The following is a 51566-nucleotide window of genomic DNA, read 5'->3' as shown; positions in this document are numbered from 1 at the left end:
CTTTGAGGTCTGGCCAGTAGAAGTAGTACACTTGGCGAACCCTTCAGTAGCCCTTTAGGGTTTGGTCAGTAACAAAGGCTTTTAGCCGCAGAGAAAACCACCCGTTCTCACGGGTGGTTTTTATTATGGCTTTTCCCCTATATGTATGTCGAAAATATGAAAGATGACCTAATTTATAAAATTATCTAAAAAATAGTATTGACGATGAGAATCATTCTCTATTATAATCACAATTGTGAATGAAAATCATTATCAATAAGTTAAGCACATAAAAATGATCAACGGGGGATTATTTCATGAAAAAGAGAGAGTTAAAGAAAATCTTTGCAGGTTTCTTACTAGCTAGTTCAGTTTTAACAGCATGTAGCTCAACTACTTCTACAGAAGAGACAGAAGAAAAGAAACAAGAAGAAGTGAAAGAGGAAGAAGAAGTACAAAATGAAGAAGTAAGCTTTGAACAGGCATTCCAAGAAGCAGTTACAGAATTGGAAAAAGCGAAAGAAGACAAAGAAGTAGATTTCGATAAAGTGACTGAACTTTATACGACAAACCTTCAAGGTCTTGTAAAAGAAAGAGATGCAGAATTTGAAGATACGATTGACCAACATATTACAACGGCATTAGCGGCAGGTAAAGATGGCTCCATGGACAAAGTAGTTGTAAAACAACTTTTTGATAAATTAATGCAAAAGGTTTTCTATACAACGATTAAGCATGAGTTTACGGAAGTAACGGAAAACTGGGCTGATAAGGAAGCAGTTAAAGAAGAAATTGAAGAAGCAAAAGAATTCTACTCAATTATTCAATCGACTGTTGAAAAGCGTGATGCTGCTTATGGTACAAACATGGTAGATGCGATCGCAGGTGGATTTGATGAGATTGAGAAAGCAGTAGAAGCTGACGATCAATTAGGCTTCAACCTTGGGAAGCAAGTAGTGGACAAAACATTGATGAAGACTTTCTACTTTGCAACCGGAGCAGTTCCGAATGGATATGCTACAAAAGCTGCTGCTGCAGCAAAGGAAAATGCGGAAGAAGCAAAAATTGAGCAAGCTGAAGGCTGGGCATTTTATCAATCCATTTTCACTTATCTCGATAAGCATGCTCAAGAAGATGCTGCATTCATTTTAAGTCAATTCGATCTTCAAACAGACGTAACAACACTTGATCCTTCAGCTGTAAACAAAGCGTTTGTACGTGGTTTCTCAAAAATTGCATTACATGAGTATGAAGAGAGTGTGGAAACTTGGGGTGAAGACAAATCAGTTATCACTGCATTAGAAGGTGCTCTATTCATTGATGTTATTGGTGAAGATATTAAGACAATTATCGGTGAAGCAGAGTTTACTGCTTTAACTGAAAAGGCGCAAACATATTTAGAAGCAGCAAAAGCACAAGATAAAGCGACTGCAGATGCTACGCTAGCTGAAATTCAAGCGACTCTAAATACAGTCATTAACAGCGCAAAATAATGCAAACAAATAGTAGGGAGAAAACCTTGGCGTGATCAAGGTTTTTTCCTTTTCACTAACCCTCTCCTAGCAAAACTGCTTTCCATTCTTACTTAAGATATAATAATTGGTAAAGTGTAAAACTAGAGGTGTTGTTTTATGAAGATTGTTGTAACGGGTGGAGCAGGATTTATCGGGAGCCACCTTTCTAGAAGATTATTATTAGAGCAACATGAAGTGTTTATCATCGATTGTCTTCATTCCTATTATTCTCCAGATAGAAAAAGGACGCATTTGGATGAAATAAAAAAGCTGGGTGCCTTTCACTTTTTTAATATAGACCTACTTGATCGAGAGGGGACCATTCGGCTAATAAAGGAAATCTCCCCTGATGTCGTGATTCATCTTGCAGCTCTACCAGGTGTTGCATATTCCATAGATCAACCACTCGAATACGTGGATTATGATGTCAAGGCAACGATTAATGTGTTAGAAGGAGCAGGAAAAGCGGGAACAAGGCAAGTGATTTTTGCTTCTTCGTCCTCGGTTTATGGAAATCAAGAAGGGCCATTCCTTGAAGAAATGGCAACCGGAAAGGTCATATCTCCATACGCAGCTGCCAAATACTCTGCTGAATCCTTCTGCCATGTGTATGAACATTTATATGGATTCCAAATGAATATACTGAGGTTTTTTACGGTATATGGCCCATGGGGAAGACCGGATATGGCAATTGGTCATTTTATTAAAAAGCTTATGAACGGTGAAAGCATTCGCGTGTTTGGTTCAGGAAGTGCGCGTGACTATACGTATATTGAAGATATTGTAGAAGGAATCAACTTGACGATGATGAAAAGCAAAGAAAGTGAAACGTTTAATATTGGCTCAGGAAGACCGATTACGATGGAGCGTTTGTTATCTGAGTTACACATCCATTTTCCGACCATGGTCGTGAATAGGGAAGGCAATCGAATAGGGGATGTTCATCAAACTTGGGCGGACATCTCAAAAGCTGCAAATCAGTTAGGTTATCAACCAAAGGTCGAGTTTTCATTAGGGCTAGAGGAAACGGTGAAATGGGCGAAAGAGTATGAGAGTTCTCTCTAAAAAATTCGTTAAGAATGGCATCTCATTGGTCATCATTTTGATCTTTATTGTGCTAACCACCTTGTTTTTTGATGCTAGCCATGTATGGAATGCGGGGAAACTACTTGCTCAACATCCTTTTTGGCTTCTTTTCATGTTTGGTCTTTATTTTCTTTCCTTTTGTTTAAAAGCGGTGGCATGGAAGCTGTACCTAAAAGGGAAAGCAAGCATTTTCTCTTGCTTATTAGGGATTCTTTACAGCTTATGTATTAATCACCTCCTTCCTATTAAGGTCGGTGATTTGGTTCGAGCGGAAGTGTTGAAAAACAGAGAAAAGCTAGTAAATAGAGAAGAAGCGTATCATTCTGTTATCGTCCTAAGGGCGATGGATATGGTCTGTTTAATCGGTATCACTTTTGTTGGGTTACTTGCTTTAGACATCATCTACCGTATCCCAACTTGGCTGATTCTCGGAGGGCTATTGCTTGTTTTGCTAGCTCTAATCATTAGTAGACAATTTTTCAGCAGCTTTTTACAAAGGCAATTTGTTTTAATGAAGAGTGCGTTATTAGGATGGAACGGATTCGTTATTATTTTTGCCACATTGATTAGTTGGATATTAGAAGCAGGGGTATTGTACGGTACGGTACATATTCTTACAGAAAAGGCGAGCTTACTAGAGTTAGCTTTTGTAAACAGCTTGACGATTGCTGGGCAAGTATTTCAAGTGACTCCTGGAGGAATCGCCAACTACGAAAGTGTCATGACCTTTGGTTTAGGTATCCTAGGAATGTCGTTGAAAATGGGATACACAATTGCGGTCTTTAATCATGCCATTAAGTTCTTTTTTTCCTATATTGTTGGAGCATTTTGTTTTTGGATTCATCCAATCAAATTAGATACCATTAAGAGTTTAGCAAAATCGAGAGGAGTTAGTAGAAAGTGAAAAGTGCTTCAAAGTTTGAAAAAGTGGCAGCCCGATGTTGGAACTTACTTAACGAAGGCAAGCCATTTACACCTATTTTTGTATTAGGAACGTTTCTTTTGTTTCATTTTAGGGATATGGCTTCGGTCGCGAATCTATCTTCCATCTTTTTATCATTACTGGTGATTATCCCGATTTTAGCCTTGTATTTTATTTTTGATTTTCCTTTATTTTTAAGAAATTATTTATGGATTCCTTTCATTGCTTATTTAATGGTATGGAATGATGTTCATCTGCCATTATTACTGTTTGCGATAGGTCTTTATTTCTTTTTTACCGTCTTTTTCTGGGGTACTCTTTATTATCATTTAAGAATTGGGACCTCGTGGTTGAATTTCACCCGTTTTTGGAAGCTAGTTATGAAAAATAGTGATTCAACCAGCGGGAATGCGCAGGAACAATTGCCTAAGTTTTTACTCGTGTTATCTATTTGGCAGTTAGTTTATGACAATCATCGTTCAGGCGAGCCTGTTGAGTATTTTTACATCTTAGTGTTCTATGGTTTTATTTTCATTTTTGCTTGGATCTTACACCGCTACTTGTTTGATTGGAAGCCAGCGATGTATGCGGATTATACAAAGGATTCTACGGAGCCACCAATGAAAGCCCTCTCTGATAAAGTCGTTGTCATCGTTATTGATGGGATGAGAAAGGAACGATTTTACGAGGCAAATACGCCCTTCCTCGACTACTTGAAGGAAAACGGGACGGAGTATACGAATATGGAGACGGTGTACCCGGCAAGAACGGTCGTTTGTTTTACGTCGATGTTTACAGGAACGTATCCATTTGAGCATGGGATTACGTCCAACATGGTTTGGAAGCTGGGGATCAAGGTAGAGAGCATTTTTGACTCGTTACGTAAGGTAGGGAAAAAAGGCAGGCTTTTAGGGATTGCCCATTTGGTCGATTCGATGGGAGACGATGTCGAAACCGTTACAGCAGTTATGCATAATGATGAAGCAGATCCGAACATTATGAAAAGAGCAAAAAAAATCATGAAGGAACAGGATCCGGACTTATTCATTGTACAAATGATCGCAACGGATCAAACAGGTCATTCAAGAGGGGTCCTGTATGATGAGTACATTCAAAAAATCGAAGAAGCAGACGCTTTGGTTAAGGACTTTGTTGAGTGGCTTGAAGAAGAAGGGAAAATGGAGAATACAACATTATTTATTTGCGCGGACCATGGGCAGGCAGACGGAATTGGCGGACACGGTCACCTCGATGAAGGGGAGCGCTTCGTTCCATTTTTTATTCACGGTCCACATATTGAGAGAGGCAAGAAAGTAGAGCAAAAGCATAGCCTTGTTTCTATGGCTCCAACATTAGCACATCTTTTAGGGGCACCATTCCCTAGCCACAGCCGTGGAAAAGTACTAATCGAAGCGATTAAGGAAAGTAGAGAGTAAAAATGAATAGACAGAAGGTAATCGTATTTTTACCAGCCTATAATGAGGAAGAATCGATTGGGGAAGTCATAAAAGGCATTCCCCGTGAAATCCATCATTCGGTCGAGGTTCGTGTATTAGTGATAGACGATGGTTCTACGGATGAGACTGTCCAAGTAGCGAAAGAAGCGGGTGCGGATTATATCGTAAGCTTTGAAAAAAATCAGGGTCTTGGAGCCGCGGTTCGAGCAGGGATCAAGGAATGCTATAAGCACGGTGCTGATATTGGAGTTATGATTGACGCAGATGGAGAGTATCCAGCAAAGCAAATACCTGAATTGTTACAACCAATTTTTTCAGGAGAAGCAGATTATACGATGGGCTCACGATTTTTAGGAACGATAAAAGGGATGAAAATCCATCGTCGACTTGGAAATTATTGTTTTACTTTCATTCAAAGTCTGTTATTGAAAAAGTGGATATACGATGGCCAATCCGGAATGAGAGCCTTCTCCCGACAAGCTCTTGAGCATGCGGAGATCATTCATGATTATAATTATGCACAAGTGATTACATTAAATTTAGTGAGAAAGGGATTTCGTGTCCAAGAAGTACCTATTCAATATCAAGTACGAACGACAGGAGAGTCATTCATCACCTTCAGAGGGTATCTTTCAACGGTACTTCCAGCAATTATAAAGGAAATAAGTAGACCCGTTCAAAAAGTAGAGCTCGATTACTCAGCTCACATAATCAGTCAATCATCAAAGGGTAGAAATCAGTTGATTCAGGGAATTTATCCATCAAATATACACACAAAATAAACATAAAGTTTAAATTGACACTCAGAATGATAATCATTATCATTGAGGATAGGAGGCAGGTATATGTTTAAGAAGCTTTTGTTTTTTAGCTTGTTAGTAATCCTTACTTTTACCAGTATGTTTACAACATCAGCTAGTGCCTATACGTACGGAGATCCAAACAAAGAAGAGGTGGCAGAAGCCTATAAAGAAATTCTCATAAAGTTGGATCAAGATCCACCTAATTTTGCTGAGTCGAGAGAGATTTATGAGTCGGTAAAAGAAGAAGTAGATATGCATATGGGAGAAGAGCCTTCTAAGTTTATTCTTGCTGGAATGGATTCCGAGGACAAAGAAGCTACTATTGAAAATATGGAAAAACTTTTAGTACTAAACATTGCAAGAAGAATGGTAAATATCGAGGGCAAATTTACCGAATATGACACAAGTAAAAAGTTATTAGCGAAGGCATTTGCTACATATGAAGCCTTGTCACCTAGAGTAGAAGCGGAAAATCCTGAATTAGACGAAGAATTAAAGGCGAGCTTTGACGAAGCGTTGAATGCACTTGGTAATCCGGGACTATTCGGGGTTGGCAAGAAGGAATCAGACCTAGAGGCTTTTAAGACAAATAAGGAAGAAATCCTAACCAATTTGCAGAAGGAATTTCAGTTAAAAAGCTTGGAAGTAGGTCATTTCTCTGAAAGTGCAACAGAAACAGAGTCTGCTGGAAAGAAAGAATGGACGGACATTTCTAATATCCGAAATTGGATCCCGTTAATTCTGATAACTGCAGCGATTGTAGGAGTTATTGTCTTTACGATTCGAAAAAGAAACCGTAAATAAAAGTCATCATGGAGAAGGTGGAAAACCATGGAAATTCAAGCGTTGTTGATAACATTTCGTGAAGTACTTGAAGCTCTTCTCATAATCGGAATCATCACAACTTATCTGAAAAGAATGGATCACGCGCAATACAATAAATATGTTTGGCTGGGTGCAGGTCTAGCGGTTATAGCGAGCGTTGGGGTTGCTATGCTTTTTCAAGTGGTGTTTACAGGTTTTGCAGCAATGGGGAACGAAATCTATTTGAAAATAGGAATTATGCTCGTGTCCACCATTCTCTTGACCCAGATGGTTTTTTGGATGGCAGAACATAGTAAGGATATCAAAGGAAACATGGAAGGAAAAATGAACAAATTTATTTCGACTGGAAATATTGTTGGTATGGTCATTCATTCCTTCTTAGTTGTCCTCCGTGAAGGGGTAGAAACAGTCTTCTTTTTTGCGGCTATTACAGGTGGAAATATTGGAGCCGCCTTACAAGGCTGGGGTGCTCTTACGGGAGTCATAATCGCGGCTGTTGTATCGTACTTCTTCTTTAAAGGTACGATGCGCATTTCATTAAAAACTTTCTTTAAAGTAACGGGAGCCTTCATTATTTTAATTGCGGCAGGGTTACTCGTTCAAGCAATATCTATGATGCAGGATGTTGGAATGATCGGCAGTGTCATTCCACATGTATACGATATTACCTGGTTTTTACCAGAGCACTCTATCGATCATGCTCATTATGTTAGAGACCATGGGGTTGAACCACTTCTGTCTGGTGATATAGGAATCTTCCTAAAAGCATTATTCGGATATTCATCCATGCCTTCAATAGAAGAAGTGATTGCTTATATTGGTTACTTTGTAGTGATCTATCTATTAACAGGGTATCAACCTAAGGAGAAGACAAAAAGTGCTGCGGAAGTAACTACTTTCAACGCACAGGTAAAATAATTTTGAAAGGGTACAAGGCACATGTCTTGTACTTTTTCTTTAGAAGTTGCTTGAAATAAAGGTGTGATTAATGTTGAAAAATGTGAAACCGAGTATCATTATTTCTCTGAGCTTAATGATCATCATATGGATGTTTCTATCACAGGTGACAAATCTAAATTCATTTGCTTCCACCTATGATCAAGTTGACTTTGCTTTAGCACTTGAGCGTTATGATCTTTTAGCTATGCAGCCCCATTTTCCTGGATATCCATATTTTATTCTAGGGGGCTATCTCGTTCACCTTTGGGTACAAGATAAAGCGGCATCCTTGACGTTATTTAATATTCTTCTATACACCAGTGCCATGATCCCGATGTATAAAATATCGCGAGCTCATTTTTCCGGAACAATAAGTGTTTTAGTCGCAGCATTAACTTATTGTTCGGGGTTTGTTGTTCTAATGGTTAATCAGCCGATGTCGGAAGGGGCAGCGATTGCGGTACTATGGTGGTATGTTTGGAGTATCCATGTTGCATGGGAAAAACAAAGCTTTTGGTCACAGGTTATTCCTTTATTCTTATTAAGCATATTGCTAGGGATTCGATTATCATACCTTCCGTTTTCCATTGGTGTACTCTTTCTTTTGTATAAGCTATGGAAAAAAAATCAATTGTCACTGAAGGACATGGTGCCCCTAGGACTTCTAGCTGTTCTTTTTCAGTTGCTTTGGGTTAGTGGAGTCGCACTTACGGAGGGGGGCTTCGCCGGTTTTATGAAACTCGCTCTGTCTTTTACGAGCGGTCATTTCAATGATTGGGGTGGTGCAGCCACCTCGGTAGACCAACCAATTTTTAGCCGTATGTATCAACTAATCATCGAAAATATAGGCTGGACAGGGATTGGGATAAGGTCCTTTATACTAATAAGTATGTTTGCAGTAATGTTTCTTTGTTTTTTTCGGGCTATCAGTTGGAAAAGAATCAAGTCAAACTATTTATTCCAACTTTTCACCATACTGATCGTTGTTTATTTTTTATGGGTGTTATTTGCACAGAATGTAGAAAAGCCAAGGCATATTATTCCCCTGATTACTTTAGGGACATTTTGTTTATTTTCAATGGTTTTTTCGAAATGGAAAACCACCTTTATGATCGCCTTTTCATTATTATTATTGTCTGTTCAAGCTTACCAAACTACGCTTTTATTAAAAGAGCAGGCAAGCGAGCTTCCTGCGACCTATCAATTGGGGGCTTATTTGGAGAATCACACAGAACCTTTTGTTATTTATGCTTGGGAGGAATCGAGGGTTTTTACGTATTTAGATACATCGTTTCCTCATAAGGAAATTAACACATACTCAAAATTCTTACATGATCAATCGTATTATAAAAATAAGGATATCTTGTTAACCAATAGTGTTCTCGAAGGATTTATATCACAAGGTGTAGATCTAACAGGTAAGGTGGAGGTAGTAGATGAGTTTTCCTCAAACTCAATGTTTGACCCTGTCTATCATCATATTATTTTGTATAGGTGGAAGGGAGGGAAATGAGAGTAGCATCCGAAACTCTTACTTGGAAGGCAGAAGATATCTTGTAGATATTTCTATGTATATAGTAAAATCTTACACTGTTGAAAAAAGGATTTTCCCAGCCCTCGAGCGAAACCTAAATAAGAGAGTGTATTTATCGAGGGGGGATTGGATGGAATACGCGTATGAATGGGTGGAAACAGAAGGGCTCTTCCCAATCAAAATCATTTATCACGTATCGGAGGAAGCGGGATATATCCCAAATCATTGGCATGAGAGTATTGAAATCTCCTATGTGCTTTCTGGAAAGATTAAAGAGATTTATGTTGATGGAAGAACCTACACCTCCCGTGAAGGAGATATTGTCGTTATTAATTCAAATTCGATCCATTCCTTTAAGGTTGAAAATAATACAGGAGGAAGAGCTTTATCAGTCTTTATTCCTCCTGAGTTGTTAAAGGAAAAGGGTGTGAAAGTAGATGAAGTGGCTTTTCACTGTGTATCAGTCGGGGAACGGGACGAAGACCGACTTCAACAGCTAGATGAGTTACGTTTGATTTTAGACCAAATGGCAGACGCCTACTTGAACAGAGAGATAGACACTTTTTCTTATGTAAAAATAACCGCATTATCGTATGAATTACTGTATGTGTTATTAAAGTATTTTCAAGTCCCAAAGGAAAGTCACCCGAATATTCATTCCAAAAAGCATCTAGACCGGTTAGCGCAGATCTTTAATTTTATTAAAGAAAACTATCATCAGAAACTATCTTTATCGATGATCGCTAATGAATTTGGGATTACGACAGAATATTTATCTCGCTTTTTTACGAAGCATATTGGTGTCACTCTTCTGCATTATATCAATGCCGTTCGGCTCGAATATGCGCACCGAGATCTAGTAAATACCGACCTTTCTATTCTAGAGATTGCTTTAAAAAATGGCTTTCCGAATGAGAAGTCATTTAATAGAGTTTTCAAGTCGGTGTATAAGCTCGCGCCTAGTCAATATCGCAGGGAGTCGAAAGTACCTAATCAAGAATTGACGTCATTTTAGCTAGAAAAGGACAAGACGAAAACGGTTATTCCTACTAAAATCAAAAATGTAAACGCTTAAATAATTGATTTCGTAGGAGGAATTGTCATTGTTAAAAAGAATGAAGAAACAAGCAAGAAAGGCATTTCTATTATCTCTAGTAGCATGTACGACTTTTTCATTTAGTAGTGGAGTGATGGCAAAGGAAATGAAAACACAACCAACCTCTTATCAAACTGTCACAGAAATTGAAGACTGGGGACCCGCGATTACGAAGGTGATTGTGGATTTAGGAAGACCTGTTCCGGTTAATTCTGTATCAACAGATACTTTTAAGGTTCATGTAGAGATTAGTGATCCTCGCTTAGTGGAACCATTTTTATACGAAGGTGACCGTACAATCACAAAAGCGTATGTATCTGATAAAAATGGAAAGCAAGCCGTGGCCACAGGAAAATACGTAGTGCTAGAAATGAAAATTGGACCTAATGAACGGCTAGGTAATACCATGAATTATGATTGGCAGACAACTGGTTTTAATGATTGGACAGAAAACGAATATACAATTACACAGGAAGAAGCAATTGCCACACCAGCAGGAACGATTTCTGGCTTAACGATTGATACATTCTCCGGTGGTGTAAAAGAGCTAGTGGATGAGTTCTCTACAGGTGAAGCTACATATGATGATGTGACACTAACATATGCGGATTTTGAGCCGAAGAAGGATAAAAAGAAAAATCCTCTGGTCATCTGGCTACATGGTGCTGGTGAAGGTGGAACAGATCCAACGATTCCGATTTCAGGAAACAAGGCGGTGAACTGGGCTTCTGATGACATTCAAGCCTACTTTGGTGGAGCGTATGTGTTAGCCCCTCAAACACCAACGTTCTGGATGGATGGCGAAACTGGCTTTGGTGATGGAACGTCGAAATATGAAGATGCATTAATGAGCTTGATTCAAGACTATGTGTCTAACAATAAAGACATCGACACGGACCGTATTTATATCGGTGGAGATTCAAACGGTGGATACATGACGATGCTCATGATTCGTGATTATCCAGAATATTTCGCAGCGGCTATTCCAACTTGTGAAGCGCTAGCGGACACACTCATTACAGATGAGCAAATTGAAAACATGAAAAACGTACCAACTTGGTTTGTTACTGCTGCGAACGATCCAGTTGTAAATGTGAACAATTATACGGTTCCAACGTATGAGCGTTTAGTCGAAGCGGGTGCTCCAAATGTACACTTATCACTATTCGATAACGTGGTAGATACTTCAGGCTTATACAAAAATGAAGATGGCACACCTTACGAGTACAACGGCCACTGGTCATGGATCTACGTGTATAACAACGATGTAAAAACAACAATCGATGGAAAAGAAATTACCCTTATGGAATGGTTAGCAAGCCAGTCTAAATAATATTCAAAAGCAGTGTGCTTCTAACAAGAATCACACTGCTTTTATTTGGTATAGTTAGTACATAGAATGAGAAGAGGGGTGCCTACTACGTGAAATCAGAACAGCAATATTTTGAAGAAGGTAAGTCCATCCAAGCATATATGGACGAAATGAGCACATTAAAAGAGGAAAGCTTTGCGGTGTATGAGCAATTTCAATTACCTGAAGACGGCTTGGTAGACAAACTAAAACAACATTCCCTTCACTTTTTAACGATTACAGAAGATTGGTGTGGAGATGCCATGATGATCAATCCGGTTATTCGCAAACTAGCTGAAGCGGCAAACATTGACATGCGTGTCACTTTACGTGACGCGGACACCGATTTGATTGACCGACACCTAACAAACGGTGGACGAGCAATTCCGATGATTCTAATTTTAAATGAGCAAGGTGAGTTAGTAGGGAAATGGGGACCGCGTGCACCTGAAGTTCAACAAATGGTGGACGAGCTCCGTGCCACTCTGCCTGCCAAAGAAGACCCAACTTTTGCGGAAAAACAAAAAGAACTCTTTGGCAAATTAAGAAAAAGCTATGTTGAAGACCAGACCCTTTGGTCATACGTGTATGAGAGCTTTAAGGGAAGAGTATTAGAAGTGATGTAAGTTTAAATTTTTTATGATCCGGGTATTAGTCTACTACCATCACAAAGGAGGACATACATATGGGATTACTTCTTTATTTGATCGTAGGCGGTATCATCGGGTGGTTAGCGAGTTTAATTGCAGGAAACAATCTCCCCTATGGGATCATTGGGAATATTGTTTGCGGAATTATAGGTGCGTGGATTGGTGGGATGCTGCTAGGAACATGGGGACCAGCATTCGCAGGCATGGCCATTTTACCAGCATTGGTCGGTAGTATATTGTTTGTTTTACTATTGCGGGTGATCACAAAGATTCTTTCTAAATAACGAGTGAAGGCAGCCTTAAGGGTTGTCTTTTTTTGTTCCACCTACTGCTAAATGATGGATTTTTTTGCGAGGAATGGACAATTTAATAAAAATAACTAAAATTGGTTGAGGTGAAATCGTTACATGATCAAGAGAAGACATTTGCTTTTTAATCTAGCAATTATCACCATTCCGTGGTTATCGTTATTGTTTATCGGAAAGAAAAGCTTCAAGCGGTATTCTTTTACCGGTTTATTTATTGTGGTATTTGAAATCATCAATCATATTTACGGACATAGGAGGAATTGGTGGAAGTTTTACGATGGGTATAAATCTTTCTTTAAGGATGAACTTCCTTTTAGTATTGGCCCCTACATGCCTTTTACGATGTGGCTGTTGAAGTATTCGTATGGCAATTTTAAAAAGTTTGTATTACTTAATGTGATTGCAGATGGAGTCTTTGCTTTTGTATTGATGGATGTATTGAAGAAATTTAAAATCATCAGTCTAAATGGGTTAACTCGTGTCCAGTTCTTTTTCTACATACACTATAAAGCGTATTTATTGTATGCTGTACAGTATTTGATTGAAAAATATAGAAAAAGTCGCTAAAGGAAAGGGTAGAACGAGGACCTGTCCTTCAGATTTCAAGAAAAAAGCGGGGACAAGGAACATGTCCCCTAGGATTGAACGGCGAATCGGATTGACCATGATTTTAGGCTTAAGTGTAGTAGTAGTAGATCGTCTGGGTCTGTGAGTGTTTTTCCTGTGATGGATTCAATTTTCTTTAATCGATAGAGTAAAGATTGGCGATGTAGGTTTAAGGCACGTGATGTTTGGCTGATGTTACCGAAATTGCTTATATAAGCAGTAAGTGTATTGATTAAGTCAAGTCCCCGTTTTTGCTCGTAATCGACGAGGGTGTAAATCAAGTTTTGAAGCACTTTGTGTGATTCTGGTGTGGTGGAGAGTGATAGCAGGATATTGTATAGCTCTGTGTCCGCGTAAGTCCCTCTATGTCCAGGGCCTTGTTGAGCCCGTCCAATTTCAAGGGCTGTTCGTGCATCCTTATAGCTTTCTGAGAATGTGTGTACACCTGCTCGATTTTCTCCGATTCCCCATGAGATCACAGCCTTCTGATCAATCCGTCCTTCGAAGTGATCAAGAAACTCCATCGCATCTTGACGGATGTGGTTTAATGGAATCTCTAAAAATAGTAAAAAGCGGCCACTTCTCACCGTTGACAAAATTCTTCTATCCAATATTGATGCAGCGGATGAAAGTTCGTTTTGGCCCATTCTTTCCCATTTTTCCAACCAGAAGTCAAAGGATTCATCTGTATGATCTCCGTCATACAATTGCTGACTGTTCTCAAGTTGTCCGATGAGGCAAACATAAGGTCTATCAATATCAAAAGAAAGGGCTTTTGCTTTGTTTAAAAATACTTCTGAATTGTCAAATTCATCGTTTGCTAGACTCCAAATAAAATCCTCTTTTATTTTTGCTAGAGTCGCCTCTGTTGATTCGTACCGCTGAAGCCATAAGCTTAGTGGCAAAATGGTTTGCTTAAGAATAAGTGATTGAAACATGTACATTTCAGAAAGAGCGGTTTGTTTTACAATGAGCAAATAGCCTAATATTTTTTGATTGGTCTCAATCACTAACTTAAATATTGTCTTCTTCCCGCTAGTGTATTTTTTCTTTTGAGAACGAATAAAAGAAATGATGCTTTCTGAAGGAAGGGAGTAATGATTGCTTTTTCCCTTTACTTGACCCTCCGCATTGACTATGGCTACTTCCGCATTAATTTCTTCCGCTATTTCATTAGCAGCAGCGTCTAACGTTTCTCCGCTTAGGTACCTATTGAGCAAAGACCGTTGAACGATATCCGACTTTGTTTGAAGTTGTTGCTCCCAAATGTAGATATTCTCAATTATGGCACGAGTAATGTCTGAAAAGCGAATCTCCCATGGCAGTTGAATGAGAGGAAAGTGATGGTTCTGAGCAAATGTGATCACTTCACTTGGGATCTCCTTTACATGTCTTCCCACAGCAATAGCAAGGGCTGCAGCCCCTGAATGGTATACATCACGTACAAAGGATAAAAGAATTGAAGGGTTTTCACCACATCCGATGGCAGTCGTTAATACAAACTCATGTTTCCGAACAAAATCCTCGACGGGTATCTCTATGACTGAAACGGAGTTGACTAGATTTTCTTCTGTTCGGTGTTCAGCTGTTAGTAAAATAGCTCCCTCCATCATGGGGATTGACATTACGCTTTTTACATTAAAGGACACGGACATTCTCCTCCTTTTAGAAGACTACCTAATTTAGAATATTGGAACATGTAGCTTGATGGATTCAATATGGGAATCAAGATCCACATTGTTTCCGCTTAAAATAACAACTGTTGTATCGCCAGGCGGTTTTACCAATCCATCTATTAGGGCTCCAACTCCAATGGCAGCTGCTCCCTCGACGATCATTCGATGTTGCTCGTATAAAAGCGCCATTCCTTTGGCGATCGTTGATTCTGGGATAAGAACATAGTCATCTACATATTTCTTCACAAGTGGAAATGTGTACTGATTGTCTACCCCTATGCCTCCAAGTAAACTATCCGCTAAAGTATGGAATTCTTTTACTTCGACTGGTTGACCAGAAGCGATACTTGCATGCATAGCGGCTCCTTTTTCCATTGTTACTCCAATTATTTTAATAGACGGATCACTTTGTTTCATTGTTACTCCAACTCCAGAAAGTAAACCTCCTCCAGATAGCCCGCCGATCACCCCGTTCACATCAGGAAGCTCCTCGAGAATTTCCAAGGCCATCGTTCCTTGACCTCCGATTATTAGCGGATGGTCAAACGGGGGAATAATGGTGAGCCCTTCCTGGTAATGAAGCTCATAGCATCGTTTTTCTGCATCATCCTGACCATCTCCATATATCTCAAGCTCAGCTCCCATTTTTAAAATTGCTTCGGATTTGGCTTTTGGAACCCTTGTAGAAACACAAATGACAGCTCGTATACCTAACTGCTTGGCAGCGTAAGCAACAGCAAGTCCGTGATTTCCAGTTGAAAAGGTTGTGACTCCTCGTGCTTTTTCCTCAGAAGAGAGGCTGTTAATCATATTAGTGGCCCCTCGAAGCTTAAAAGAACCTGTTTGATGAAGGTGCTCACACTTGAGATAGATGGAAGCACCACATTTTTCGGATAACACCGGCGAAAAAACGAGTGGGGTTTTTTGAACAATTCCTTGTATATTCTTTTTTGCTTTCCATACATCTCGAATCGTTATTTCTTTTGAAAATAGAACTGCTGACAAGTGTGAATCCTCCTTTATTTAGTAATTACAAATTTTTGTATGTAAAGAAAGATAACATAATTTATAGTCTAGTTCTACAAATTGCGTAAAAAATTTGGATAATTTTACTGACTCTTTTAAAAGTGTAGTAGAAATCGTGGTAAAACTTCATACATTTTTGCTAATAGTTATTAAATTTTCAGATAACTATAATGAGAATATCAATAGGTGTTATAAAAAGTTACATTAGATGTTAGGAGATGTGATGGTAAATGTTGGCGTTCGAGCGGGAGGAATTTTTAGAGCGATTAAAAAAAACGAAGCAAAAAATGAGTGACCAAGGAATTGATGTATTGCTAGTAACAGACCCTGCAAATATGAATTATCTAACAGGATATGATGGGTGGTCTTTCTACGTACACCAGTTATTAATGGTTATCATTGATGAAGAGCAGCCGTTTTGGATTGGGCGTTATCAAGATGCGAGCGCTGCGAAGGTAACGACTTGGTTAGATGAAACTCATATTATCCCTTATTCAGATGATTATGTTCAATCGTTAATCAAGCATCCGATGGATTTTGTGTGCGACATATTAAAAGAAATTGGTCAGGACAAGCGCAGTATTGGAGTGGAAATGGACACTTACTACTTTACGGCTAAATGCTTAGAACAGCTAAGAAGCGGCCTGTCAAAATCAACCTTTAAGGATGCCACTAATCTAGTAAACCATGTTCGTATCATAAAATCTGATAGAGAAATTGAGTATATGAAAAGAGCAGCCAAGATTGTCGAAAAAGCAATGAAAACAGGTATAGACCGTATTCAAGAAGGAGTACGTGAATGCGATGTGGTAGCAGACATTTACCACACACAAATCTCAGGAACAGAAGAGTTCGGAGGGGATTATCCAGCGATTGTTCCACTTCTACCAGCTGGGGAAAAAACTTCGACACCACACATGACCTGGTCGGATAGCCGCTACAAAGTAGGGGAACCTGTGATATTAGAACTTGCAGGCTGCTATAAGAGGTATCACTCACCACTTGCGAGAACTGTTTTTATCGGTGAACCAGATTCGAAAATCAAGTTCCTTTCTGATGTAGTTGTAGAAGGCTTGAATGCAGCACTAGATATCGTGAAGCCAGGGGTTACTTGTGAGGAGGTGGAGTTTGCTTGGAGGAAGGTTCTTGAAAAGAGTGGCTTTCAAAAGGAATCTAGAATCGGCTATTCAATGGGCTTGAATTATCCTCCAGATTGGGGCGAGCATACAGCGTCTCTTCGACAAGGAGACCAAACAATTCTACAGCCAAATATGACCTTCCATTTGATCCCGGGAATGTGGCTAGATAACTATGGTATAGAAATTAGTGAATCCTTCCGGGTCACAGAAACAGGTTGTGAAGTATTTGCCAACTTCCCAAGACAGTTATTTATAAAAAAGGCGGAAGCCCGTGTTTAGATTGTTATAAGAGGATAGGGGCACTTAATACTTCCCCTCCCCCTTTTTAACTCATAGGACTGGAGGTGTAAAGAATGTATGTGTTTGATGAGAAGAGCATCCGTGAATATGTAAAAACAGATGATAAGATCCTTTCCGTTATTGAGGAAGGTTTTTCAAAGCTTGCAAACGGTGAGGTGACTCTTCCACCGATTATGCGCATTGATATACCGGAGAATAACGGCGAGGTCGATGTAAAAACAGCTTATATTAAAGGGTTTGATAAGTTTGCGATAAAGATATCCTCAGGTTTCTTTAATAACTCACAAAAAGGGTTGCAGAGCTTAAGTGGAATGATGATTTTGTTAAGTGCGGAAACGGGTTTTCCCCAGGCAATTTTTCAAGATAACGGGTATTTAACAGATGTTCGAACAGGTATCGCTGGAGCGATTGCGGCGAAGTATTTAGCAAAGTCATCCATCGATACGGTTGGTGTTATTGGAACAGGGACACAAGCCCGCTATCAAGTATTGGCATTATCACATGTTCGTGAATTCCGTGAGGTGATTGTGTACGGTCGCTCAGAGAGTAAGGCAAAGGAATATGCCGCCGAAATAGAGGAGCTACTTGGCGTAACTGTTACATGTACCAAAAGTATTGAAGAGGTGATCAGGGGAAGTGAGGTTGTTATTTCGACCACCCCTTCGACCGCCCCGCTAATCAAAGCAGAATGGCTTCACCCAGGGCTTCATATTACAGCGGTGGGTTCAGATGCCGAACATAAACAAGAGCTTGACCCGAAGGCTTTTGATTTTGCTCATCTCATCTGTTGTGATGTCAAGGCACAGTGTGTTCGTTTAGGAGAGTTACATCATGCAGTGGATGCAGAGGTGGTTCGGTTAGATCAAGAAAATCTTATTGAGCTAGGACAACTTACAACCGGGTTGAAAAAGGGAAGAACGAGTGATCATGAGATTACAATTTGTGATTTAACTGGCACGGGGGTTCAAGATACGGCGATTGCCCTCTATGCCTACAAAAAATTAACGGCAAAAAACCTAGTAAAGAAATTTAATTGGGAGGGAACAAAATGACAAACTTTGAAACGGCAAATCTAGGAACAAAATCGGTATGGGCTGGGGAGAAGGAAGTGCTTGTTCATGGTGCCACACAGGTTCCTGTTGTGGTAAGTGTGGCTTATAACTATGACGACATGGATGAATGGTATGAGGTTGCTGTTGGTAAGAGACAAGGCCATATTTATGGTCGCAATACAAACCCGACCGTACAAGCATTTGAAGATAAAGTGAAAATTATGGAGGGTGCTCAAGCAGCAACCAGCTTTTCAACCGGTATGGCGGCCATTAGCAATACACTGTATACATTTTTAAAACCGGGCGATCGTGTTGTTTCCATCAAGGACACGTACGGTGGGACAAACAAAATTTTCACTGAATTTTTACCAAAAATGCAAGTTGAGGTGGCGCTTTGTCCAACTGGTGATCATGACGCTATTGAGGTAGAAATTGCAAAGGGCTGTGACATTCTTTATTTAGAAACACCAACAAATCCGACGGTGAAAATAACGGATATTGAACGGATGGCCAAAGCTGGAAAAGCTGTCGGGGCGTTAGTAGTTGTTGATAATACGTTTGCGACTCCTATTAATCAAAATCCATTACAGCTAGGAGTGGACTTGGTGCTACATAGTGCTACCAAATTTTTAGGAGGTCACGCGGATGCCCTTGGTGGGGTTGTTTGTGGAAGCAAGGAACTAGTTGAGCAAATTTATCATTATCGTGAAATTAACGGAGCAACAATGGATCCTTGGGCAGCTTACTTAATTTTAAGAGGGATGAAAACTCTCAAGCTTCGAGTGGAGCAGCAAGCCAAAAGTGCGTTTGCAATCGCGAAGTTTTTGGAAAAAGAAGAGCTCGTTGAAGCGGTCTTTTATCCAGGACTAGAAACTCATGTGAACCATGACATAGCGAAAAAACAAATGCGCGGTTTTGGTGGAATGTTGAGTTTCGCGCTAAAAGGCGGAATGGATGCGGTTAGAATCCTTCTACCGAAATTACAATATGCGAATCGTGCGGCAAACCTAGGCGCGGTGGAAACAACGTATGGACCAGCAAGAACGACAAGCCACGTGGAGTGCACTCCAGAAGAGCGTGCAGCCATGGGAATTCCTGATGGACTTGTTCGTATCTCGGTGGGAATTGAAGATATTGAAGATTTGTTAAGTGATTTAGAGCAAGCATTTTCATATTTAAGAGAACATTCTGTGGCTGAAGCGACCAACTAATAGCTAAAGGAGGTGGAGATATGACTGTGCATACACATTCCATGGAGGAGCTAGTGGCTCAGATAAAAGAGAAAATCATCGGTTGGCGAAGACATCTCCATGCACACCCTGAGCTAAGCTTCTGTGAATATCAAACATCAGCGTTTATTGTTGATGTGTTGCAGAAAATCCCTGGTGTTCATATTGACACTAGTGTCGGGACGGAGACAGCGGTTGTTGCTACTCTTTCGAATGGTGAAGGACGGACGGTTGCTTTACGAGCGGATATGGATGCACTCCCGATTGTGGAAAAAAATGAGTGTGACTACCGCTCACTGAACGACGAGGTCATGCATGCTTGTGGACATGATGGCCACACATCCATCCTACTTGGCGTGGTACATGTATTAGCGGGATGCTTTGCAAGAGGAGAAATCACTGGAACTGTAAAATTTCTTTTTCAGCCGGCGGAAGAAGCGACCGATGAAAAAGGGCTGACTGGTGCTCCTTATATGATTCAGGCGGGTGTGCTAGATGGAGTGGATTGTGTCATGGCTCTTCATTTAAATCCTGAAAACCCAGTGGGTGAAGTGCTTGTTCATGATGGCTACAGCATGTCAAACGTTGATGTCTTTGAAGCGGTGATTTCTGGGGAAGGGGGGCATGGGGCATACCCACATTTAACAAAGGATCCCATCTGGCTGCTCGGTCCCGTCTTGCAAAGTTTGCATGGGATTGTGGCACGGAGAGTATCTGCCCTTGATCCTGCTGTAGTGAGTATAGGCAAGATTGAAGCAGGTTCAGCTAGCAATATTATTCCAACAGAGGTTCGGTTGGAAGGGACGATGAGAAGCTATCGTCCAGAGGTTCGTAGCTTACTAGAAAAAGAGCTGAAAAGAGCTTTTTCCATTGTAGAACCACTTGGAGGTAGCTTTACCCTTAAGGTTACACACGGTGAGCCTGCCCTTTATAATCATCCCGAAGTAAATAATGACCTTCGGGAAACGATTCAAGATGTTTTTGACAATATGACAATCATTGATTCGCCGTTTGGACTGGGTGGGGAGGATTTTTCTCATATGACAAAAGTGGTGCCAGGAGCAATGATTTTTCTTGGATGTGCGCTATCCGATGGGGTAAAGCGAGAACTGCACACGCCTATCTTTGATATAGATGAGGAATGTCTCCCCATTGGGACCATGATACTTGCTGAGACAGCGTTTAGATATTTATCGGGCCAATACAAGCTACCTGGGGAGGGGAAAGAATGACACATCGAATTGCCATGCTGGGATTTGGCGTGGTTGGGCAAGGTTTTGTTGAAATTTTATTAAGGAAAAAGCAACTGCTTCAGGAAAAATTTCTGTTAGATACAAAGGTAGTTGCTGTGTCAGATATTCGAAAAGGTTCTATTTACAACCCAAATGGATTAAAGCTTGATGTGTTATTGTCGACAGTTGTTGAAACGGGGAGTTTGGAAAGTTATCCGGATGAACCGGGATTGATTCGCCACTTTGATAGCTTTGAAACGATTGTGAACACCAATGCAGATACGATTATTGAGGCGACCTATACGGATGTGAAAACCGGTCAGCCTGCGATTGATCATTGTAAGGTTGCGTTTACTCATGGAAAACATGTCATCATGACAAATAAAGGTCCTGTTGCTTTAGCGTATGAGGAATTGATCTCACTAGCAGAGAAAAATGATGTTCGATGGGGCTTTGAAGGATCAGTGATGAGTGGTACCCCTACTCTTATGATGCCGAATGTATCTCTTGCAGGAAATGAAATTATCGAGATTAAAGGTATTTTAAATGGGACAACAAATTACATTTTAACGAAAATGGAAAGCGGAATTTCGTACGAAGATGCATTGGTGGAAGCGCAACGTCTTGGTTACGCAGAGGCTGATCCAACCAGTGATGTTGAAGGATATGATGGACTCTATAAAATACTTATCCTCTCCAAGGTGGTGATGGGGCAATCGCTAAAGGGAGAAGAAATCTTGCGAAAAGGAATCTCTCATTTAACTATCGAGGATATTGAAGAGGCACGAATGGAGAATAAGCGCTGGAAGCTCATTGCGAAGGTGAAAAAAGATGGAGAGGAAATCATTGCTTCAGTCATGCCAGAAAAGCTCCCATTAGACGATCCGCTTGCCAATATAGCGGGTGCCACAAATGCCATTACGTATACGTGTGACCTCTCAGGTCCTATTACGGTTATCGGAGCGGGAGCTGGGAAGGTGGAGACAGGATACGCTTTGTTGATTGACTTATTAAATATTCATCGAGCTCAAGTGAAAGAAGTGACAAGTCTAGTGATGTAGGGAGGAGGAACATATGCAAGCACAAACATTGCTTAATAAACCGATGCTTTTAGCAGGGGAATGGGTTATGCGTGAAGAGACGATCGATGTGTTGGATCCGAAAGATAATGGCTTGATTGCGAAGGTACCAGCTGCATCAAAAGAGGATGCTATGTTTGCCATTCAAGCAGGGCTCGAGGGAGCAAAAGTTGCAGCAAATTTATCGAGCTTTGAAAGAATATCCATTCTAACCAAAGCGGCGAATTATGTGGAAAAGAATCATGAGGATTTTGCTCGGATGATTGCCCTTGAAGGTAGTAAAACGATTCGAGAAGCTCGAAAAGAAGTGACGCGCTGTGTGAATACCTTACGTGTAAGTGCAGAGGAAGTGCGTAGATTAAATGGGGAAACGATCCCTTTTGATCAGATGAGTGGAAGTGAGGATCGTGTTGGTTATTATTATCGCATTCCAATCGGACTTATTGTAGCCATAACTCCTTTTAACGACCCGTTGAATCTTGTTGCTCATAAGATTGGTCCCGCAATTGCTTCTGGAAATGCCATAATCGTGAAGCCAGCAACGGTTACCCCCTTAAGTGCGTTAAAGCTTGCTGAAGCGTTTGTAAATGCAGGCTTGCCTAAGAAGGTGTTGACGATCATAACGGGACATTCAAAGGAGATCGGGGAAGAACTCGTTACCCACCCTGATGTCCGCATGGTTTCCTTTACAGGTGGAGTAGAAGCAGGAGAAAAAATTGCAAAAACAGCAGGGTTAAAAAAGCTTGCAATGGAGCTTGGTTCAAACTCTCCTTGTATTGTAATGGCTGATGCTGACGTAAATGAGGCGGTGAGTTCTCTTGTGTCTGGCTCGTTTTGGGCGGCTGGACAAAATTGCTTAGGTGTTCAACGGATTTATGTTGACGAACAAATATATGAAGAGTTTGAACGGAAGTTTGTCTCACGTACGAGGGCGTATGTCATTGGAGATAAGCTTCTTGATACAACTGATATCGGCCCGATGATTACAGAAAAAGAGGCATTAAGGGTGGAAACTTGGGTCAACGAGGCTGTTGAAAAGGGTGCAACCATTTTATGTGGAGGGAAAAGAAAAGGTGCTTATTATGACCCTACCATTGTCACAAGGCTTCCCTCGGATTGCACATTAGCAACAGAAGAGGTGTTTGGTCCGGTTGTCATCTTATATCCTATCAATAATATTAAGGAGGCGATTGAAAAGGCAAATGATGTAAAATATGGCCTGCAGGCAGGTATTTTTACAAAAAACTTAGACCATGCATTTTATGCGATTCGTCATATCGAGGTAGGGGGAATTATGGTAAATGACAGCAGTGATTATCGCATTGATTCCATGCCGTTTGGTGGTCTCAAGCAATCTGGCCTAGGTCGGGAAGGGGTCAAGTATTCCATCCTTGAAATGACCGAGCCGAAAGTGGTTTGTTTTAAAACAATGGCTGTCACGTTAGTCTCTGCCGGATTGTAATGGGGACTGTTAGCTTAAAAATATTACAGGGGGTAATATGTGATGCGTAAATATATGAAAGCTTTTTTAACAGTACTGTTGATTTTCAGCTTAGTGGCATGTAGCCAAACAGAGGGGACGTCAGGAAGTGAAGAAAAGGGAGAAACTACGCTAGAAAAAGTAAAAAGTGAAGGCTTTGTTACCGTTGGGTTTGCCAATGAAGTTCCGTACGCGTATGCCACTCCTGATGGAAAGCTAACAGGAGAAGCTGTTGAAGTAGCGCGTGCTGTGCTGAAAAAGATGGGGATTGAAGAAATGAATGGGGTTTTAACTGAGTTTGGTTCCCTTATTCCTGGTATTCAAGCGAAGCGTTTCGACTTAATTACTGCTGGGATGTATATTACACCTGAAAGAGCAAAGCAGGTGGACTTTGCGGATCCGGAGTATAGCATTGGGGAAGCGATTGCTGTTAAAACAGGGAATCCTTTAAATATTAAAAGCTATGAAGATATTAAAAATAACTCGGATATAAAAGTGGCAGTTATGAGTGGAGCCATTCAAAGTGATTACTTAAAGAGTGTTGGTGTAGACGAGAGTCAAATCCAAGTAGTTCCTGATAACCCGTCTGCCCTTGCCGCACTACAAGCTGGACATGTGGATGTCATCGCAATGACTGGTCCATCACTTCAGTCTGTGCTGGATGCAGCAAATGATCCTGACGTTGAACGTGTTATGGATTTTGAAGATCCAATCATTGATGGGAAGAGTGTTCGTGGATATGGTGCAACGGTATTCCGTCAAGAAGATGATGATTTTAGAGAAGCGTTTAACAAAGAGTTAGCTGCCATGAAGGAATCGGGAGAATTGCTAGAGATCATTAGCCAATTTGGATTTACGGAACAGGAGCTTCCAGGAGACGTGACTGCTGAAGAATTAAGCAAATAATTTTAATGTTCTATCTACCATAAGGGCTGCAACCGAGAGAGTTCCTTCTCTCGGTTTTACCTTAGCTATATTTTTCAAATAAAGGAGGGGTGCCTGAATGTATTCATTTGTTGATTTTATTCCGCCATTGCTAGACGGTGCGATTGTGACTTTAAAGGTCATGATATTCTCTATGCTTATTGCGTTGGTCTTTTCTTTTCTATTCGGATTTATGAAATTGTCAAAGTGGAAGGTAGTTAGATTTATTGCAAACGTCTATATTGAAGTGTTTCGTGGGACATCTCTTCTTATTCAATTGTTTTGGTTATATTTTGCACTCCCGATGCTGGGCGTAAGCATTCCTGCGATGACAGCAGGAATTCTTGCAATCGGCCTGAATTATGGAGCTTATGGCGCGGAGGTTGTTAGAAGCTCTATTTTAGCAGTACCAAAGGGGCAAACAGAAGCATCCATTGCATTGAACATGACTCCGTTTCAAAGGTTACGATATATTGTTTTGCCTCAAGCTATGCTCATCATGCTTCCAACCTTCAGCAACTTATCAATCGAACTTTTAAAAGGGACTGCACTCGTTTCGTTAGTTACCTTGTCTGATTTAACCTTTCAAGCGATGTCCCTCCGGACGACAACGATGCAAACAACGGAAATTTTCACTTTGCTACTTGTCTTCTATTTTTTAATTGGCTATCCAATGACATTAGGTTTTAAATGGCTAGAGAGAAAATTATCCGTAGGGAGGGTGTAAGCATGTGGGATTCTAATTTTGCCATTTCAATTGTTCCTGATTTAGTTGACGCGATGTGGATTACGTTAGGTGCAACTGTTACGGCATTTATTGTTGCTGCACTTCTCGGGCTGGTGTGGACAGTGTGTAAACGATCAAACTTCAAGCCCTTGTTGTTTTTAGTAACTGCTTTTGTCGAGTTTATTCGTACCACTCCATTGCTCGTTCAATTGTTCTTCATTTTTTATGTTCTCCCTGAATTTGGAATATCGCTAACCCCTTTTGTGGCAGGTGTCATTGGACTGGGGATTCATTATAGTACGTATTTATCGGAAGTGTATCGCTCAGGGATTGAAGCAGTTCCAAAGGGTCAATGGGAAGCAGGTACTGCCCTTAATTTTACCAAGAGACAAACGTGGTTTCGTATCATTTTACCCCAGGCATTACCTCCTGTTTTCCCGATGCTAGGAAACTATTTCATTGTTATGTTTAAGGAAACTCCAATACTTTCGGCAATTACACTAGTAGAAATGATGCAGACGGCAAAAATCATTGGGTCTAGTTCGTTCAAGTATATCGAAGCTTTTACAATTGTAGGGCTATTGTTCTTCTTGTTAAGCTACCCTGCATCTCTTGTTGTCCGTTATTTAGAAAATAAAACGGCTAATCGTTTTAATCGAGCTGCATGACGTTTGTTGCATGGAGCTTGATGCTTTTAATTGAAAAGAAAGGAAGATGAGTATGAGCCAAACATCCATTCTACCAATCAAAATAAGCGAGGAGACGGGAAAACTAGAACAAACACCGATTGTTCGTTATACAAAAATAAGTAAATCTTATGGTGATCTCGAAATATTGAAAGAGCTTGACTTTACAATTGACCCAGGGGAAAAAGTCGCTATTATTGGGCCTAGTGGGTCAGGAAAAACGACACTCGCACGAATGCTCATGACTTTAGAACAACCTAGCTCTGGTACAATAGAGGTGAACGGTGAACAACTTTGGCACAAGACGGTGAACGGCAAACTCGTTCCTGCAGCAGAAAAGCAGATTAGCAAGGTGCGTGGAGATATTGGTATGGTCTTTCAGCATTACAATTTGTTTCCGCATATGACAATCCTACGAAATGTTACGGCAGCCCTCGTTCATGTGGCAGGTGTTGAGAAGAAGGAAGCGGAAAAACGCGCGATTGAAATGCTGAAGAAGGTTGGATTGGACCACAAGCTCGACGTGTATCCTTCGCAATTATCAGGTGGTCAGCAACAGCGTGTGGCCATTGCACGTGCCCTTGTAATGAAACCAAGAATCATGCTCTTTGATGAAGTCACTTCAGCCCTCGATCCAGAGCTGGTAGGAGAAGTACTCGAGGTCATTCGTGAGATTGCTGTACAAGGTGAAATGGCTATGCTATTAATCACACACGAAATGGACTTCGCTCGAGACATCGCGGACCGCGTAGTATTTATGGAAGGTGGAAAAATTGTCGAACAAGGCCCGCCACACATCCTATTCACCAAACCAAAGCACCAACGAACAAAAGAATTCCTAACCCGCTTCCACTCACGCTAAACTGGACCTTGGGACAGGCATGAAGTGACCCCAGAAGTTAGAGTTTATATTAAGCGGGTAATTGGCAGGTATGAGTCCGGTATTGATCTCATACCTGCCAATTTTTTGTTTTATACTCATTAAAATTAATATAATCTACAATTCTTCATTTTAATTCCTCAAGTGAGTACAGTGCATCCCCATAATACATTTCTTTTTCTTCAGTGTGTTTATTTTCTATCCTTATCTATTACGTCCCCATTGTTAACGTAAAAGATAAAAATCAATGGTTTGCTTGAGCTCCTCTAAATACAATTTAGCGATCCTGCTAAGTTGTGTTTTTTTATTAACGACGCAGCCAACTGTAATTAGTTCCCCTTCTTCAAGCGGCACAGATACAATATCGGATCCATTTAAATCTTCACTTAAAATGCCAGTAGATATTGTATACCCATTCAACCCAATTAACAGATTAAAAAGGGTGGCTCGATCACTAACCTGAATGCTTTTTTTACAAGGAATCGTGCTAAATAGTTCTTCTGAATAATAAAACGAGTTATACTCCCCTTGTTCAAAAGTAAGACGTGGAAATTCTTCTAGCTCCTCTAACGTGACTGTTGATTTCTTCGCAAGGGGATTTTGAGTACTGACGAATATATGAGGTTTTGCTTGAAAAAGAACTTCAAAATCTAACCCTCGTTCTTTTAGTAAAGGCATCATGACTTTTTCATTAAAGGAACTCACATACAAAATGCCTATTTCGCTTCGTAGGTTTTTGACGTCTTCGATGATTTCATAGGTTCTCGTTTCCCTAAGTGTAAATTGGTATTTATCCTCACCATGTTTTTTAATCATTTCAACGAATGCGTTAACGGCAAATGCATAATGCTGGGTGGAAACGGAAAAGAGCTGCTCAGAAGGGGCCGTATTAAAGTAACGGCGCTCTAACAATTCCGCTTGTTCCACCACTTGCCTAGCATACCCAAGAAACTCAGCTCCATCTGGAGAGAGGGTAATTCCTGTCGATGTACGAGTGAAAATGGTAATCCCTATTTCTCTTTCAAGCTCTTTGATCGCTTTTGATAAACTAGGTTGTGAGAGATATAATCTACGTGCTGCTTCATTAATCGAACCACACGCCACCACTTCTATCACATATTTTAGCTGCTGTAACTTCATCTTGACTCCCCGTTTTTCGTCTGTGTATTTCAGATCGTTATAGTTTTTGGTTATAACGACTGATTACTTTTAACAGTTACACTATAGCACGAAAATCGTGATAGGATACAAACATTAGAAAAACAGAAAAGAGGGAATACGATGACAGTAGAAACGAAGGGGAAGAATCAAACGATTTTTCGTGCCGATCAAGTGGGGAGTTTATTACGTTCAGATGTTATTAAAACAGCTCGATTACAGAGTGCAGCTGGTGAGATTACATTAGATCAATTAAGAAAAATTGAGGATAAGGAAATTGCCAGGATCGTTGATAAACAAAAGGAGATCGGTCTACAGGCTGTGACGGATGGAGAATTTCGAAGAGCTTGGTGGCATTTTGATTTCTTAGAAAATTTGGTTGGTGTGGAAGGTTATTGGTCAGGAAACGGAATTCAATTTCACCAAAAACAAACCAAATCTCGTGCCATTAAAGTGACTAGTAAATTAGACTTTGGGAATCATCCGATGTTAGCAGACTATCAATATCTCCATCAAGTAGCAGGGGACCATACAGCCAAGTTTACGATTCCAAGTCCAAGTATGCTTCATTTTCGTGGAGAAGTGGATGGATCAGTGTATCCAGACGAGGAAGAGTTTTTTGCTGATTTAGCTGCAACTTATAAAAAGGCGATTCAAGCTTTCTACGATGCGGGTTGCCGTTATTTACAGTTAGATGATACCTCTTGGGCGTATTTATGTTCAGAGGAACAAAAGGAACAGCTTCGGGCCAAAGGATTAAACCCAGATTACTTAATTAAGATGTATTTACAAACGCTAAACAAAGCTGTAACTGATCGTCCGGCCGATTTAAAAATAACGATGCATATTTGTCGCGGAAATTTCCGCTCCACCTGGATTTCTTCTGGTGGATATGAACCTGTTGCAGAACAATTATTTGGCCACTTAAACATCGATGGTTTCTTCCTAGAATATGATAACGATCGTTCAGGTGGGTTTGAACCACTTCGTTTTGTTACTAGACCGGGCCTGCAAGTTGTTTTAGGCTTGGTTACCTCAAAGTTTGGAGAACTTGAAAACAAGGATATTATCAAGAAGCGAATTGAAGAGGCGTCCAAATTTGTCCCATTAGATCAATTATGTTTAAGCCCTCAATGCGGGTTTGCGTCAACAGAAGAGGGAAATCTTTTGACAGAGGAGCAACAGTGGGCAAAGCTTCAGCATGTTGTTGACATCTCTAAGGAAGTTTGGAAATAAGCACGAGAAGAGGTGGAATGATATGCGCTTGGTTCAGGCTTCTCAAGTAATTGCTGAAAGTAAGTTTAATCGATTTCATTTATTAGTATTTTTATGGTGTTTTTATGCCATCGCCTTTGATGGATTTGATATTGCTTTATACGGGATCGGCTTGCCGTCGATGATGAATGAATACGATTTAACCCTTGTTGAGGCGGGTGCGATTGGCAGCTACACGTTAGTTGGGATGATGCTAGGATCATTTATCCTTGGCTCATTGTCCGATTTTATCGGTCGAAAAAAGATATTAGCACTTTGTATGATCTTATTCAGTGTGTTTTCATTATTAGCTGGTTTAGCTCCCAATTCACTTACTTTTACGATTATGCGATTTATTGCTGCCTTAGGAATGGGGGGATTAATGCCAGCGGTCATTGCCATAATGACTGAATATTCACCTAAGAAAAAGCGAGCAATGATTGTTGCGACGATGTATTGTGGTTACTCCATTGGAGCGATATTGGCATCACTGATAGGCATGTATGTGATGGAAAGTCTAGGCTGGAGATTCTTATATTGGCTAGGGATTATCCCTTTATTCACGCTGCCATTCTTTCTTAAGCAATTCCCTGAATCGCTTTCCTATTTGATCCTCCGTAACCGAGGAAAAGAAATCGCAAACATCTTAAATAAAGTTGATACAAAAGCAAATTATCAAGCTACAGACGATTTCGAGTATGTAGCTGTAAAAGAGCGGGCAAAAGGGTTACCTGCGAAAAAATTATTCACCGACAATCGTGTGGTTAGTACATTGGCTTTTTGGACGATGGTATTTAGCTGTCTCCTTATGATTTATGGCTTAAACACCTGGCTTCCAAAAATTATGCAAGGATCGGGATACGGAATCACTTCGAGTCTTTCATTCAGCCTCGTGTTAGGAGTCGGGCAAATTGGAGGTTCGTTACTAGGTGGATATTTAGTGGATCGAGTCGGGCACCGAAAAGTCCTATTATTTATGTTTATCATAGGGGCGATCTGCTTCGCTTCTTTAAGTATCACATCAAATACCTATCTTTTATATGTATTAATTGCCCTTGGTGGTGCATGCACGGGCGGAACGCAAAATCTAGTAAATCCTTATATTTCTGAATTTTACCCTCAAGAAATTCGAACGACAGGTCTTAGTGTAACCGTTGGAATTGGAAGAATCGGAGCGATTTTAGCCCCTCTGATCATCGGTCTCTTGCTAACCACTAATTTAGAGCCACAGCAGGCATTTTTGGCCTTTGCTGTTCCAAGTATTATTGGTGGAATTGCCCTTTTAGCTGTTCAAGAGAAATACGGCAGTTTTGACATGGTACTAAAAACAACAAATAAGAGTGCATAAAGAAAAACAGAGCTAATGGAAAAATTAGCTCTGTTTCTTTGTTTATGAAGCTTGATGCTCCACATGAACTCTTTTAATAAATATACTAACGAAGACCCCAACTACAGCAATGACAATAGCAAAAATAAAGGCATCCTGTACCCCTGAAGTGAAGGCTAGTAATGGATTGAGAGGATTTGTTGCATCTGTCACGTTCTTCAAATAATTCTCTGTGCCAGATGATAAAATCGAAATCGCGATGGCTGTTCCGATCGCACCAGCCACCTGCTGTAAGGTGTTCATAATGGCGGTTCCATCTGGATACAGTTCACGTGGCAATTGGTTTAATCCATTGGTTTGAGCAGGCATCATAATCATGGAAACGCCAACCATCATCAAGATATGCATCGCAATAAGGAATGCTGAAGACGTTTCTAAATCGATCGTTGAAAAACCGAATAAGGAGCCAGTGACAATCACAAGACCAGGGATGACTAACCATTTTGGTCCAAATTTATCAAATAAGCTACCCATGACAGGTGATAATAATCCGTTCACAATTCCACCAGGTAAGAGAAGAAGTCCGGCAGCAAATGTACTTAAAGCAAGAGATGTTTGTAAGTACAGCGGCAAAAGAATCATGGACGATAAAATAACCATCATACAAATGAGAACTAATAATAATCCAACCACAAACATCGGGTATTTAAACGCACGAAGATTAAGCATCGGCTGATTCATTTTTGTTTGACGGATACAGAATAAAAGAAGTCCGATCAAACCAACTGAAATGGCAGTAATCACGGTTGGATCTCCCCAGCCACCGCCTTCACCTGCAGAACTAAATCCGTACACTACTCCACCAAATCCAATCGTTGATAAAACAATCGATAATACATCAATCTTTGGCTTTGTTGGTGTGGATACATTTTGCATATAGAAGTACCCAAAAACTAGAGCAACGATTAATAATGGAAGGCAAATCCAGAAAATCCAGTGCCATGTTAGATTTTTTAAAATAAGACCAGAAAGTGTTGGTCCAACTGCTGGCGCAAACATAATGACAAGGCCCATGAGCCCCATGATTTTCCCGCGTTTATACGGTGGAACAATTAATAAAATCGTATTGAACATTAAGGGCAACATGACCGCTGTTCCCATTGCTTGCACCACACGTGCTAACATTAAGACGGCGAAGGAAGGAGCAATCGCTGCGATAAATGTTCCAATAATGGAGAGGGCAAGTGAAACAATGAACAATTGTCGGGTTGAAAACCACTGTAAAATAAGACCGGATACAGGAACGAGAATTCCTAATGTTAATAAGTAACCAGTTGTTAACCATTGAACCGTTGTTTCTTTAATGGCAAAGTCCTCTATTAAACTACCAAGTGCCATGTTTAAAGCTGTTTCACTGAATAAACCGATGAATCCAGCAATTAAGAAAGAGACAAGAATCGGGAGTACTTTGTATTCACCCGTTTCTTCCCCCTGTGTTTTACTTATTTGAGCGTCGATATTCATTCTTTTTTCCTCCTAGTTCTTATGGCTAAGTAAGGTGGGAATTTGGTTAGCAATCAACCGTAAAGTATCCCCATTTTTACTAGTTAATGAAAGTGTTGTTGCACCCTCAAGCAGGGCATTGATGGTAACGGCAAGCTCTCGAGCCTTTGTGGTTTCGTAGCCATTTTGTTCAAGCTTTTCCGCGTAAAGATCCTGCCATTCTTTGAAGGTTTTTTCACAAGCAAGTCGAAGTGGTTCATGAGTATTCGCGGTTTCTGCAGCAAGTAAGCCAATTTTTAACCCTTCTAAGCTGCAAGGCGAATCAAAAAATAAAGCAATATTGTTCACATGATGTTGAAAAGCATGAATCAGATTATCTGTGGAAGCAAGGTCATGTGCGGTTTGCTCTAGAACATGTTGCTTCATTAGGTTAATGGCTTCTAAAGCAATTTCTTCTTTCCCCTTTGGAAAATGGTAATACAGAGAGCCTTTAGGAGTACGACTCTCCTCAATAATTTGATTAACCCCGGTCGCGCTATATCCTTGACGTTGAAACAAGCGAGAAGCGGTTTGTAAAATAATCTCTTTTGTATGTTCTTTTTTGGTTTTCATCGTATGAAGTCATCCTTTAGAAAATTATAGAGATCGGTCTATATAAATATAGTTAGAATTCGAGGCAATGTCAATTATTAAGTTGTGGGGGTTGTTAACTTGGTGGGGGAGGGGGATTTGAACAGGGTTCGCGGGAAAAAGGAAGATGGAGTCCGAATGGGAGGGTGATTCGGAAAGGGGGCGCTGGAAAAAAGGAGGACAGAGTCTGAATGCAGAGCTGATTCGGACAGTAGTCGCCGAAAAAAGGGGGGCAGAGTCCAAATACAAGCACCGAAAAAAGAATGGCACGAACATACCTATTCGAACCATTCCTAAAATATATCTATTAACAACACTTCGTCTGATCGTCCCCACTACAGCAAGCGCTAGTCTTCTCATCTTTTTCACTAACTTCCTTGATTTCTACACCACAGCAATCTGAATTCTTATTGTTTTTTACTAGTTTCTTCAAAAAGCTCATTATTAGTCACCTCCTTTCAAAATTAAGCGTTAGCGGGTGTCACACAGCAATTTGGATCTTTACGCGGAGCAGGGATGGAGATTTTTTTCGATTCTTCTCTTTCAAAAAACTTCCATGCGTGTCTAGCATTTCTTTCTACTTCCTGTTGCTTTAGCTTTGCGATTGTTTGATAGTCGTGATAAAACATGTGATCGTCTCCTTTAATCAAAATATATTGATTTATTAATCAAAAAAAATTGATTTAACCTTTTAAAAGAAAACCTAACAGCAGCTAGGTCTAAATAGGCAGCAAAGCTCAGGGGACAGTAGGTGATTGACTTCTTCGGTGTTTACTTGGTAATAGCTCCACGTACCTTTTGTTTCTTTTGTGATTAAACCGGCATCAAGCAAAATCTTTAAGTGATACGAAAGCTTGGATTGAGGCATGTCAATCAACTCACTCAAATCACAAACACAGCTCGAGTTTTGTTGAACCAAAAGGTGTAAGATGTATAGTCGTTTTTGATCTGCAAGGGCTTTGAATTTGGCTTCGTATGTTACAAGCTTGCTTTGCAAAGAAATCTCTTCATTAGTTGCATTACGAGTTACGTCCGTTAAGGGAATGAACTGTTTCACTTTTCGTTCTCCTTTAATCAAAAATACTTGATATAATGTATTATACTTCCAGTGGTAGGTTTTGGCAACTGTTAAATCAAAAAAAATTGATTTTATTTTTTCGACTTTACAAAAGCTTTACAAAAAACTGATTGAGCTATGTATATAAGTGTATTATTATATAAGTAATCGATTATATGATTATTTACATCAAATATTTGGGGAAGATAAACGTATTCTAATGGCCAATTAGGAGGTGTTTCCATGCAACAAGAAACTGTCATTGAGATTGAAGAAGTCGCAAATATCTTAAAGCTTCTAGGAGACAAAACACGATTAACGATCGTGAAAATATTAGATTCACACGACTGCTGTGTGTGTGAGTTTGTTGAGATTTTTAAAACCAGTCAGCCTGCGATTAGCCAGCATGTGCGAAAGCTAAAGGATAAGGGAATTGTTAAGGAATCAAGAAGAGGGCAGTGGATTATTTATTCCTTAAATAAGGAAAGTGAATACTATCCATTCTTGCAGGATGTGCTTAAATCTTTACCCGATCAAGGCTTCAGACTGGATGAATTAGAAAAACAAGGTTTGCGTATTTCTTGTTGTGAATAAGGAGGTTCTTTTGTGACATCTATTGTTTTAGCATCAGTGATTTTTTTGCTGACATTAGTTTTAGTTATTTGGCAGCCGAAGGGGTTGTCGATTGGATGGTCCGCTTGTGGTGGGGCAATTCTAGCGTTGCTTGTTGGGGTGGTGGATTTTCAGGATGTTCTTGATGTAACAAGCATCGTATGGAATGCGACATTAGCATTTATCGCCATTATTATCATTTCTTTAATTCTTGATGAAATTGGTTTCTTTGAGTGGTCGGCCCTTCATATGGCTCGTGCCGCAAAAGGAAACGGTGTTCTTATGTTTGTGTATGTTTCAATCCTAGGAGCGGTCGTTGCGGCATTTTTTGCGAATGACGGAGCAGCGTTAATTCTCACACCAATCGTTCTGGCGATGGTTCGAAACTTACAATTCAATGAAAAGATGGTGTTTCCATTTATTATCGCGAGTGGATTTATCGCTGATACCACTTCATTACCACTTGTCGTTAGTAACCTGGTGAATATTGTTTCTGCTGACTTTTTTGGCATCGGCTTTGCTGAATTCGCCTCAAGGATGATTGTTCCAAACTTCTTTTCGTTAGCAGCGAGCATTCTGGTTCTTTATCTTTATTTTCGAAAAAGTATTCCAAAATCCTATGATCTCACGCAGCTGAAACAACCGGTGGACGCTATACGAGATCAGAAAATGTTCCGTCTCTCTTGGCTAGTATTAGCGGTTCTACTCATTGGGTATTTTGCAAGTGAGTTTACAGGAATTCCTGTTTCCATTATCGCAGGTATTGTCGCGATCTTCTTCCTCTTTATGGGTAGAAGAAGTCCGGCTGTTAATACTCGCACCGTTGTAAAAGGAGCACCATGGGCGATTGTCTTTTTCTCGATTGGGATGTATGTGGTCGTTTACGGTCTGCGAAATGTAGGCTTAACGAATTTATTAGCAGACCTGATTCAGGTGACGGCTGATCAAGGGTTGTTCGCAGCCACTATAGGAATGGGCTTTATTGCAGCGATTTTATCCTCTGTCATGAACAATATGCCGACCGTTATGATTGATGCGTTAGCGATTGCTGACACCAATACAACGGGAGTCATTCGAGAGGCGCTCATCTATGCGAATGTGATTGGTTCGGACCTTGGACCGAAAATCACCCCGATTGGATCACTTGCGACACTACTATGGCTTCATGTTTTATCGCAAAAGGGAGTCAAAATTTCATGGGGCACTTATTTTAAAACAGGTATCATTCTAACCATCCCAACATTATTTATTACGTTAGTTGGGCTATATATTTGGTTATTAATCATCCACTAAAAGGAGAAGGAAAACATGACGAAAAAAACAATCTACTTTTTATGTACTGGAAATTCTTGCAGAAGCCAAATGGCTGAAGGATGGGCGAAAAAGCATTTAGGAGAAGAGTGGGATGTGAAAAGTGCTGGACTTGAGGCACATGGTTTGAACCCAAATGCAGTAAAAGCAATGACAGAAGCAGGTATCGATATTTCCAATCAAACATCTGACACGATTGATCCTGAAATCTTAAATAAAGCGGACTTAGTGGTCACTCTATGTGGACACGCAGCAGATCATTGCCCAGTGACTCCTCCACATGTGAAGCGTGAGCATTGGGGCTTTGATGATCCTGCGAAAGCAGAAGGAACAGAAGAAGAAAAATGGGCATTTTTCCAACGTGTTCGTGATGAAATTGGCGATCGAATCAAAACATTTGCTGAAACAGGGAAATAAGCATAAAACCCGGGGATGAATACATCTCTGGGGTGTTTTCGACCTTATATATAAGTATATGCTTATAAAATTAAAGGGGTGCTTTACCTTGACCAAAGTAGAAATCTTTGACCCTGCACTATGCTGTCCAACAGGTGTGTGTGGACCAAGTGTTGATCCTGAATTAACAAGAATGGCCACTTCTGTGTTTATTTTAGAAAAAAAGGGCTTCGATATTACAAGGTATAACTTGGCGAGTGAACCGGGTAAGTTTGCTGAGAATACGAAGGTGAACCAATTGTTGCATGAAAAAGGTCCAGATTCGCTGCCGATTACGTTAGTCAATGGGGAAGTCAGTCAATCAGGAAGCTATCCATCAAACGAAACTCTGGCTCAGTGGTTTGGGATCAGTATGACTGAATTAGAGAAGAAGAAGGTTACGAATAAAATCAATCTAATCTAACCGATGGAAGGTGTAAGGTAATGTTCCAACCATTTGATCCCAAAACTGTTGTTCATACGCCGTTTCTGTTCTTTACCGGAAAAGGTGGGGTAGGAAAAACATCGACTGCCTGTGCAACGGCTGTTTCGCTTGCGGATGAAGGAAAGAAGGTTCTTCTTGTAAGCACAGATCCAGCTTCGAATCTTCAAGATGTTTTAGAACTCGAACTAACGAATATTCCAGTCGAAATTCCAAAGGTGAAGAATTTATATGCTTGTAATTTAGACCCGGAACAAGCAGCGAAAGCCTATCGTGAAAAGGTTGTTGGACCGTATCGAGGGGTGCTGCCTGATTCCGTCTTAGCCACGATGGAAGAGCAATTATCCGGAGCATGTACGGTAGAAATAGCGGCATTTGATGAATTTACCAGTCTATTAGCCGATCCAGCGATTGTAGATGTTTTTGACCATATCATTTTTGATACGGCTCCAACGGGACACACGCTTCGGTTGCTTCAATTACCATCTGCTTGGAGTGGCTTTTTAGAGGAAAGTACTCATGGTGCTTCTTGTTTAGGGCCGTTGTCAGGACTCGGGGAGAAAAAGGATTTATATGCAAAAACCGTTCAAGCATTATCCGATTCTACTAAAACGATGCTCGTTCTTGTCGCTAGACCGGATGAATCATCGCTTTACGAGGCCAATCGGGCAGCAAAGGAACTAAAGGAAATTGGCATACAGAATCAAGCGGTAATTCTTAATGGAATCCTACAAACGTATTTTCCGGATGATAAGATTTCTACGGCTTTTTATAAAAAGCAAAGAAATGCGGTGAGTCAGTTGCCAGATGAATTAAAGCAAGCGGTCATTTACTCCTTGCCGTATGTTTCGTATTCTTTAACTGGGCTAGAGCCTTTGCGATACCTACTGAAGCATTATTCGATTCCACCTGTTCAATTAGCGGGAGAGCTTGAAAAAGGACACACCCTTCCCGACTTAGAACAACTAGTGACGTATTTTTCTACTCAACAAACCCGGGTGATTTTAACGATGGGAAAAGGGGGAGTAGGGAAAACGACGATTGCCTCGGCGATCGCGGTGGGCTTAGTGGAAAAAGGTCATAAAGTGCATGTAACCACAACAGACCCGGCGGCCCATTTGGAGTTAATGTTTGAAAATCAGGAATATCCCGAATTATCCATTAGCCGAATTGATCCGAAGCATGAGGTGGAGATGTATAAAAAAGAGGTACTTTCAACTGCTGGACAGAACTTGGATGAAGAAGGCCTTGCTTATTTGGAGGAAGATTTGAATTCACCGTGTACGGAGGAAATTGCCGTCTTTCGAGCGTTTGCTGAAGTGGTGGACCGATCACAGGATGAAATTGTAGTGATTGATACAGCTCCAACCGGACATACTTTGCTACTATTAGATGCGGCACAGTCGTATCATAAAGAGCTATCTCGATCAACGGGAGAAGTTCCAGAGAGTGTTCAAAAGCTTTTGCCACGCCTAAGAAATCCTCAGGAAACAGCGGTTGTCATCGTGACGTTAGCGGAAGCAACTCCCGTATTAGAAGCACAGCGTTTGCAAGAGGATTTGAAAAGAGCTGAGATCCTCCCACAGTGGTGGGTGATTAACCAAAGTCTTTATGCAACGAATACAAAGGATCCGGTGCTAAAGGGACGAGCCATCGCAGAGGAACAGTGGATTCAAAAGGTAGAAGCGATTTCAGCAAAATGTGCCATTGTTCCACTGATGAATGAAGAACGATCAGGTTACGAACACTTAAAAGCAATGGTGGAGTAAAACATACTAGAGAGGATGAAGATGATGCAAATCACTAATGAAGCACGTGATCAATTAAAGCAAGTATTTGCAGAACAAGCGGCCAATGGTCTCCGCGTATATTTTGCGGGCTTTGGCTGAGGACGACCACAAGTAGGGCTGGCTCTGGATGAGCCGGAAGAAAATGATAAAGTAATGACGATTAATGAGATTCAAGTAGCAATCGATCCACATATTGAGGATCATATTGGAGATCTGATTTTAGGACTTAATGAAGAGCGAAACGCTTTTGTGCTTGTCGGAAACGAAAGCGATTGTTGCTAACAGGAGGATACCTTAATGAGTGAAAAAAACTATCAGGCTTTAATCAAGGATCGAATTTTTATCGGTGGAGCGGATCAAGTGGAAGAGGTTATGGAAAATGAGAAAATCGACGTGATCTATGATTTGCGCGCGGAGGCTCCAACAGAAGAATCCCAATATAACCGAATTCATCAGCCCATTGTTGATGAGGAAGAGCACCAAGAAGAGTCTGTAAAAAAGGCCATTGATGAAGTGATTTCTTCCTATAACGAAGGCAAAAAAGTGTATTTTCATTGCGGTGGTGGCAGCAATCGTACAGGTACAGTTGCGATTGGTACCTTGTTAGGATTAGGGCATGCTGAAGGAATCGACAAGGCGGAAGAAATAGCCCAAGGAATTCGTTCGAAAATTAAGGTGAAGCCGGAGATGAAGGCAACATTAAAAAAGATTTACCCGAATGCTTAATTGGAAATCGTACAGCTGACATATAGTCGGCTGTATTTTTCTTTAGTATATATTGTGATATTATTCACAAAAAGTCCATAACTTTGTAGCAGAAATTTGAACAATCCTTTGAAGTAATGATATTTGAAATTGAGAATGTTAATCTTAGGGCATAGAAATAATACATTTTATTTTTGAAAGGAAGATTCATATGATTAACAAATGGTGGAGAAACAACAATATTGCAGCAGGGATTGTTACAGTCATTCGATTGTATTTAGGATACGGCTTTCTAACAACAGGTTGGGGGAAAATAAGCGGAGGAGCATTTGATGCAAGTGGCTTTATTGGAAATGCCATTAAAAATCCGGTGGTCGGTCCAGATGGTAGTGCCGTGTTTGGTGCGTATACATCATTCCTAGAAAGTGTCGCTTTACCGAATGTGGAGTTATTTAATTTTATGGTTCCATGGGGCGAATTTTTAGTGGGCTTAGGCTTAATTTTAGGATGCTTAACAACAGCTGCTTCTTTCTTTGGAATGGTATTGAACTTTTCATTTTTATTAGCAGGTACAATTTCTCATAATCCTACAGATATCTTAATGGGCTTCTTAATTATCACTGCCGGTGCCAATGCTGGTTTATTCGGACTAGATCGTTATGCATTGCCATATTTACGCAAGTTAACAAAAAAAGGAAAAGAAAGTAAAATCGTAACAAACTAATGAAAAAGGGTTGCAATCTTTGAATTGCAACCCTTTTGTTATGCTTCTAGCCATGATTGTGACCATTTTTCTATATCTCTCATAAGAGGCTCTAAGGCTACTCCCTTATCAGTTAGTGAATATTCAATTCGAACAGGAGTTTCTGGGAATACTTCGCGATTCACAATGCCTTCATTCTCCAGATCTTTTAACCTCTCTGAAAGTACACGACCACTTACACCAATAGAGGATTCTAGGCTACAAAAACGCTGTGGGCCACCTAGTAACTGGTAAATAATTAAGCCGGTCCATCTTTGGCTTAAAATACTCATCGCTTTTTCAAATCTAGGACAAATGGATTTATCCATGACAATCACTCCTTCCTTCTATTATAACCCCTTTTTTACATAATTAAATTATTTTTTATAAAATACTTACTTGAAGTTTGTTTGTTATTAAAATATAATTACTTACATAAAGTAAGTTACTAATAATTACTTCAAACCGGTTTTTAACAGATAAACAGTAAATGATAACTATATATGTAGGAACATACTAAAGGAGAGATCGTAAATGGGATTTCATCGAGAACCAAATACATTTGTTAGCCAAGTAAACCTAAAAGTAGAAAATTTAGAGCGTTCGCTTACGTTTTATCAAGAAGTCATTGGACTACAGGTGTTACAGCAAACCAACACTACAGCCGATCTAACAGCTGATGGTAAAACAGTGCTTGTTTCTATTCAACAACCGGTTAATGTCGTGTCAAAGCAAGGACGTACGACTGGACTGTATCACTTCGCATTATTATTACCGACTCGTGCAGATTTAGGAAGATTATTAAAGCATTTTCTCCAGGTGCGTTATCCATTACAAGGCGCATCCGACCATTTGGTAAGTGAAGCGATCTATTTAGCTGACCCAGATGGGAATGGAATCGAAGTGTATGCGGACAGACCAGCTTCTAGTTGGAGTTGGAATAATGGAGAAGTGGAAATGCCCACGGTTGCGATAGATGCGGAAAGTCTTCTTGCTGAGGGAGAAGGAAAAGCATGGAACGGAATGCCAGCTGAAACGATTATGGGTCATATCCATCTTCATGTGTCAGAGTTACAAAAAACAGAAGAGTTTTATACGAAGGGACTCGGATTTGAAGTTGTTACTCGATACGGAGGCCAGGCCTTATTTATTTCTACTGGTAAATACCATCACCATATTGGATTGAACATTTGGAATGGTGTTGGTGCCCCGCCTGCAGCTGAAAACAGTGTGGGCATGGAATCTTATACCATGGTGTTTCCTAGTGACGAAAAGCGAAAGCAGATCCTCTCTCAGTTAAAGGAAATGGGCGTAGCAGTTACAGAGGAGAAGGGTGCATATATTACGGCAGATCCTTCGGGAAATCGAATTCGATTAGTGGTTTAATGGGTAAAAGCAGTGAGGTTCTTTTTAGGGCCCACTGCTTTTTGTTTTTCTCTTGACAGAAACCTAGTAAATTATTATATTAGTAACATACTTTAGTGCTAAAAAGCGTTTAAGTAAAATAGAGACCTTCTGTGGGATTGAGAGCTGGAAAGTCTGCTATTCATATATGAATTAGGGTGGTAATATGGAGCTCCTTTGTCCCTATTGACGTGAGGGCTTTTTTTCTTTGCTCAAAACCCTTATTGGAGGAAAACATCATGAATCAAGACAGCGTACTAACATTAAAACCAATGGAAGCTTTTATTATTTCTTTGATCGTTATTGGGGGAATTAGCTATTCTCTTATATTTGCTGGTGCCGTTCCTCATATTCCGATTGTTTTAGCGATCATGGGATTGTTTGTTTACGGTATTTATAAGAAGGTTTCGGTTAACGAATTGGAAGAGGCGATCATTAATGGTGCGAAATCAGGAGCTGGAGCCGTATTTATTTTTCTCTTTATCGGGATGCTGATTAGTAGTTGGATGGAAAGTGGAACGATTCCTACTTTTATCTATTTAGCGCTTGAAGTTGTCAGCGACAAATGGTTCTATGCCATCGCATTTACCGTGTCTGCTATTATTGGTATGAGTATTGGAAGTTCGTTAACGACTGCAGCAACGATTGGCGTTGCCTTTATGAGTGTGTCCACTGCGCTGGGACTTTCAGATGCCATAACAGCTGGAGCCGTGATTTCAGGTGCGTTTTTTGGCGATAAAATGTCTCCTCTATCAGATACAACGATTTTGGCATCTTCTACTGTTCAAGTAGACTTGTTTGACCATATCAGAAATATGGCTTGGACAACGGTCCCAGCATTTGTCTTATCTTTCCTATTATTTGTTATGTTGTCACCGGCAGAATCTGCTGCGAATTTTGCCGATTTAGATCTTTTAAAAGAAAGTTTAAAAAATCATGATCTTGTACATTGGTACTCTTTATTACCATTTGTCATGTTAGCATTGTTAGCGATTAAAAAAGTGCCAGCAATTATCACTTTAGCATCAGGAATTGCTACTTCTTTGATTGTTACGTTATTTGTGCAAAAGGAGATCGATCTTCAGGGACTAATGAACACCCTATTTGCTGGTTATTCTTCCAATACAGGAGTGGAGGAAATTGATTCCATGCTTTCTAGAGGTGGAATGGAGAGCATGATGTTTTCTGTTTCCCTTATTCTTTTAGCATTAGCCATGGGTGGGTTATTTTTTAAGCTTGGAATTCTCCCAGCTTTGCTTGCAGGAATTAGCGGCATGTTGAATAAGGTATGGAGCCTTGTGGTTTGGACGGCAGGAACAGCTGTTACCATTAATTTCTTAGTTGGGGAACAATATCTTTCCATCCTTTTAACAGGAAGTTCCTTTAAAGAAAGGTACAAAAAGATGGGTCTTCACGGGAAAAACCTTTCGAGAATATTGGAGGATGCGGGGACAGTAGTCAATCCGCTTGTTCCATGGAGTGTGTGTGGAGTCTTTTTGACGGGGGTATTAGGAGTAGAAACATTATCTTATCTTCCTTTTACGTTCTTTTGTTTATTGAGTCCGATCATTACGATGATATTCGGTTTAACTGGCTTCAAACTTTCAAAGCTAGAGAAATAACCTTACAATGAACGTATGACCGATTCTTGAGGAGTGTAACGATGACGAAGAGAGCTTTGATTAATATCGATTATACGAATGATTTTGTTGTAGGTGCTTTGCCATGTGGAGAGCCTGGTATAGCTATCGAAGGAGAAATCACCAAGATTACTGAGGAATTTATTAATAAAGGCGAGTATGTGGTGTTCGCAATTGACCTTCATAAAGAAGGCGATCATTTTCATCCAGAAACAGAACTGTATCCTCCTCATAATATTGAAGGAACAGAGGGCAGACATTTGTATGGGACGTTAAACACGCTGTATCTTCAAAATCTTGAGAAGGAACATGTGTATTGGATGGATAAAACACGCTACAGTGCTTTTGCTGGAACGGATTTAGAAATCAAGCTAAGAGAACGAGACATCTCAGAGGTCCACTTAGTTGGGGTTTGTACCGATATTTGCGTGCTACATACAGCTGTTGATGCTTATAACAAAGGCTTTAAAATCGTCATACATGAAAATGCAGTAGCTAGCTTTAATCAAGCTGGACATGTTTGGGCATTAGGACATTTTAAAGGAAGCATGAATGCTCGAATTAAATAATTATCTTTAGGCGTAATCACTATTTTGGTGGTTACGCTATTTTATTTCACAGCCTGTAGCTACAAAGCTATGATCAATATTTGCTGAAAATTTACTAGTCTTCTAGAACTTCACTTTGTTTCATGTTTCATGGTACACTGTTTTTTATATAATTATGAAATAGGAAGGAAGGTAATATGAAACTTCTAAATAAATTTCAGTTATTTAATAGTTTTACAGGGGTTTTCTTTTTAGCAGTTGTACTTTTATGGACCAAAACATATATCATTCAATATACACAATTTGATTTAGGAATTGAAAGTTCGCTACAGCAGTTTTTATTATTTCTGAATCCTTTAGGTTCGGCCATGCTATTTTTAGGCTTTTCCTTTTTTATAAAAGGAAAGGGCAAATATATAGGGTTACTCGTTTTACACACTTTGTTATCCCTCCTTTTATTTGCCAATGTATTGTACTATCGATTCTTTACTGATTTCCTTACATTGCCAACATTCACACAAACTCAAAATATCGGCGATGTTAGTGGAAGTATCACTTCGCTACTAAAGCCATTTGATCTATTCTTCTTTGTAGATACTTTATTGTTACTTGCAATAATTGTAATTGGGTTTCGGAAAATAGAAATGAAGCCGATGGCAAAGAGAAAAGTGGCAGCTGTCTTTTCCTTTGCTCTTGGTGTGTCTACGTTGAATTTAGCTTTAGCAGAGTCCGATCGACCGGAGCTATTAACAAGAGGTTTTGATCGTAACTATATTGTTAAGTATTTAGGGATGTATAATTACACGATTTATGATGCCGTGCAGAGTACAAAGGCTTCTGCTCAAAGAGCACTAGCAGACGGTGATGATACAACCGAAGTTATTAATTTTACGAAGTCTAATTATGCTGAACCGAATCCCAATTACTTTGGGATAGGAAAAGGGATGAATGTGATTTATGTGCACATGGAATCTATTCAAAACTTTCTTATTAATTACGAACTACATGGGGAAGAGGTCACTCCATTTTTAAATTCTTTAACCCAGGAAGAAAATACCCTTTATTTTAACAATTTCTTTCATCAAACTGCACAGGGAAAAACGGCAGATGCTGAATTTATGGTAGCAAATTCTCTTTATGGTTTACCACAGGGATCTGCTTTTACGATGAAGGGGATGAACACATATCAGGCAGCTCCTGCTCTTTTGGGGCAACAACAAGGTTATACGTCTGCTGTATTCCATGGTAATACTGGAAGCTTCTGGAATAGAAACGAAATATACAAGTCGTTAGGATATAATCACTTCTTTGACTCTAGCTTCTATGACATGAATGAAGAACAATTAGCAGATTATGGGTTAATGGACAAGCCATTTTTCCAGCAGTCTATGCCATATTTGGAATCATTGCCACAGCCATTCTATGCTAATTTTATTACGGTCACTCATCATTTTCCGTTTACCATTGATGAAAAAGAGGCAACTATCGCTCCTCATACGACAGGGAATAAAACAGTAGATAATTATTTCCAGACAGCACGTTACGCAGATGAAGCTCTTGAACAATTTTTTGTTTATCTGAAGGAATCGGGATTATACGATCATTCTATTATTATTATGTATGGAGACCATTATGGGATTTCAAAAAATCATAATAAGGCAATGAAAGAAGTGATTGGAAAGGAAATCACTCCTTTTGAAAGTGCTGGATTACAGCGGACTCCATTATTCATACGAGTTCCAGGTATGAGTGGAGGGGTGAATGAAGAATACGCAGGACAAATTGATCTTCTTCCTACGCTTCTCCACCTGCTAGGAGTGGACTCAAAGGATTATGTACATCTTGGCACAGATTTGCTTTCTGAACAGCATGATGACGTGATTCCATTTAGAAATGGAGACTTCGTAAGCTCAGAAATCACTTCAGTTGATGGGATTTTTTATGATTCGAAAACTGGGGAAATACTAGCCAGCGAACAACTAGAAGAAGCGAAAACGTACCAGTTGTCAGCAGAACAAAAACTAGCCTATTCGGATATGATTGTAAACGGAGATTTATTGCGTTTTTATACACCGAATAACTTTACTCCAGTGGATCGGTCAATTTATGATTATAGTGTGACTAAGAATAAGAAATTGGTTGAATAATGTTGTAAGGCTGTCAATCATAAGGTTGGCAGTCTTTTTTTAAAGACTTTGAAACTATTTAAATAGGGATACCGTATTAGTTGTTAAAGATTATACTTCATTGTATAATGTTTAACATAACTATCACGTGACGGTTTGGAGGGACTCCATTGGGGCTGGGAAGTTAAAAATTGGTGAATTGGCTGAAATCGCAAATGTTACTAAGAGAACAATTGATTATTATACTAATCTCGGGCTATTGAAAGTAGAACGTTCCACTTCGAATTATCGCTATTACGACAAGTCGGCGGTAGAACGGCTACACTTTATTGAACAATGTAAGAAGGACGGAATGTCTCTTGAAGAGATTAAGAAAATAGTAGCAGAAAAAGACGCAGAAGAAATAGATGTGCTTGAACTAAGACTAAAGATAAAAGGGTTAGAAAAAGAGGTTTCAGACGTGTTGGCTCATCTTGATAAAAATGATTTGAAAAATATTGAATATGTGAAAAAGAATGTATCAAACGAAAGTCTTTCATTAATACAAACACTTTTGTTATTGCTCAATTAATTTATTTTTTTTACTATATTAGGAGGTGTAGGTCTTACTTTGTAAGACCGATCGTTGACAACTATTAATTTACTTTTGATTGCTTTATTAATTGCTTTAACCGCTTTTTTCGTAGCTACAGAGTTTGCTATTGTAAAGGTTCGTGTGTCGAGAATTGATCAATTGATTGCGGAAGGAAGAAAGGGTGCTGTATCGGCAAAACGAGTGGTAACCCATTTGGATGAATATTTATCGGCCTGTCAATTAGGGATTACGATTACCGCTTTAGGTTTAGGGTGGTTAGGTGAACCGACTGTTGAAAAAATATTACATCCAGTATTTGAACATTTTCATTTAAATGAATCGTTGATTGGAATTCTGTCATTCGGGATTGCCTTTGCTTTAGTTACATTCCTGCATGTGGTTGTTGGTGAGCTTGCACCTAAGACGGTGGCTATTCAAAAAGCTGAAGCAGTTACATTGATGTTCGCTGTACCAATCATTTGGTTTTACCGTATCATGTATCCATTTATTTGGTTCTTAAACGGTTCTGCTCGTTTATTGGTTGGCGCATTTGGTTTGAAACCAGCTTCCGAACACGAAGTAGCACACTCTGAAGAGGAACTTAGGATTTTACTATCTGAAAGTTATAAGAGTGGAGAAATTAACAAAAACGAACTAAAATATATGAACAATATTTTTGAATTTGACGAAAGAATAGCGAAAGAGATTATGGTTCCTCGAACAGAGATGGTATCCATTTCTATTGATGAGTCGTATGCTGATATTCTAGCAACTGTTAAATCTGAAAATTATACGCGATACCCAGTTGTCAATGGTGACAAAGATAATATTGTTGGCTTCATTAATGTGAAAGAGCTGTTAACAGCTGATATACCAGAAGAAGAACGGGCTGGCTTTACGATTGAGTCCTTTATTAACCCGATTATCCGTGTGATTGAGACTGTTCCAATTCATGACTTACTGGTAAAAATGCAAAAGGAACGTACACATATTGCGATTTTAATAGATGAGTATGGTGGAACATCTGGATTAGTTACTGTTGAAGACATTCTAGAAGAAATTGTTGGGGAAATTCGAGATGAGTTTGATGAGGATGAATTACCTGACATTCGAAAGGTAAACGAAAACCACTACATTGTTGATTCTAAATTGCTAGTTGAGGACGTTAACCATCTGTTAGAAACTACTTTATCAAATGAAGATGTGGATACCATTGGTGGATGGTTCATGACTCAGGATATGGAAGCACAGGTGGGTACAGAGCTAGAAGCAGAAGGATATGTGTTTAAAGTCCAGAAGAAGGATGGACATCATATTCAATATTTGGAAATTAAAAGAGCTTAATAGTATAATAATGTGGGCTTGGATCATTTCCAAGCCTCTTTCAATTTTTGTCAAGGAGTGAGTCGGTGGAAGAGATACTTATCATAATAAAATATGCGTTTTTAGGAGCGCTACAAGGTTTTACAGAACCTATTCCCATTTCCTCTAGCGGACACTTGGTGCTCGTTCAGGAATTTTTAGGAATTAATGTGGCTGAAGGCGACTTTAGCTTTGAAGTATTAATGAATTTCGCTTCCCTTTTGGCTGTATTGCTTATTTATCGAGACGATCTCATCAGATTAGTTAAAAACGGAAGCAATTATATGGTTAAAAAGGACCCAAGTGATAAGAATGATTTTCTCTTTATCGTTTATTTAATTATTGGTACCATTCCTGCGGGTGTGATCGGTATTTTATTAGAGGATACGATCTCTAGTTATTTCAGGGGAATTGCTCCGATTGGTGGAGCTTTACTCGTGACAGGGATTGCACTTTGGCTCATTAGAAATCTTAAGGGAACAAAAGGCGACAGAGGGTTAACCGTGAGAGATGCCTTAATTGTTGGTTGTGCTCAAGCAGTGGCATTAATTCCTGGAATTAGCCGCTCGGGTGCTACGATTGTTGCTGCGATGGGAATAGGGATGAAAAGGGAAACCGCCTTACGATTCTCATTCCTTCTATATATTCCTGTTAGCTTAGGGGCGATAGTGTTAAAAGTAGGTGACATGCAATTGGGCGACATGCTTATTCCTTATATCGTCGCGTTTGTAATGTCCCTTCTGTTATCTTATTACTCATTAAAATGGTTTATGGGGTTAATGGAGCGAGGGAATCTGAAGTATTTCGCTTATTACTGCTTTATTGTCGGACCATTGGTGTTGGTGTTATCACAGTTTTCATAATGCTTATGAAGAGAGATTTCGGTAGAAACGTCTTTCATCTGGCCTATGTAGGGGCAAAACTAGGAGAGATTTTGAAAGAAACGTCCTTCATCAAGCCTTTGAGTATCAAAAGGACCGAAGAATCCTGAGGAAATGAAGTTCATCAAGTCTATGAGTATCAAAAGGACCGAAGAATCTTGAGGAAATGAAGTTCATCAAGCCTATGAGCATCAAAAGGACCGAAGAATCCTGAGGAAATGAAGTTCAGCAAGCCTATGAGTATCAAAAGGACCGAAGAATCTTGAGGAAATGAAGTTCATCAAGCCTATGAGTATCAAAAGGACCGAAGAATCCTGAGGAAATGAAGTTCATCAAGCCTATGAGCATCAAAAGGGCCGAAGAATCCTGAGGAAATGAAGTTCATCAAGCTTATGAAAATCAAAACGAGCGATGAATCTGCTAGAAATGAAGTTCATTAGCTGAGTAAGATTAGAGGAGCTAAAATCAAGGATGTAGGTCATACCGGTTACGAAGACAAAATGGAGCAAGTGATCTAGGAGTAACAGTCATCATCCATTTTCTTCCGTGCCCAACCCAACCCTCTATTGCCCGAAAAAGCCAGCCAACAAAAACCTTCCATCATACAAGAAAGCATTGGTCCACCAAAATGGACCAATGCTTTCTTATTTATTATAGTTCTTGACCGTTCGTAGCAATAACATTCTTATACCAGTAGAATGACTTCTTCTTACTACGCTCAAGTGTACCGCTTCCGTCGTCGTGCTTGTCTACATAGATGAAGCCATAACGCTTGGACAATTCACCTGTAGAAGCACTTACTAGGTCAATACAGCCCCAAGAAGTGTAACCCATTAAATCTACGCCGTCTTCAATTGCTTCACCCATAGCTTCGATATGCTCACGAAGGTAATTGATACGGTAGTCGTCGTTGATGCTTCCATCTTCTTCAACCTTATCATATGCACCAAGTCCATTCTCAACGATGAATAAAGGAACACGGTAGCGGTCATATAATTCATTTAATGCAATTCGTAGACCAGTTGGGTCGATTTCCCAGCCCCAGTCACTTGCTTTAAGGAATGGGTTTTTAACACCAGACATGATGTTTCCTGCTGATTTTTCTTCTTCTGTTTTCACTTTCTTTTCTGTACGTGACATATAGTAACTGAACGAAATAAAGTCAACAGGATATTGCTTGATCGTTTCTAAATCGCCTTCTTGCATATTGATTGAGATGCCGTTTTCTTTAAAGTAACGCTTAGAAAATGCTGGGTACTCTCCACGAACTTGTACATCTCCACAAATATTGTTAAAGATTTGCGCTTCTTGTAATGCATACAACACGTTCTCTGGATTACAGTCGACTGAGTAAACAGGAGCATAAATTAACATACAGCCGATTTGAGATCCAGGAATGATTTCGTGACAAGCTTTAACTGCTAAACTGCTCGCTACAAATTGGTGGTGCAAGCCTTGGAAACTTTCTTGTAGGCGAACATCTTCTGTAGCTGGAGAGAAACCAAGACCAAATATTGGCATATGTGTTGCTCCATTAATTTCGTTAAAAGTTAACCAGTATTTTACTTTGTTTTTATAACGGTTAAATAAAGTCGTTGCATAGCGCTCAAAGAACCCAATCACTTCACGGCTTCTCCAACCGCCGTACTCTTTAATTAAATATAAAGGCATTTCATAGTGAGAGATCGTAACGACAGGTTCAATTCCGTGCTTAAGGCATTCATCAAATACTCTTTCGTAGAATGCTAGACCTTCTTCATTTGGCTCAAGCTCGTCTCCTTTAGGGAAAATACGAGACCAAGCGATTGACATACGGTATGTTTTAAAGCCCATCTCAGCAAAAAGAGCGATATCTTCTTTATAACGGTGATAGAAGTCAATTCCATCATGGTTTGGATAGGTATATTTTTCCTTATCGATCTCAAAGTCAAAACCAGGAGTCATGATCAACTTCAAACGTACTTTACCACCAGGCATTACGTCTGCAAGGTTCATTCCTTTGTTGCCTTCAAGATACCCACCTTCTAATTGGTTGGCAGCTGTAGCACCGCCCCATAAAAATCCTTCTGGAAATTGATATGTTTTTGTCATCTGGAATTACCTCCATTTATGTTTTTCTGGCTACGCTTTCACTGGAATAAAATAAAAAAACCTAAATCACGTAGAGAAGACATAATAGTCTCATAGATTACGTGATTTAGGTTTTGCCTGCATAACCAGTAACAATCCTAAAAAGGTTGTTTGTTTAATTGCGTTAACTATAACATGAATATTTTGTCGAAGCAAGAATTTTGTAAACGTTATTTTCAACATTTGTCGGGTGGGATCCAGAAACGAGCCTTTATTCCAAAGGAATAACAGCGAAGGATATGGAGCCCATCTGACATTCATCTCCTAGTTGAACATTTTTTTGCATTTATATAAATATAAGAAACAAACCAGCAATCTATAAATTTATTAAATTTTTTTAAAAGAAAGCGTTGACACCTACCAAATTCCCGTGATAAATTACACGTATCAAATAAAACTTAATAAATTCCTTGAAGGAATGTTACCTTAAGTGGGCATAACCTGATCCGATTAGAACACGCTATCGCTAGCAGTGTGTGTTCCTAATTGGCTCAGGTTTTTTATTTGGAAAATATAAATCAATCATATAAAAGAAGGAAGGGTCAAAAATGAAATATGAGCAATTAGCAAAAGATATTATTGCCAATGTGGGCGGAAAAGAAAACGTTTCCAGTGTAGTCCACTGTATTACCCGCCTACGCTTTAAATTAAAAGATGAAAGCAAAGCAAACACAGAAGTGTTAAAAAATATGGATGATGTTGTAACTGTTATGAAAAGCGGTGGACAATATCAAGTAGTAATCGGAAACCATGTACCAGATGTGTACAAAGCAGTAACTACTGTTGGTGGATTCCAAGGTCAAACGCCTGTTGAAGAAGAGGATGGTCCAAAAGGATCACTATTAAGTCGCTTTATTGATATAATTTCAAGCATCTTCACTCCTGTTCTTGGAGTTTTAGCAGCAACAGGGATGATTAAAGGATTTAACGCTTTATTTGTCGCATTTGGGTTGGTTGATAGTACATCAGGTACGTATCAAATTTTAAACGCAACTGGGGACGCATTGTTTTACTTCCTACCAATCTTCTTAGGTTATACAGCAATTAAGAAATTTGGTGGTAGCCCATTCGTAGGGATGGCGATCGGGGCAGCATTAGTGTATCCAACTTTATCAACACTAACAGCAGGTGAGCCTCTTTATACGGTATTTGCAGGAACCATGTTTGAATCACCAATTTTTGTTACATTCTTAGGTATTCCAGTTATTTTAATGTCTTATTCTTCATCTGTTATTCCGATTATTATCTCAGCATTCTTTGCAGCTAAAGTGGAAAAATGGTTAAAGACAGTTATTCCAGATGTAATAAAAGCATTCGTTGTACCAATGTTAACATTATTAATTGTTGTACCACTTACATTTATTGCAATTGGCCCGGTAGCAACATGGGCAGGAAGCTTATTAGGTCAAGGGACATTAGCTATCTATAACGTAAG

The 51566-nt window shown here is 39.8% G+C and carries 51 protein-coding genes (1 of these 51 only partly in view); 41 read left to right on the top strand and 10 right to left on the bottom strand.

Translation table 11 applies throughout. From position 1 onward, the window contains the following. Nucleotides 1-296: 296 nt before the first annotated feature. The 13 genes from ACVBAX_RS19760 to ACVBAX_RS19700 all read left to right on the top strand — a co-directional run bounded on the left by ACVBAX_RS19760 (nt 297) and on the right by ACVBAX_RS19700 (nt 13031). A complete protein-coding gene (locus tag ACVBAX_RS19760) occupies nt 297-1472 on the top strand; it encodes a hypothetical protein (RefSeq protein ID WP_447118511.1) in 1176 nt (391 codons plus the stop codon). 138 nt (nt 1473-1610) lie between these two features. Further along, nucleotides 1611-2558: an NAD-dependent epimerase/dehydratase family protein gene (locus ACVBAX_RS19755; protein ID WP_447118510.1), complete on the top strand. Its 948-nt coding sequence runs from the start codon at nt 1611-1613 to the stop codon at nt 2556-2558. Next, nucleotides 2542-3483, top strand: a complete 942-nt coding sequence (locus tag ACVBAX_RS19750; RefSeq protein ID WP_447118509.1) for a lysylphosphatidylglycerol synthase transmembrane domain-containing protein — start codon at nt 2542-2544, stop codon at nt 3481-3483. The genes ACVBAX_RS19755 and ACVBAX_RS19750 overlap by 17 nt, the downstream gene beginning before the upstream one ends. Beyond that, on the top strand, nt 3480-4937 hold the full coding sequence (locus ACVBAX_RS19745) for an alkaline phosphatase family protein (RefSeq protein WP_447118508.1): 1458 nt from the start codon (nt 3480-3482) through the stop codon (nt 4935-4937). Before ACVBAX_RS19750 ends, ACVBAX_RS19745 begins: the two co-directional genes overlap by 4 nt. Nucleotides 4938-4939: 2 nt before the next feature. After that, the gene (locus ACVBAX_RS19740) at nt 4940-5740 is read left to right on the top strand and encodes a glycosyltransferase family 2 protein (RefSeq protein WP_447118507.1); all 801 of its coding nucleotides are present in this window, start codon (nt 4940-4942) and stop codon (nt 5738-5740) included. 63 nt (nt 5741-5803) lie between these two features. Next, nucleotides 5804-6565: a hypothetical protein gene (locus ACVBAX_RS19735; RefSeq protein WP_447118506.1), complete on the top strand. Its 762-nt coding sequence runs from the start codon at nt 5804-5806 to the stop codon at nt 6563-6565. A gap of 27 nt (nt 6566-6592) precedes the next feature. After that, entirely contained in the window at nt 6593-7504 is a 912-nt protein-coding gene (locus ACVBAX_RS19730) for an FTR1 family iron permease (protein ID WP_447118505.1), read from the top strand. A gap of 70 nt (nt 7505-7574) precedes the next feature. Beyond that, nucleotides 7575-9038 (top strand): hypothetical protein, encoded by a 1464-nt coding sequence (locus ACVBAX_RS19725; RefSeq protein ID WP_447118504.1) that lies wholly within the window; start codon nt 7575-7577, stop codon nt 9036-9038. Between the two features lie 151 nt (nt 9039-9189). Then, nucleotides 9190-10074, top strand: coding sequence for an AraC family transcriptional regulator (locus tag ACVBAX_RS19720; protein WP_447118503.1), 885 nt, complete (start codon nt 9190-9192; stop codon nt 10072-10074). Between the two features lie 88 nt (nt 10075-10162). Next, nucleotides 10163-11488 carry a prolyl oligopeptidase family serine peptidase gene (locus ACVBAX_RS19715; RefSeq protein WP_447118502.1) on the top strand — a complete coding sequence of 442 codons (1326 nt, stop codon included), beginning with the start codon at nt 10163-10165 and terminating at the stop codon, nt 11486-11488. A gap of 89 nt (nt 11489-11577) precedes the next feature. Further along, nucleotides 11578-12132, top strand: coding sequence for a thioredoxin family protein (locus ACVBAX_RS19710; RefSeq protein WP_447118501.1), 555 nt, complete (start codon nt 11578-11580; stop codon nt 12130-12132). Between the two features lie 59 nt (nt 12133-12191). After that, on the top strand, nt 12192-12440 hold the full coding sequence (locus ACVBAX_RS19705) for a GlsB/YeaQ/YmgE family stress response membrane protein (protein WP_447118500.1): 249 nt from the start codon (nt 12192-12194) through the stop codon (nt 12438-12440). Nucleotides 12441-12563: 123 nt separating this feature from the next. After that, nucleotides 12564-13031, top strand: coding sequence for a hypothetical protein (locus ACVBAX_RS19700; RefSeq protein ID WP_447118499.1), 468 nt, complete (start codon nt 12564-12566; stop codon nt 13029-13031). Nucleotides 13032-13099: 68 nt separating this feature from the next. Here ACVBAX_RS19700 and ACVBAX_RS19695 read toward each other — a convergent pair whose 3' ends face one another. Further along, entirely contained in the window at nt 13100-14719 is a 1620-nt protein-coding gene (locus ACVBAX_RS19695; protein ID WP_447118498.1) for a PucR family transcriptional regulator, read from the bottom strand. Nucleotides 14720-14752: 33 nt separating this feature from the next. Next, nucleotides 14753-15751: a hydroxyectoine utilization dehydratase EutB gene (eutB, locus tag ACVBAX_RS19690; protein WP_447118497.1), complete on the bottom strand. Its 999-nt coding sequence runs from the start codon at nt 15749-15751 to the stop codon at nt 14753-14755. 251 nt (nt 15752-16002) lie between these two features. On the opposite strand from eutB, the gene ACVBAX_RS19685 reads away from it, so the two are divergent. The 10 genes from ACVBAX_RS19685 (at nt 16003) to ehuA (ending at nt 26482) form a co-directional block, all read left to right on the top strand. Then, the gene (locus ACVBAX_RS19685; RefSeq protein WP_447118496.1) at nt 16003-17190 is read left to right on the top strand and encodes a M24 family metallopeptidase; all 1188 of its coding nucleotides are present in this window, start codon (nt 16003-16005) and stop codon (nt 17188-17190) included. Nucleotides 17191-17264: 74 nt separating this feature from the next. Further along, a complete protein-coding gene (locus tag ACVBAX_RS19680; protein ID WP_447118495.1) occupies nt 17265-18263 on the top strand; it encodes a cyclodeaminase in 999 nt (332 codons plus the stop codon). Continuing rightward, the gene (locus ACVBAX_RS19675) at nt 18260-19474 is read left to right on the top strand and encodes a cystathionine gamma-synthase family protein (RefSeq protein ID WP_430775610.1); all 1215 of its coding nucleotides are present in this window, start codon (nt 18260-18262) and stop codon (nt 19472-19474) included. The genes ACVBAX_RS19680 and ACVBAX_RS19675 overlap by 4 nt, the downstream gene beginning before the upstream one ends. A gap of 20 nt (nt 19475-19494) precedes the next feature. Next, nucleotides 19495-20724 (top strand): M20 metallopeptidase family protein, encoded by a 1230-nt coding sequence (locus ACVBAX_RS19670; protein ID WP_447118494.1) that lies wholly within the window; start codon nt 19495-19497, stop codon nt 20722-20724. Beyond that, entirely contained in the window at nt 20721-21785 is a 1065-nt protein-coding gene (locus ACVBAX_RS19665) for a homoserine dehydrogenase (protein ID WP_447118493.1), read from the top strand. Before ACVBAX_RS19670 ends, ACVBAX_RS19665 begins: the two co-directional genes overlap by 4 nt. A 13-nt stretch (nt 21786-21798) precedes the next feature. Continuing rightward, a complete protein-coding gene (locus tag ACVBAX_RS19660) occupies nt 21799-23265 on the top strand; it encodes an aldehyde dehydrogenase family protein (protein WP_447118492.1) in 1467 nt (488 codons plus the stop codon). A gap of 42 nt (nt 23266-23307) precedes the next feature. Then, the gene (ehuB, locus tag ACVBAX_RS19655) at nt 23308-24189 is read left to right on the top strand and encodes an ectoine/hydroxyectoine ABC transporter substrate-binding protein EhuB (RefSeq protein WP_430775614.1); all 882 of its coding nucleotides are present in this window, start codon (nt 23308-23310) and stop codon (nt 24187-24189) included. Nucleotides 24190-24286: 97 nt separating this feature from the next. Continuing rightward, on the top strand, nt 24287-24934 hold the full coding sequence (gene ehuC / locus ACVBAX_RS19650; RefSeq protein ID WP_430775615.1) for an ectoine/hydroxyectoine ABC transporter permease subunit EhuC: 648 nt from the start codon (nt 24287-24289) through the stop codon (nt 24932-24934). A 2-nt stretch (nt 24935-24936) separates the two neighbouring features. Further along, entirely contained in the window at nt 24937-25602 is a 666-nt protein-coding gene (gene ehuD / locus ACVBAX_RS19645; RefSeq protein ID WP_430775616.1) for an ectoine/hydroxyectoine ABC transporter permease subunit EhuD, read from the top strand. A 52-nt stretch (nt 25603-25654) separates the two neighbouring features. Continuing rightward, the gene (gene ehuA, locus ACVBAX_RS19640) at nt 25655-26482 is read left to right on the top strand and encodes an ectoine/hydroxyectoine ABC transporter ATP-binding protein EhuA (RefSeq protein ID WP_430775617.1); all 828 of its coding nucleotides are present in this window, start codon (nt 25655-25657) and stop codon (nt 26480-26482) included. A gap of 243 nt (nt 26483-26725) precedes the next feature. Here ehuA and ACVBAX_RS19635 read toward each other — a convergent pair whose 3' ends face one another. Next, the gene (locus ACVBAX_RS19635; RefSeq protein WP_447118491.1) at nt 26726-27640 is read right to left on the bottom strand and encodes a LysR family transcriptional regulator; all 915 of its coding nucleotides are present in this window, start codon (nt 27638-27640) and stop codon (nt 26726-26728) included. A 141-nt stretch (nt 27641-27781) separates the two neighbouring features. On the opposite strand from ACVBAX_RS19635, the gene ACVBAX_RS19630 reads away from it, so the two are divergent. Then, nucleotides 27782-28894 carry a 5-methyltetrahydropteroyltriglutamate--homocysteine S-methyltransferase gene (locus ACVBAX_RS19630; RefSeq protein ID WP_447118490.1) on the top strand — a complete coding sequence of 371 codons (1113 nt, stop codon included), beginning with the start codon at nt 27782-27784 and terminating at the stop codon, nt 28892-28894. Between the two features lie 22 nt (nt 28895-28916). Then, complete coding sequence (locus ACVBAX_RS19625) at nt 28917-30260, top strand: MFS transporter (RefSeq protein WP_447118489.1); 1344 nt, start codon at nt 28917-28919, stop codon at nt 30258-30260. A 42-nt stretch (nt 30261-30302) separates the two neighbouring features. On the opposite strand, the gene ACVBAX_RS19620 is transcribed toward ACVBAX_RS19625, so the two are convergent. From ACVBAX_RS19620 to ACVBAX_RS19600, 5 genes are all read right to left on the bottom strand, one after another. Beyond that, complete coding sequence (locus ACVBAX_RS19620; RefSeq protein ID WP_447118488.1) at nt 30303-31763, bottom strand: DHA2 family efflux MFS transporter permease subunit; 1461 nt, start codon at nt 31761-31763, stop codon at nt 30303-30305. A 12-nt stretch (nt 31764-31775) separates the two neighbouring features. Beyond that, nucleotides 31776-32354: a TetR/AcrR family transcriptional regulator gene (locus ACVBAX_RS19615; RefSeq protein ID WP_447118487.1), complete on the bottom strand. Its 579-nt coding sequence runs from the start codon at nt 32352-32354 to the stop codon at nt 31776-31778. 325 nt (nt 32355-32679) lie between these two features. After that, nucleotides 32680-32814, bottom strand: coding sequence for a hypothetical protein (locus ACVBAX_RS19610; protein WP_430775627.1), 135 nt, complete (start codon nt 32812-32814; stop codon nt 32680-32682). Nucleotides 32815-32836: 22 nt separating this feature from the next. Next, nucleotides 32837-33001, bottom strand: a complete 165-nt coding sequence (locus ACVBAX_RS19605; RefSeq protein ID WP_447118486.1) for a hypothetical protein — start codon at nt 32999-33001, stop codon at nt 32837-32839. 74 nt (nt 33002-33075) lie between these two features. After that, a complete protein-coding gene (locus ACVBAX_RS19600) occupies nt 33076-33375 on the bottom strand; it encodes an ArsR/SmtB family transcription factor (protein ID WP_430775706.1) in 300 nt (99 codons plus the stop codon). Nucleotides 33376-33672: 297 nt separating this feature from the next. Here ACVBAX_RS19600 and ACVBAX_RS19595 point away from each other — a divergent pair, with 297 nt between their 5' ends. The 8 genes from ACVBAX_RS19595 to ACVBAX_RS19560 all read left to right on the top strand — a co-directional run bounded on the left by ACVBAX_RS19595 (nt 33673) and on the right by ACVBAX_RS19560 (nt 39448). Beyond that, on the top strand, nt 33673-34023 hold the full coding sequence (locus ACVBAX_RS19595; protein WP_447118485.1) for an ArsR/SmtB family transcription factor: 351 nt from the start codon (nt 33673-33675) through the stop codon (nt 34021-34023). Nucleotides 34024-34035: 12 nt separating this feature from the next. Next, nucleotides 34036-35334: an arsenic transporter gene (locus tag ACVBAX_RS19590; RefSeq protein WP_447118484.1), complete on the top strand. Its 1299-nt coding sequence runs from the start codon at nt 34036-34038 to the stop codon at nt 35332-35334. 15 nt (nt 35335-35349) lie between these two features. After that, nucleotides 35350-35769, top strand: coding sequence for an arsenate reductase (thioredoxin) (arsC, locus tag ACVBAX_RS19585; protein ID WP_430775632.1), 420 nt, complete (start codon nt 35350-35352; stop codon nt 35767-35769). Nucleotides 35770-35857: 88 nt separating this feature from the next. Then, complete coding sequence (gene arsD / locus ACVBAX_RS19580) at nt 35858-36211, top strand: arsenite efflux transporter metallochaperone ArsD (protein WP_447118483.1); 354 nt, start codon at nt 35858-35860, stop codon at nt 36209-36211. 20 nt (nt 36212-36231) lie between these two features. Beyond that, the gene (arsA, locus tag ACVBAX_RS19575) at nt 36232-37998 is read left to right on the top strand and encodes an arsenical pump-driving ATPase (RefSeq protein WP_447118482.1); all 1767 of its coding nucleotides are present in this window, start codon (nt 36232-36234) and stop codon (nt 37996-37998) included. 174 nt (nt 37999-38172) lie between these two features. After that, complete coding sequence (locus ACVBAX_RS19570) at nt 38173-38301, top strand: hypothetical protein (RefSeq protein WP_447118481.1); 129 nt, start codon at nt 38173-38175, stop codon at nt 38299-38301. A 15-nt stretch (nt 38302-38316) separates the two neighbouring features. Next, nucleotides 38317-38745, top strand: a complete 429-nt coding sequence (locus ACVBAX_RS19565) for a protein-tyrosine phosphatase family protein (protein WP_447118480.1) — start codon at nt 38317-38319, stop codon at nt 38743-38745. Nucleotides 38746-38935: 190 nt separating this feature from the next. Next, on the top strand, nt 38936-39448 hold the full coding sequence (locus tag ACVBAX_RS19560; protein WP_430775639.1) for a DoxX family protein: 513 nt from the start codon (nt 38936-38938) through the stop codon (nt 39446-39448). Between the two features lie 38 nt (nt 39449-39486). Here ACVBAX_RS19560 and ACVBAX_RS19555 read toward each other — a convergent pair whose 3' ends face one another. Beyond that, nucleotides 39487-39795 carry a winged helix-turn-helix transcriptional regulator gene (locus ACVBAX_RS19555; RefSeq protein WP_430775640.1) on the bottom strand — a complete coding sequence of 103 codons (309 nt, stop codon included), beginning with the start codon at nt 39793-39795 and terminating at the stop codon, nt 39487-39489. Nucleotides 39796-40000: 205 nt separating this feature from the next. On the opposite strand from ACVBAX_RS19555, the gene ACVBAX_RS19550 reads away from it, so the two are divergent. The 7 genes from ACVBAX_RS19550 to ACVBAX_RS19520 all read left to right on the top strand — a co-directional run bounded on the left by ACVBAX_RS19550 (nt 40001) and on the right by ACVBAX_RS19520 (nt 47983). Further along, the gene (locus ACVBAX_RS19550) at nt 40001-40852 is read left to right on the top strand and encodes a VOC family protein (RefSeq protein ID WP_447118479.1); all 852 of its coding nucleotides are present in this window, start codon (nt 40001-40003) and stop codon (nt 40850-40852) included. 257 nt (nt 40853-41109) lie between these two features. Next, nucleotides 41110-42492 (top strand): Na+/H+ antiporter NhaC, encoded by a 1383-nt coding sequence (gene nhaC / locus ACVBAX_RS19545; RefSeq protein ID WP_447118478.1) that lies wholly within the window; start codon nt 41110-41112, stop codon nt 42490-42492. 41 nt (nt 42493-42533) lie between these two features. Continuing rightward, a complete protein-coding gene (locus ACVBAX_RS19540; RefSeq protein WP_447118477.1) occupies nt 42534-43079 on the top strand; it encodes a cysteine hydrolase family protein in 546 nt (181 codons plus the stop codon). Between the two features lie 176 nt (nt 43080-43255). After that, on the top strand, nt 43256-45205 hold the full coding sequence (locus tag ACVBAX_RS19535) for an LTA synthase family protein (RefSeq protein ID WP_447118476.1): 1950 nt from the start codon (nt 43256-43258) through the stop codon (nt 45203-45205). Between the two features lie 127 nt (nt 45206-45332). Then, complete coding sequence (locus ACVBAX_RS19530) at nt 45333-45755, top strand: MerR family transcriptional regulator (protein ID WP_430775645.1); 423 nt, start codon at nt 45333-45335, stop codon at nt 45753-45755. A 54-nt stretch (nt 45756-45809) separates the two neighbouring features. Continuing rightward, a complete protein-coding gene (locus tag ACVBAX_RS19525; protein WP_430775646.1) occupies nt 45810-47102 on the top strand; it encodes a hemolysin family protein in 1293 nt (430 codons plus the stop codon). A 65-nt stretch (nt 47103-47167) separates the two neighbouring features. Beyond that, nucleotides 47168-47983, top strand: a complete 816-nt coding sequence (locus ACVBAX_RS19520; RefSeq protein WP_447118475.1) for an undecaprenyl-diphosphate phosphatase — start codon at nt 47168-47170, stop codon at nt 47981-47983. A gap of 669 nt (nt 47984-48652) precedes the next feature. On the opposite strand, the gene ACVBAX_RS19515 is transcribed toward ACVBAX_RS19520, so the two are convergent. Next, nucleotides 48653-50092 carry a glycoside hydrolase family 1 protein gene (locus tag ACVBAX_RS19515; protein WP_447118474.1) on the bottom strand — a complete coding sequence of 480 codons (1440 nt, stop codon included), beginning with the start codon at nt 50090-50092 and terminating at the stop codon, nt 48653-48655. A 587-nt stretch (nt 50093-50679) separates the two neighbouring features. Here ACVBAX_RS19515 and ACVBAX_RS19510 point away from each other — a divergent pair. After that, nucleotides 50680-51566, top strand: partial view of a beta-glucoside-specific PTS transporter subunit IIABC gene (locus ACVBAX_RS19510; protein ID WP_447118473.1) — the start only. Its footprint extends 1033 nt past the window's final position; the window shows 887 of its 1920 coding nt (coding positions 1-887); it begins with the start codon at nt 50680-50682; its stop codon lies beyond the right edge, outside the window.

The sequence above is a fragment of the Robertmurraya sp. GLU-23 genome (genome assembly GCF_052983275.1).
This window is presented reverse-complemented; position numbering and strand designations above follow the sequence as displayed.

Excerpts from the sequence above, each read along its gene's own strand:
- ACVBAX_RS19760 (WP_447118511.1), top strand. The coding sequence starts at position 297 with ATGAAAAAGAGAGAGTTAAAGAAAATCTTTGCAGGTTTCTTACTAGCT.
- ACVBAX_RS19755 (WP_447118510.1), top strand. The coding sequence starts at position 1,611 with ATGAAGATTGTTGTAACGGGTGGAGCAGGATTTATCGGGAGCCACCTT.
- ACVBAX_RS19750 (WP_447118509.1), top strand. The coding sequence starts at position 2,542 with ATGAGAGTTCTCTCTAAAAAATTCGTTAAGAATGGCATCTCATTGGTC.
- ACVBAX_RS19740 (WP_447118507.1), top strand. The coding sequence starts at position 4,940 with ATGAATAGACAGAAGGTAATCGTATTTTTACCAGCCTATAATGAGGAA.
- ACVBAX_RS19735 (WP_447118506.1), top strand. The coding sequence starts at position 5,804 with ATGTTTAAGAAGCTTTTGTTTTTTAGCTTGTTAGTAATCCTTACTTTT.
- ACVBAX_RS19730 (WP_447118505.1), top strand. The coding sequence starts at position 6,593 with ATGGAAATTCAAGCGTTGTTGATAACATTTCGTGAAGTACTTGAAGCT.
- ACVBAX_RS19725 (WP_447118504.1), top strand. The coding sequence starts at position 7,575 with ATGTTGAAAAATGTGAAACCGAGTATCATTATTTCTCTGAGCTTAATG.
- ACVBAX_RS19720 (WP_447118503.1), top strand. The coding sequence starts at position 9,190 with ATGGAATACGCGTATGAATGGGTGGAAACAGAAGGGCTCTTCCCAATC.
- ACVBAX_RS19705 (WP_447118500.1), top strand. The coding sequence starts at position 12,192 with ATGGGATTACTTCTTTATTTGATCGTAGGCGGTATCATCGGGTGGTTA.
- ACVBAX_RS19700 (WP_447118499.1), top strand. The coding sequence starts at position 12,564 with ATGATCAAGAGAAGACATTTGCTTTTTAATCTAGCAATTATCACCATT.
- ACVBAX_RS19685 (WP_447118496.1), top strand. The coding sequence starts at position 16,003 with ATGTTGGCGTTCGAGCGGGAGGAATTTTTAGAGCGATTAAAAAAAACG.
- ACVBAX_RS19680 (WP_447118495.1), top strand. The coding sequence starts at position 17,265 with ATGTATGTGTTTGATGAGAAGAGCATCCGTGAATATGTAAAAACAGAT.
- ACVBAX_RS19675 (WP_430775610.1), top strand. The coding sequence starts at position 18,260 with ATGACAAACTTTGAAACGGCAAATCTAGGAACAAAATCGGTATGGGCT.
- ACVBAX_RS19670 (WP_447118494.1), top strand. The coding sequence starts at position 19,495 with ATGACTGTGCATACACATTCCATGGAGGAGCTAGTGGCTCAGATAAAA.
- ACVBAX_RS19665 (WP_447118493.1), top strand. The coding sequence starts at position 20,721 with ATGACACATCGAATTGCCATGCTGGGATTTGGCGTGGTTGGGCAAGGT.
- ACVBAX_RS19660 (WP_447118492.1), top strand. The coding sequence starts at position 21,799 with ATGCAAGCACAAACATTGCTTAATAAACCGATGCTTTTAGCAGGGGAA.
- ehuB (WP_430775614.1), top strand. The coding sequence starts at position 23,308 with ATGCGTAAATATATGAAAGCTTTTTTAACAGTACTGTTGATTTTCAGC.
- ehuC (WP_430775615.1), top strand. The coding sequence starts at position 24,287 with ATGTATTCATTTGTTGATTTTATTCCGCCATTGCTAGACGGTGCGATT.
- ehuD (WP_430775616.1), top strand. The coding sequence starts at position 24,937 with ATGTGGGATTCTAATTTTGCCATTTCAATTGTTCCTGATTTAGTTGAC.
- ehuA (WP_430775617.1), top strand. The coding sequence starts at position 25,655 with ATGAGCCAAACATCCATTCTACCAATCAAAATAAGCGAGGAGACGGGA.
- ACVBAX_RS19635 (WP_447118491.1), bottom strand. The coding sequence starts at position 27,640 with ATGAAGTTACAGCAGCTAAAATATGTGATAGAAGTGGTGGCGTGTGGT.
- ACVBAX_RS19630 (WP_447118490.1), top strand. The coding sequence starts at position 27,782 with ATGACAGTAGAAACGAAGGGGAAGAATCAAACGATTTTTCGTGCCGAT.
- ACVBAX_RS19625 (WP_447118489.1), top strand. The coding sequence starts at position 28,917 with ATGCGCTTGGTTCAGGCTTCTCAAGTAATTGCTGAAAGTAAGTTTAAT.
- ACVBAX_RS19620 (WP_447118488.1), bottom strand. The coding sequence starts at position 31,763 with ATGAATATCGACGCTCAAATAAGTAAAACACAGGGGGAAGAAACGGGT.
- ACVBAX_RS19615 (WP_447118487.1), bottom strand. The coding sequence starts at position 32,354 with ATGAAAACCAAAAAAGAACATACAAAAGAGATTATTTTACAAACCGCT.
- ACVBAX_RS19610 (WP_430775627.1), bottom strand. The coding sequence starts at position 32,814 with ATGAGCTTTTTGAAGAAACTAGTAAAAAACAATAAGAATTCAGATTGC.
- ACVBAX_RS19605 (WP_447118486.1), bottom strand. The coding sequence starts at position 33,001 with ATGTTTTATCACGACTATCAAACAATCGCAAAGCTAAAGCAACAGGAA.
- ACVBAX_RS19595 (WP_447118485.1), top strand. The coding sequence starts at position 33,673 with ATGCAACAAGAAACTGTCATTGAGATTGAAGAAGTCGCAAATATCTTA.
- arsC (WP_430775632.1), top strand. The coding sequence starts at position 35,350 with ATGACGAAAAAAACAATCTACTTTTTATGTACTGGAAATTCTTGCAGA.
- arsA (WP_447118482.1), top strand. The coding sequence starts at position 36,232 with ATGTTCCAACCATTTGATCCCAAAACTGTTGTTCATACGCCGTTTCTG.
- ACVBAX_RS19570 (WP_447118481.1), top strand. The coding sequence starts at position 38,173 with ATGACGATTAATGAGATTCAAGTAGCAATCGATCCACATATTGAGGAT.
- ACVBAX_RS19565 (WP_447118480.1), top strand. The coding sequence starts at position 38,317 with ATGAGTGAAAAAAACTATCAGGCTTTAATCAAGGATCGAATTTTTATC.
- ACVBAX_RS19560 (WP_430775639.1), top strand. The coding sequence starts at position 38,936 with ATGATTAACAAATGGTGGAGAAACAACAATATTGCAGCAGGGATTGTT.
- ACVBAX_RS19555 (WP_430775640.1), bottom strand. The coding sequence starts at position 39,795 with ATGGATAAATCCATTTGTCCTAGATTTGAAAAAGCGATGAGTATTTTA.
- ACVBAX_RS19550 (WP_447118479.1), top strand. The coding sequence starts at position 40,001 with ATGGGATTTCATCGAGAACCAAATACATTTGTTAGCCAAGTAAACCTA.
- nhaC (WP_447118478.1), top strand. The coding sequence starts at position 41,110 with ATGAATCAAGACAGCGTACTAACATTAAAACCAATGGAAGCTTTTATT.
- ACVBAX_RS19540 (WP_447118477.1), top strand. The coding sequence starts at position 42,534 with ATGACGAAGAGAGCTTTGATTAATATCGATTATACGAATGATTTTGTT.
- ACVBAX_RS19535 (WP_447118476.1), top strand. The coding sequence starts at position 43,256 with ATGAAACTTCTAAATAAATTTCAGTTATTTAATAGTTTTACAGGGGTT.
- ACVBAX_RS19515 (WP_447118474.1), bottom strand. The coding sequence starts at position 50,092 with ATGACAAAAACATATCAATTTCCAGAAGGATTTTTATGGGGCGGTGCT.